The organism is Bifidobacterium pullorum subsp. gallinarum (assembly GCF_000741215.1).
GTDB lineage: Bacteria > Actinomycetota > Actinomycetes > Actinomycetales > Bifidobacteriaceae > Bifidobacterium > Bifidobacterium pullorum_B.
This window is the reverse complement of record NZ_JGYX01000005.1, coordinates 1-55,442: the sequence shown is the minus strand read 5'-3', so window position 1 is coordinate 55,442 and position 55,442 is coordinate 1. Positions and strand designations below refer to the sequence as shown.

Sequence of the window (55,442 nt, the reverse complement as noted above, 5' to 3'; positions counted from 1 at the left end):
GGGTTCGAGGCCGAGCCGTTCGACGACGGACCGGGCATAGGGGCTCATGTCAGTGAGGGATACGCTCATCGGGATGTCCTTTCATGCTGTGGGTGGGTGCGCGCCGGCGTTGTGTCAGGCGCGCGGGTCGGCCGTCTCGTCGCTGGGCGCGCTGAAGGCGCCGTGGTTGTAGACGAGGCGACCGGAGATGACGGTGGCCCGGTTGGTGCCGGCGCCGTGCCGGACCAGGGTTTCGATGGTGGTTTCGATGCCGGCCGGGGAGGCGATGTCGACGGGGATGTCGAAGAATGCCAGGTCGGCGGTGGCGCCGGCGTTGACCTGGCCGATGCGGCCGGCGCCCACGTGCATGCCCATCTCCTGCGCGCCGCCGATGGTGAGCATGCGGATGATGCGGTGGGACAGGTCGTTGGCCCGGTAGCCCTGCGCCCGCGCCAGGTCGTAGAGCATGGCCGCGTCGTCGAGCACATCCAGGCTGGGGGAACTGGACAGCGAGTCGGTGCCGATGGCCAGCAGGTTGCCCTCCTCCAGGTAGGCGCGCACAGGCGCGTCCTTGCCGGTGACCGTGATGCGGTTCGACCGGGGGCACAACGCCACGCCGACCCCGCGCTGGCGCAGGATCCGCCGGTCTTCGGCGCTCGCCCACACACCGTGGGCGATGTGCACATCGGGGCCCAGGGATCCGAGCTGGTCGAGGAACTGGATGGCGGAGGCGTTGAGCCCCTCGCGTTTGAGCTCGGTGTAGCTGGTCCAATGCCGGTCACGCCAGGCCGCGGCCGAATAGATGGTCAGGTCGTCGGTGTCCGCGCCGGCCTCCATCGGCGTTTCGGCCAGGTGGATGTGCAGGCGCATGTCCAGCTGGCGGGCGATGTCGGGCAGGTCCACGAACGGCGCGGTCTCTAGGGTGTACGGGGCGTGCGGGCTGATGCCGATGCTGGGCAGGCCCTCCTGCCGCATCGTGCCCAGATGCCCGACCAGTTCGCTGATGCCGGCGGTTTTCCAATCGCTGTTGCGCCAGTTCATGACCTCCCAGTAGGCCACGCCGTGCATGCCTTGCGAGGCGAGCGCGTCGGCCGCCTCCGGGTCGGTCACGATGTCGGCTGCCGCCGTGGTGCCGGCCTGAACCATCATGCGCGCGCCGGCTCGGGCCGAATCGCGCCACACGTTGCCGTCCAGCCCGTCGTAGACGTCGTCGAACGCGCGCTCCCAATCGTGGAAGCCGCCGTACGTTCCGCGCCCCACCTCGGCCATCACCGTGTACTGCAGATGGGTGTGCGCGTTGACCAGGCCGGGGGTGATGACGCCGTGCCAGTGGCGTTCCTCCACGCGGGCGCCGGCGGCCAGTTCGGATTCGAGGGTGTCCCACACCCAACGACGGGTGCCGACGTGCACCACCCTGCTGCCGGACACGGCGATGGTGCCGTTGAGGATGACCGGTCCGGTGACCGGGATGATCAGGGGCGCCGAATACAGCGTGACCTGCGTGAGCGGCTCGGGATGCGCCGCGGCGTACAACGGGTCGTGGATGTTCACTGCCCCTCCTGCGTCTGCGATCGGCGTTCGGTTTCCGCGAACCGGGTCATCGTCCAGTCGTATCCGTTCTCCGCTACGGCATGGCTGACGCTGAACCCGCGCACGGACAGGGCGACGGCGGCGATGCGGCGGTCCGCGTCGGCGTCCAGTCGGTGCAGTCCGGGGCGGAGGGTGCCCCTCGTGCGCCACAGGTGCGTGACGGCCGACACCTGCACGGCGAAGCTCAGGTCCATGATCTCGATCGGGTTGCCGCCGCCGGCCGTGTAGTTGACGCCGTCGCCCTCGGCCAGCAGCCGGATGACCGGACCATCGGGTACGGCCAGGTCGCGGATGCGGCATCCGGTCTCGCTGCGGAAGTCCGGGATGTCGTCCAGGGCGATCTCGTTGGCGATGCCGCCGATGACGGCCAGCGCCGCCCCCTGCCGCATGCGCTGGAGGTGTTCCAACGCGATGGTGTGCCGCACGCCGGTGGCCGAGACGACGATGTCCGCGTCGGCCAGTGCCTCGTCGATATCCGTTGCGGCGAATCCGTCGAATACGGCCTGCAGAGCGGCCACGGGGTCGGTGTCGCAGACGGCGACCCGTGCACCGAGCGCGCGGACGCGCAGGGCGAAGCCGCGGCCGACCGGCCCGTAGCCGACCACCGCCACCCGCGCCCCCTCGAACGCGTGGGCACCGAGGATGTCCTGCATGGTGGTCACACAGGTCTCGCCGGTACCGTGCGTGTTGTCGAATCCGGTTTTCAGGATGCTGTCGTTGACCGCGATGACCGGGAACGTCAGCGCCCCGGCATTCTGCATGGCCTGGAACGCGCGGACGCCGCTTGTGGTCTCCTCGGATACGCCGATCAGGCCGTCCAGCAGCTCCGGCCGTTCGAGCGCGGCGAGTCGGGCGAAGCTCGCGCCGTCGTCGATGATGATCTGCGGGCGGATTTCATCCAGCAGCCGCAGCGCCCCCTGATGCGCCTGTTCGGCGGTCCACCCCGCATCGGCCTGGACTGTGATCCCTTCCCGACGCAGCTGATCGGCCACACGCTGATCGGTGGATTCCGGCTCGCAGAATACGCCCACTGTGGCGCCCGCGGCCTTCAGCAGCCGCAGCAGCACGGCCGTCTTCGGTTCCAGGATCAGGCAGACCGCAATGCGTACGCCATGCAGGTCCGTTTCGCGGGTCAGCTCGTCCAGCAGTGCGGCGGTCACCGGCATATGCGCCTGCGCGGCATCCATCGCCTCCACGCCGTCGGCGTGACGGGAATCGAACAGCCCCCCAACGGGGGCAGACGGGTCGAGCGGCGCCTCACCGGCTTTTAACAGGTCGTCCGTGCACGTCGCGTCGTCGGGGGTGGGCACCATACCCCACTGTGCAGCCTGCAATCGGAACCGTTCAACGGCCGGCTCCCCGTCGTCCGGCATCACAACACGGCGGCCGGCCAGCGAACGGTTCGTACGCTGGGACACCTCGGCCGCCCACGTGGCGAAATCCCAATCATCCGCGCCAAGAAAACCCAATGCCATGAGTGACATCATAACCATCCCGTTACGGCGACATCGCCGGCGGCGGCTACCGTCCGGTCAACCCCAACGCCTCCAATGCGTCCCGCAGCGTGTCCACCTCCACCAGTTGTAGCCCGGGAATCCTGTTCCCGCGCCGCAATCTGGGCACCACGGCCGTCGTGAAGCCGAGCCGAGCCGCCTCGCGCAGCCGCTGCTCCAACCGCGGCGCGGGCCGTACCTGCCCGGTCAGGCTGATCTCGCCGATCGCGCAGGTTGTGCGCGGAATCGGACGGGAACGCGCCGCGCTCGCCAACGCCGCCACAATCGCCAGATCGCAGGCGGGCTCCTTCGCCACCCCGCCGGCGATCGTGGACACATACAGGTCGTTGCCCAGCAGATTGATCCGTCCGTGCCGGTACAGCACGGCCACCAGCATCGCGATGCGGTTCGTGTCCACGCCGTTGACCGCACGCCGCGGCGTCGGCAGCACCGAATTCGTCACCAACGCCTGCACCTCGATCGGCAGCGAACGATGCCCGTCCAGCGTGAACGTCACGCAGGTGCCCTCCACCGGCGTCTCGGCATCGGACAGGAACAACCCGGAGGGGTCGGCCACCTCCGCCACGCCCTCGCCGCTCATATCGAAGCAGCCTACCTCGTCAGTCGGGCCGAAGCGGTTCTTCACCGCACGCAGCATGCGCAGGGCGGTCTGGGCGTCGCCCTCGAACTGGCAGACCACATCCACCAGATGCTCCAGCGTGCGCGGCCCGGCGATCGACCCGTCCTTGGTCACATGCCCGACCAGCAGCACCGGCACGTCCAGGCTTTTGGCCGTGTCGATCAAGGCGCTCGCCACCTCGCGCACCTGCGTGGAGCCGCCGGAGATGCCATCGACCTCCTGGGAGACGATGGTCTGCGCCGAATCGACGATGGCCAGCGCCGGGTGCTCCCGCTCGATCAGCCCCAGCACGGTCGCCAGATCGGTGGTGGAGGCCAGCAGCAGATTCGGGGTCACCGCGTCGATGCGTGTGGCCCGCATGCGCACTTGCGCTTGGGACTCCTCGCCGGACAGATACAGCACGGTGCGATCCGGATGCCGCTTGGCCACGGCGCCGGCGGTCTGCAGCAGCAGGGTGGATTTGCCGATGCCGGGTTCTCCTGCGACAAGCGTGACCGATCCGGGCACGATGCCGCCGCCGAGGACCCGGTCGAATTCGCCGAACCCGGTGGGCAGGCGATGGACGGATTCGGTGCCGACCTCGGTGATCGGCGTGGCGGTGCCGTCCCCGACATGAAGCGCCGTGGTGCGCGAGGTGCGCCCGGGCGCGGCCGTGCGCGTGCCGGCGGCGGGCCTCGACTCGCGGAATTCCTCCACCGTGCCCCACTGGCCGCATTCGGGGCAGCGGCCATACCATTTGGGGCCGTTCCATCCGCATTCGGAGCATACGTACTGCGTCGAGGTCTTCGCCATATCTCGACGCTATCGGTGTTCGCAGACAAGGTGTGCGGCCGGTTGTGCCGTTCCGGGGCAAAACCGTGGGACTCCCCGGCGGCGCGTCATGCCGCTGTGAGAGAATCGGGAGCATGTCGAATACTCAAGGTTCCTCTTCTCATGGCAAGTTGATCGCCGTGGTCGTGGCCGCGGCGGTGGTGATCATCCTGGCGGCGCTCTCGGCGTTCGTATGGCCGGGCTGGGCTATTCGTCACGATGACGGTCAGTCGGACGCGCAGACGCAGCAGACCGCTCCGGAGCGTCCGAAGACGCCGAGCATCGATGCCGTCGCGTTGCCGGAGGACGCCACCGAGCTGCTCAAGGCGATGCCCGACAGCGTGCTGAATTTCGCGCGTACCGCGGCCGCCGCCAGTACCAGCTGGGGATCCTCCACGCCGCTGGAGGAGTACACGATGACGTACTCCACCGGCCAGACTGCCGAGGACGTCACGCTGATCGCGGCGCAGTGGTCCACGGCCGATGCGGCCAAGACGCAGTATGACGCGCTGGCCGGCGCCCTGACCGGCGAGGAGCTGGGCTCCGGCGAGGTCAAGGTGTCAGGGGAGACCAAGGGCAACTATGTGGCCAAGCTAGATGCCGCCGATGACACCAAGGCGGTGGCGGTGTGGCAGAACGATACGGTGGTGTTCCAAGCGACCGGCGCCAAGGATTCGGTCGTCGATTTCTACATGGAGTTCCCGCTGTAATCCCGCCGTAATTGAGGATGCGACGCGGGCGCCGTTAGGCAAAGTCCCCGAAGCAGTGTACTATTGGGCAAGTTGCAATCTTTACGATAACTAGGAACGGAGGCTCAAGATGGGTTCGGTCATCAAGAAGCGCCGCAAGCGGATGAGCAAGAAGAAGCACCGCAAACTGCTGCGTAAGACTCGTCACCAGCGCAAGTAGTCTTGAGCTGAGCTCGATGAGCATCAGAAAACCCCGCAGAATCCTGCGGGGTTTTTCCGTATCTGTGCCCGAGCCGTCCTTCGCGGACTCTGATCCATCGTGACTGTGATGCAAGTCGTCAACCGTTGGCATTCCGCCCAATGTACGGCTGTCTCACGGCTGCGATGGATCAGAGTCCGGGGCGCTGGGCCTTACTTGTTGGAGTTGGTCAGCACGCGCGGGCCGTTCGGGTCACCCACGATCACCGTATCGACCATGTTGAGGAACAGGCCGTGCTCCACCACGCCCACGGTGGTGATCAGGTCCTCGGCGAGCTCCTTCGGGTGGTCGATGCGCTCCAGGTGCAGGTCCACTACATAGTTGTTCTCGTCGGTGCGCACCGGCTGGCCGTCGGCGTCCAGGCGCAGCACCGGCTTGTAGCCGCGGGCCTCGAACTTCTTGACCACCTGGCCGGCGCCGAACGGGATGACCTCGACCGGCAGCGGGAACTTGCCGATGGTGTCCACGATCTTGGATTCGTCCACGATCCAGACGATCTTGTTGGAGTTGACGGCCACGATCTTCTCCCACAGCAGCGCGGCACCGCCGCCCTTGATGCCGTTGAAGTTGTTGTCCACCTCGTCGGCGCCGTCAATGGTCACATCGATGTGGTCCACATCGTCGATGTCCACGATCTTGATGCCGTAGCTCTCGGCCTGCTCCTGGGTGCGGCGGGAAGTCGTGACGCCAGTGAACTGCAGGCCCTCTTCCTGCACGCGGCGACCGAGCTCGTCAACCAGGAACCGAACGGTGGAACCCGTGCCCAGGCCGGCGATCATGCCGTTCTCGATCAGCTTGGCGGCTTCGATGCCGGCCGCCTTCTTCAGCGCATCCTGCTGTGCCTTATCCATAATCTGCTCCTTCGGCGGATACTCTCCCCCGGACCCCGACACGGTCCGAAGCTCAGTACCCCATAGTATCGGATGTTGCGCCGCGATGCATACGTTTGCGATGATTCGTCCGATCGGCTGCATGAATGGCATATCCGATGACGACGGAGACGGGAACGGATGAGGCGCGTGGCTGGTGGCATGGAATGAGGCGCGTCCGCAGGCATGGTCAGCCGCGCCGCACCCGGAAGACGGCTTCGTCCAGCGTGAGCGTGCCGTCGCCCTGCACGTATCCCTCGACCTCGATGACGCCGCGGATGAATCGCGGCGACCCATTGTAGGTGGGGGAGGAGGCGGGCGGCGGCGAGAACCGCAGCGTGCCGGAGACCGTAAGCCCGGACCGGGAACGTTGCGCGGTTGCTCCGCCGGAGGTCGGCGTGGGGGAGGGGTCGGGTGTCGCGCCATGTCCTGCGGTCTGGGGGGACTCGTTGGCGGTCCGGTTCGCGTCATCGGCGGTTCGGGCCGTAACGGCGGTGGCTTCGTCTGCCTCTGGCGATGAATCGGTTGTGGCGGTGTCGGTTGTGGCGGTATTGATCGTGTCGTCCGTGTTCTCGGCGAACGGGTAGTCCGGCACCCCCTCAGGTTCGGTCAGCATCTCGGCCAGCGACGGGCGTCGGTCGTGGTTCGTCGCATGCCGGGACTCGCCGTCATCATCCTGCGAGCCGCGGCCCAGATGGTAGTCGGCGTCGCTGATGGCCCCGTCGAGCAGCATCTGCGCGTCGCCGGGGACATCGAGTCCATCCGCGTACTCGGAGGACATCAGCGACTGCCATCCCTCCTTCGGCAGGTAGCCGTCCCTGGCCTTGCTGCGGCAGTCCGCGGCGTACGTGCGGGCCAGCTCGTCGACCTTCTCGTTGCCGGCGTTGCCGGCGTGCCCCTTGACCCACACGAACTTGACCGAACCGGCACGCTTGGACAGTTCGGCATCGATGGCCTTGATGAGCGCGGCGTTCTTGACTGGCTTCTTCTGGCTGTTCTTCCAGCCGTTCCGCTTCCAGCCGTGCACCCACTTGGTCGAGCAGTTGATCGCGTACTGCGAATCGGTTTCGATGACCAGTGGCTCGCTGCCCGGGTGCGCGCGCAGCGCCTCCAGCACGGCGCACAGCTCGCCGATCTGGTTGGTGCCGTTCGTGGCGCCGCCCGCGTCGCAGTCGCCGGGGTGCTCATGCCCGGGCTGCCCGCCGGCGTGCGGCGTATGGTCGGCCCATGCCCAGCCCATCGGCCCATTGGGATTGCCGAGCGCCGAACCGTCCGTGGAAACCGTAATCGTCATGCGTCCCACCCTAAGGCAAGGTGCGGAGCGGCCTCTTGATGTTGTAGCACGGGCCATTCAAGACGCGTTCTGGGTGGTGCGTACCTCATGGCTGTGGTACACAATCAATAAATGTGGCTTTTTGGTGTTTCGTACCGTACCACAAGCTCAATTCGTTTCAGAGAACGTTGGAATTCCAGGGATTCCTCCCCTGAGAATCTCGTGTGGTACGGTACGGAATTCCTCAAGCGGGATATTGGTGGTTTTGTACCACGGCGGTGCGGTACGGAAGCCCCGGGGCAAGGGATTGAGGATTCCGTACCACACTGGGCATGTCCGCCATATCATGTGAGGACCGGCGACCATAGATAAAGGGGCGCTCCCTGCCGGGAACGCCCCTCCTTCACGGTTTTGCCGAGAGGGCGATTACTCGCCGAGCGCCTTGTCGACCACCTCGGTGGCCTCGTCGAGCACCTTGTCCAGCGCCTCGGGGGAGACGAAGGACTCGGCGTACACCTTGTAGATGTTCTCGGTGCCGGACGGGCGGGCCGCGAACCAGTTGTCCTTGGTCACCACCTTCAGACCGCCGATCTTCGCGCCGTTGCCCGGCGCCTCGGTCAGCTTGGCCTCGATGTCCTCGCCTGCCAGCTGGGTGGCGGTCACGTCCTCGCCGGACAGGGCCGCGAACTTGGCCTTCTGCTCAAGCGTGGTCGGGGTGTCGACGCGCTTGTACCAGCTCTCGCCGAAACGCTCGACCTGCTCCTGATGCAGCTGGGCCGGGTTCTTGCCGGTCTTGGCGGTGATCTCGGCGGCCAGCAGGTCGGGGATCAGGCCGTCCTTGTCGGTGGTCCACACGCGGCCGTCCATGCGCAGGAAGCTCATGCCGGAGCTCTCCTCGCCACCGAAGGCCACCTCGCCCTTGAACAGCGGGTCCACGAACCACTTGAAGCCGACCGGCACCTCGACCAGCTTGGCGCCGATGGAAGCGGCCACGCGGTCGATCAGCGAGGAGGAGACCAGGGTCTTGCCGATGCCGGCGCCCTCCGGCCAGCCCGGACGGTTGCCGCCGAACAGGTACTCCACGCACACGGCGATGTAGTGGTTCGGGTTCATCACGCCCCAGTTCGGGCAGACGATGCCGTGGCGGTCGGCATCCGGATCGGTACCGCCGACCAGGTCGTACTTCTCCCACGCGCCGGCGTTGAGCTCGTCGACCAGACCCTTCATGGCGTAGGTTGAGCTCGGGTCCATGCGGATCTTGCCGTCGTGGTCGATGGTCATGAAGCTCCAGGTCGGATCGACCTCGGGGCGCACCACGTCGATCGTCAGGCCGTACTTCTCGTTCATCAGCGGCCAGTAGTTCACCGACGCGCCGCCGAGCGGGTCGATGCCCAGACGCACGCCCGAGGAGCGGATCACGTCGAAATCGATGACGTTGCCCAGGTCGGAGACGTAGTGGTCGCGGTAGTCGAAACGTTCGACCAGATCGGACTTGACGGCCTGCTCGAACGGGACGCGCTTGACGTTCTTGTAATCACCGAGCAGTTCGTTGGCGCGCGCGGCGATGGCGTTGGTCGCCTCGGCCGGGGCCGGGCCGCCGGTCGGCGGGTCGTACTTGAAGCCGCCGTCGGTGGGCGGGTTGTGCGACGGGGTGACCACGATGCCGTCGGCCAAATCCTCGCCGGAGAACCGCTGTGTGCCGTCGGCCGCGCGGTTGTGGGTCAGGATGGCCTGGGAGACGACCGGGGTGGGGGTGAAGTCGTCGCGCGAATCGATGCGCACGCGCACGCCGTTGGCGACGAGCACCTCGATGGCGGTCTTCCATGCCGGCTCGGACAGGGCGTGGGTGTCGCGGCCGATGTACAGCGGACCGGTGACGCCCTGGGTCTTGCGGTATTCGGCGATGGCCTGGGTGATGGCCACGATGTGGGCCTCGTTGAACGAGGTCTTCAGGGACGATCCGCGGTGGCCGGAGGTGCCGAAGGAGACGCGCTGCTCGGCGACGGACGGATCGGGGACAAGGTCATAGTACTTGCCAATGACTTCGTCGACATTGATCAGATCTGCTGGGGTGGCGGGCATACCCGCATTATTTGCTACCATGACCCCATTGTGCCACGTTTTGGCGGGTTGTCGGGGCACCGTTGTCGCAAATTGTGCGTTTCGTCTGACGAATGGTATGGAATTTCACGCGTCGTTCATCCCGATGTCGCCCGGAGGTCAAGCGGAGACGGGCGTATCCGCCTCGACTGCGGCGGCCGCGGCGTCATCGGATGCGTTCGCGCCGGGAGTGGCATCGGCATCAGGGGTGCGGTCGTTCGACGTCGACGGTGTGCCCTCCGGCACGCGCACGGTGAGCGCCTGCCGTTCCACGGTGAACCGGATATGGCTGGTCTCGCGCAGGATGTCGCCGTCCACTTCCGCCAGGGCGGGCTTCTCCAGACGCACCTCGGCGCTGACGCCCTGGATCTGGTCCACGGTGGAATTGGTGGACAGCGGGCTCTGCTGGGCCTTGCCGGTCACCGTCTGGTGGAGCACGTCGCCGAACAGGTTGGCCCAGCCGATCAGACCGCCCGTGGTGTCGATGATCTCGAAATCGAGGATGCCGTCGTCCCACTTGGCTTCGGGCATCAGCGAGAACCCGGGGATCTGGCCGCAGTTGCCGGCCATCAGGGTGCGGAAGGTGAGCTTGGTGCGCGTGTGGGTGGAGCCGTCCGCGCTGGTGATGGAGACGCTGCCGCGGTATTTCGGCGCGAACAGGTGCTTGAACGCGCCCACGAAGTAGGCCAGCCAGCTGATGTTCTTCTTGAGTTCGGGATCGGTGTCGTCGATCATCTGCGCGTCGAAGCCCAGGCCGGCAATGATCAGGAACGCGTGGCCGTGATCCTCCTCCTCGTTGTCCAGGATCGTCAGACGGCCCATATCCACCAGCTTCGAGCCGTGCGACGTGGCCACGGTCAGCGCCGCATCCACATCATCCACGGGGATGCCCATATTGCGGGCGAACAGATTGCCGGTGCCGATCGGCACGATGCCCAGCGCATGCCCGGTGCCGGACAGCGCGCTCGCCACCGTGCGCACCGTGCCGTCGCCGCCCACGGCCACCACCACGTCGGCGCCGCCCTCCAGCGCCTCCTGCGCGCAGACGCGGCCGCTCTTGTCCAGCTGGGTGTCGATGAACTGCACCTCATGCAGGTTGTGCGCCTCGCAGAACGCCTTGATGTGCTCGCGGTACTGGTCGGCCTGCGGTTTGGAGGGGTTGATGATGAACGCGTAATGCACCTCGTCCTCGCGGCGCTCCACCAGGGTTTCGGCCAATTTGCGCCGCCTGCGGTCCTTGAGCATGGTCAGGACGGCGGTGATGATCAGCGCGACCGCCGCGATGACGGCGACGACGATGGCGGTGGTGAGGACTGGTTCAGGCATGGTTCCCATTCTTCATATCGCCGCGACCGCGGAACAGGGAAAACGGTGTTCGTCAACGATACCTGCACGCATGGCGGACGGCCGGGGGCCAGTGTCGGCTTGCGGCACTAGTCTTGGAGCCATGCTTGATATCCAATTCATCCGTGAACATGCCGATGTGGTGCGTGAATCCCAGCGCAAGCGCGGCGAGTCCGTCGAACTCGTGGACGAGGTGCTGCGCTCCGACGAGGTGCGCCGCTCCTCGCTCAAGGAGTTCGAGGCCGCCCGCGCCCAGCAGAAGGAGATCGGCAAGAAGGTCGCCGCCGCGCCGGCGGACGAGAAGGCCGCGCTGATCGCCCAGACCAAGGAGCTCAGCCAGAAGGTCGCCGAGTTCAAGGCCGCGGCCGACGCCGCGTCCGAGGAATACACCACGGCCATGTGGAAGCTGTCGAACATCGTCGAGCCCGAGGCGCCGGAGGGCGGCGAGGACGACTACGTGGTCGTCAAGAAGGTCGGCGCTCCGCGCGACTTCGCGGCGGAAGGCTTCGAGCCGAAGGACCATATGACGCTGGGCACGCTGGTGGCCGGCATCGACACCCGCCGTGGTGCCAAGGTCTCCGGCTCCCGCTTCTACTTCCTGCGCGGCGCTGTGGCGCGCATGCAGATCGCCATGCTGACCATGGCCGTCGACCAGGCCGAGGCCAACGGCTTCACGCTGGCCATCACCCCCACGCTGGTGCGCCCCGAGGTCATGCGCGGCACCGGCTTCCTCAACTCCCATGCCGATGAGATCTACCGTCTGCGCGAGCCGGACGACCAGTACCTGGTCGGCACCTCCGAGGTGGCGCTCGCCGGCATGCACGAGGACGAGATTCTGGACCTGTCCAACGGCCCGCTGCGCTACTGCGGCTGGAGCTCCTGCTACCGCCGCGAGGCCGGCGCCGCCGGCAAGGACACGACCGGCATCATCCGCGTCCACCAGTTCGACAAGGTGGAGATGTTCGTCTACGCCCGTCAGGAGGACTCCTACAAGGAGCACGAGCGCCTGCTGGCCATGGAGGAGGAGATGCTCGCCAAGGTGGAGGTGCCGTACCGCGTGATCGACACCGCCGCCGGCGATCTGGGCTCCTCCGCCGCCCGCAAGTTCGACTGTGAGGCCTGGGTGCCGACCCAGGGCAAGTATCGCGAGCTGACCTCCACGTCGAACTGCACCGAGTACCAGGCCCGCCGCCTGAACATCCGTGAGCGCGTGGCCGACGGCGGCACCCGCCCCGTCTCCACGCTCAACGGCACGCTGGCCACCACGCGCTGGCTCGTGGCCATCCTGGAGAATCATCAGAACCCGGACGGCTCCATCGAGATCCCGCAGGCCATGCGCCCCTACATGGGCGGCCGCGAGGTCATCGAACCGAGTAAGTGGGAGGCCTGATTCCACGGGTCGTTGTACACTAGCGACTCGTCGCGCCGTTTCGGCGCCCATGGGCAGATGTCCGAGCGGTCTAAGGAGACGGTCTTGAAAACCGTTGAGGTGCAAGCCTCCGCGAGTTCGAATCTCGCTCTGCCCGCTTCAGAACGGCTCCCGTATGGGAGCCGTTCCCGTATTCGTACGTGGGCCGCCCGGCGGACGACGCGTTTCCCGCAGCCACGGCCCGCGAACCCGTTGGAGGCCCCATGAGCGCAACGATCACCGACGTCATCTTCGACTACTGCGATGTGCTGCTGGACTGGCGTCCCCGCATCCCGCTGGAGGGTCAGTATCCGCCCGGCGTCATCGACATGTTCTTCAGCGCCGACGACCCGCACGGCTTCCGATACTATGACCGGCTCTCGGACTCGGGTTGGGACGAGGAGCGCATCCTGGCCGATTACGAGATCGAGCACGGGCCGGCCGTGGCCTGGGTGTTCCGCATCTACTTCGAGCGGCAACGGCTTGCGCTCGCCGGGCTGCAGCCGGGCATGGGGGAGCTGCTGCGGGAGCTGGACGCCTCGGGCGTCCGCCTGTGGGGTCTGACGAACTTCACCACCAAGTACGTCCGGGCGGCGCATGAGCTGTTCCCCGAACTGAACCTGCTGCGGGACACGGTCGTCTCCTCCGAGGAGGGCATCCTGAAACCCGATCCCGAGATTTACCGCCGGGCCATCGCCCGGTTCGGCGTCGACCCCGCAGCCACGCTGTTCGTGGATGACAAGCCGGCCAATGTGGAGGCGGCCCGGGGATTGGGGTTGAACGGGGAGGTGTTTGGGGGGAGTGGATCGTCTGCGGCGTTCGCACTACCTTGATGTTTCCTGACCGACCCAAAGCATTGCAGGAGTTCAATCATCGAACCTTGAGGTAGTGCGAAGCCCATCCTCAGACAATCCGCCGATCCGCCGCCCAGCGGGTCAGCTCGGTGCGGTTGGACAGCTGCAGCTTGCGCAGCACCGAACTCATATGCGTCTCCACCGTCTTGATGGAGATGAAGAGCTCGGAGGCTACCTCCTTGTAGGTGTAGCCGCGGGCGATCAGCCGCATGACCTCCTGCTCGCGCGCCGACAGACGGTCCAGCTCGTCGTCGTGTACGGGTGCGCCGCCCATCGGCGCACCCTGAAACGCCGAGAGTACGAACCCGGCTAGCTTGGGGGAGAAGACCGCATACCCCTCATGCACCTGGCGGATCGAGGACACCAGGTCGTTCGCGGTGATCGTCTTGGTCACGTAGCCGCGTGCCCCGGCGCGGATCACCGCACCCACATCCTGCGGCGAATCGGACACCGACAGCGCCAGGAACGCCGACCGCGGGGACAACGGCAGCGACTTCGTCAGGATCTCGGCGCCGCCACCGCCCTCGCCGCCCGGCACATGCACGTCGAGCAGCACCACGTCCGGCTGCGTGTCGGCGATCATGGCGATCGAGCCCTCCACATCCGGCGCCTGCCCGACAATGCTGAGATACGGCTGCAACGTGGCGATCACGCCGGCACGGAACATCTCATGGTCATCGACCACGGCCACCCTGATCGACTGATCGGCGACGGGGGTGTGCCCCTCGTTGGTCGGGTTTCCTACATCACTCATGGCTGCCATCCGTTTCGTTGCTGTCCGTTGCGTCGTTGTCCGTCGTGTCGTTGCCGTTGGCCCGGTTCTCCGCGATATCGGCCACCGGCATATGCATCCGCACCTCGGTGCCCCAATGCGGTCGCGACACGATCTCCACCGTACCGCCACGGCGTCTGATCCGGCCGACGATCGACTCGCGGATGCCCAACCGATCCTCGGGGATGGTGTGCACATCGAATCCATTGCCGTGGTCGCGGACGAACACCTCCACGGTACCGCCCGAAGCCTCGCAATACACGGAGATCGGCTCGCCGCCGTGCGTGGCCGCGTTGACCAGCGCCTGCCGAGCGGCGTCCAGCAACGCGTCGGTCTGGGCGCTGGGCCGGGCGTCGCCCACCGTCACCACCTCGATCGGCTTGCCGTGCTCGTCCTCCACCTCGGCGGCGATCTGCTTCAACCCGGCGTTGACCGAGCGCTCCGAGGGGGTACGGTCCTGGTACAGCCAGTCGCGCAGCTCGCGCTCCTGCTGCCGGGCCAGGGAGAACACGGTCTGCGGCTCGTCGGCGTGCATCTGGATCAACGCCAATGTCTGCAACACGCCGTCATGCAGATGGGCGGTCATATCGGCGCGCTCCTCCTCGCGCTCCTTCAGCGCGCGCTCGGTGGCGAGCCCGCGGACCAGCGAGTTGACCCACGGCACGATCGCCAGCATCACGCCCACCATGGTGGCCAGCCCCCCTGCGATCAGCACGCGCGGCGACGCCCCGTCGTATCCGGCCGCATTGCCCACGAACACCATGTACGCCAGCACGATCAGCGCGATGCCGCCGAGCATGGCCTTGAACTGGCCGTCCTCCTGGTTGAACCACAGCCAGGCGACGGCCAGGCCGCCCAGACCCAGCATGACCGGCAGGATATACAGCGAATCGATGCCGGTGGCCGCCATCAGCGCACTGACCGTCAGCAGCACCAAGCCGGCCATGGCCACCAGCGCCGGCTTCGGCGCGCGGGCGAGGGCGGCGGCCAGGCTCTCCGACGAGCTGTCGCGCTCGCCGGCCGCCTCGGCGTCGGCGTCATCCGCCGATGCCGTGCCATACCCGGCGTTGCCGCGGGACAGGGGGGACTCGCGCACGGCATTGAGTCGGGCGGCCGCGGCGGCGACCGGATCGCCCACCGGCATCGTCAGCCATAGGAACACATAGACCACAATCCCCGCCCCGAAGACGAACGCGGCGGCGGTGAACAGCAGCCGGGCCAGCGCCACCGACACCTGCAGATGCAGGCTGATGCCACGGCATACACCGCACAGCCAGCGCCCCTGCTTCGGGCGCATCAACGGCAGCGCGGCGGGGCGCAACGGTCGCGGGTCCGCGGGTGTCCGCGGATCATAGGGAATCGAGGAATCGGTCATGCTTCCATTGTGCCCGCGGCGGTGCCGACGCCGAGCGGATTCGGACGATGTTCAGGGAAGGTTCAGGGTGTTCCCGGATACGGTTCGGCTGTTCGGCTTGCTGTAATGGAACCATGAGCGATAATCATGAATCATGGCAGGGCGCGGCATCCGAGCATGCCGGTCGCGAACGGCGTCAGGGCCGTTTCTTCCCGTGGGTGCGCGAAAGCGGATTGGTCCGCAGCGCCGAGGAACGATGGATCGGCGGCGTCTGCGGCGGCCTGGGCCGGTACCTGGGGTGGAGCCCGCTGCTGGTGCGGGCGCTGATGATCGGTGCCGCATTCGTGGCCGGCGTCGGAGTGGTGTTCTATGCGCTCGCGTGGTTCCTGCTGCCGGATGAACGCGATGGTCGGATCCTGTGCGAGGAGCTTTTGGCCGGACGCTGGGATTGGTCCTGCCTGGGGGTGCTGCTGGGACTGGTGTGCATGATGTTCTGGCCGCCGGTCTGGCTGTTCGGACTCGCCGCGGGCGCGTTCGCGCTGTGGCTGGTCATCGAACAGGCCGGGCGTCGCAACCTGAGATACGCCGTGGCGCAATGGGCGAACCCGTCATCTCGTCCGCAGCCCGCGTCGGCCCCGCGGCAATCCGCGCCATTCGTACAGCCGCAGCCCGCGCCCTCCACACGGCCGGAGGCGACCGTATGGCCGCAGGCGTCTGCGCGGCCGGAAGCGACCGTATGGACGCAGGCGTCGGCGCGGCAGGATCATCCGGGTCAGTCCGAGACACCCGCGTCGGTCGGGGTGAAGCCTTCCGTCACGCCTTCGACTATGGGGTCGGGCGATGGTATGCCCACGGGCGGCGTGGCGACCGGTACGGGGCCGGCTGGTACGGGGTCGACCGGCGGCATGCCCATGGCTGACGCTTCGGCCGACGTTCCGGCAGGCGCGCCGACCGGGGCTGCCCCGGTCTCATCGGCGGCGGTGCCGCCGATGATGACCTCGCCCTATCGCGCCCCGCAGCCGGCCCCCAAGCCGCGTGTCGCCCGTCGCAAGCCGGCGGGGCCGCTGCTGGTGCTGATCGTGACCGGACTGATCTTCCTGTCGTTCGCCTGCATGTTGTTCTCGTGGGCCGACACGCGCGCGGATCTGGAGACGCTGCTCGGCGGGGGCATGATCTGGGTCGGCGGCGTCTGCGTGGCGATCGGCCTGATCATCGTGATCCTCGGCTGCATCGGACGGCGGGCCGGCGGCCTGCATCCGTTCGTCTGGCTGGCGGGGTTCCTGGCGGTCACTCTGGCGTTCGGCGGACTGGCCTATTCGGTGATGTTCCAGCGGATGATGCGCACGCGCACGGAATACGCCTACGCCGACGGTTCCGGGATGGATCCGTACATCCAGGTGCACGGCTTCGACGTCATCGGCTCCGACAAGGCCACCATGCAGCGCCTTGAGGACGGCCTGTGGATGGAAGGCGACAACATCAACGACGTCCTGCACATCGACCTGAGCGACTACGCCGAGGACAACGGCAGCCACGAGGTCACACTCAACGACGGCACCACCGCCACCTCAAGCTGCCCCGCGGGCACCATCCGGGTGATGCCATACCGCACCAGCGTGGTGGTCACGATCCCGGATGGCTGCTCCTGGCAGCTGACCGGCGAGTCGTTCTGGTATGACGGCGTCGATTCCTTCGGCAGCCTGTGGGCGGCCGCGACATCGCCGTGGAATATGGTCGGGATATACCTGCCGAGCACCGTGAACGGGCAGTGGACAGACGCCGCCAGCATGAGCCCGCCCTGGCTGAACGCGGATTATGACGGCGAAGCCCTGTACTGGCCATTCGACCAGGGCAACCCCAAGGCGGTGGCGTCCCCGGAACTGCGTATCGACGTCGACGCGGCCGTGATGGGACAGGTCGTGGTGCAGTACGACTACCAGAACACCCTGCCCACCTATCAGGAGTGGGCGGACAAGACCACGGAGGACGACCATGAGTGACGAGACCCGCAACGAACCCGAAACCCAGGTCATCCCGCAGACGGATGACGCGGTCACCCAGGCCATGCCGATGGCGGAGACCCGCGAACTGCCGGAAACCGTCGCACCCACGCAGGCGATGTCGCAAGCCGAACCAACGCAGAACGGAACGGCCGACGCGCCGCAACCCGGACAGGTTCCGGAACCGGAGCCTGCCACAATGCCGCAGCAGGTGCCGCTGTACAGCACCGCGCCGCCATCGCAGACCACCGCCGGCGGCGTCCCGACCGCGCCCTCCTACGTGCAGGTGCCGGTGGAGGCCCGCCACGAGCGTCCGGTGATTCGCAAAACCGGTCCCAGCGCGGCCACCATCGTACTCGGCGTGCTGCTGGTCCTGATCGGCGCGATGGTCCTGGCGTTCGGCATCGGCTTTCCGATGACGGCGCTGCCCGGTCTCGGCGCGGATCCGCGCGCCATCATGGCGATCGTCTGCGGCATCGTCGGGGGCGTCCTGATCGTCGTCGCCATCATATGGGCGGTGGCGCGGATCATCGGCTCGATGCGGCACAAGGATGACGAACCGAGGGAATGACCCCTACGCGGCCTGGGCGGCTTCGGCCTCGGTAAGATCGGCGAACCCGCCCAGGCGCACGGTATTGGCCACCGTCTGCTCGGTCAGGTTGCGGCCGGCGGCTTGCAGATCCTCCACCATCGCCTCGTACAGGGCCATCGTGCGGTCGGAGTACGTACCCAGTTCCCCGCGCAGATAGGTTTCGAACGACGTATCCTCCGGCGTGTCCTCGGCCGTGGTCAGTACCCGCATCGCCGCGCCCAATCTCGGGTAGTGCCCGCGGAAATCGCGCGCCCACGCCACCTGCACGGTGATCACCCGCTCCTGCCGGGCAATGCGCTCGTCGGACAGGCGGGGGATGAACGGCTCGATGCGCTCGCGGTACTCGTCGGGCGCGGTGGAGGCCATCATCCGGGCGTATTTCTCCGTCACCAGATTGCGGCCCACCCGGTTCGCCTCATCCAGATCGTCGAGATAGCTGCGCAGCAGATCCTCGGGCCAGGTCATGAACTGGCTGGCCCGCATCTGATGGAACATCGGCCAATTGCCCTGGCAGGAGGCGCGGCCGCCCTCGTTCTCGGTGCGTTGGAACTGGTCCCATTCGCGGCGGATGACCTCTTCGACAAGATCCATGACTGCTCCTTTCGTACGGATTCCACTGCGGGTGCGCCACAGGCTGCGGCGGCCCGCCACAGGCCTGCTACAGGCTCACTAGGCAGGCGTCCCGGTGCTCGATATGCTCCTCCACATAGGGGCGTTGCCATTCCAGGAACGTCTCATCGGAGTCGGTCAGCCCCTCGCGCCCGAGCTCGGCCACGATCTCGGCGCAGATCGATTCCACAATAGAGACGACCTGCTTTGCGGCCGGCGCGGCACCCTTACCGCCCTCGCCGAACCCGACGCCGCCGAAACACGCCGCCGACGCCAGTCGCAGGACATCCTCCAGCTGCGCGCACGCGTCCGGCAGGCGGGCGGCCATGCGGCGCGAGAGGCGGCGCAGCGCGGCGAACCGCCACTTGTAGTACGGCATGTATCCGGCGGAAACCGGCGTGTTGATCAGGAACACCAAGGATGCCACGGCTTCGGCGAACTCGTTGATTGCACACCAGGCGGCCGCGCCGTCGCCCCGCTGCAGCATCCGCGGCAGGTTGTACTGGCCCGCCTGCGCGATCATCCCCAGACGCCGGGAGATCAGCGAGAGGCGCACATCCTCCGGCATGAGCTTGAAGCCCTGACGGGTTTTGGAGAACGCGCCCAACGGATCGGCGAACACCTCGCCGTTCGTGGCCGCGGCCAATGTGGGTTCGTCCAGCATCAGCCACTCGTGCGGCCGGTCGGCGGGCGGGGCCTGACGGTAGCCGGTGATCGACTCGAAGAAATCGCCGATGCGGAACACGCCGACACGGCGGCCGGCGCCCTGCGCGCGGGCGGTCTGGGATTTCGGCCCGAAACCCATGAACGTGTCCGGCAGCGACTCGTAATCGGCCTGCAACCGCTCGCCGATCGCCGCATAATCCTCGTCGGTCAGCCACAGGCAGAAGCCGGGGCCGAAGTCGTGATCGTGGGAGAGTTCGTCGTCGAAGCCGTAGCATTCCGAACCGTGCCCCACCAGGCCGGCGGCGATGCGGCCCTGATACTCGGGATAGCGTTCGGCGATCAGCGGTTTGCCATACTCGTTCCAGTAGGCGCGAGCCAGCTTGAGTCCGGGGATGGTGTGCGCCGGCGTGTTGTCTGACTGCACGGTGCCTGATGACGCGGCGGCATCGGGCGTGGCGGTGCCGGGCGTGGCGATAACGCCGGAGAGTTCGCTTTCGGCGGCCTTCTCCTGCGCCTGGACCAGATTGGCCGCGGTGATGCGGTAGTAGTCGTTGTCTCGGCCGTAGTTCTCCTCAATCACCGACAGGGCCTGACGGTAGCGCCGGACGGCCTCGTCGGCGTGTCCGGCGGCCAGGCACACCTGGGCGTAGCCGGCCAGAGCCGAGGCGTAATGGCCGGCGTGCTCCTGGCCGGCGTTGCGGTAGATGTCCAGGGATTGCCGGGCGTGGCGCATCGCCTCGTCAAGGTGCGCGGCGGCGGGGGTGCTGTTGTCGGTTGGGGAGTCCGGGGACGTGGCAGGCGTCGTCATGCGATTGGACGGTGCCCCGGCATGCTCGGTCTCGCCGGAGGACCCCGTGTGTCGTTCGTCCACGGGCAGTTCGAGCAGGATCAGCGCGATGTTCGTATGTGTGGCGGCGATGTCGATGTCGTTCGACGGGTCCACGCTGGCGGCTTCCAGCACCCGCAGCGCCGCCTCCAGTTCGTGCAGGGCCTGCTCGGGGCGGCCGGTCTCGCTGTAGAGCATGGACAGGTTGTTGTGCAGGGCCGCCATGCGCCGGTCGGTGGGGGAGAGCGTGGTCTTGGCCGAGTCGATGGCCTGATGGTATAGGTCCTCGGCCTGGTCGTACCGGCCCGCGGCCCGCATGCTGGTGGCCGCGTTGATCAGCGTGGTGGTCCAGGCCTCGGTGCCTTCCAATCGCATGCGTAGCGCCAGTTCGATGGAGCGCTGCACAATCCACTGGTTGTCCTCATGTCGGCCCTGCGAGCGGTAGAACCCCATCGTCTCATTGAGCACGGTGAGCAGACCGGCGTTATCCCCCGCGTTCTCCGCATCATCCATGGCCTGCAGCAGATAGGGTTCGGCCTTGGTCGCGCCTTCGTGCCCCTCGAAGATCGCGTCCAGCCCCTTGAGGAAGGTCTCGGCGTCAAACGTGGCGGCGGCGGAGCTGGAATTCATATTGTCCGAATCGGCCGATTCGTGTGAATCGGCGGATTGTGCATCGTTGCAATCGGACGATTCCCCCGATTCGGACAAGTTGGGTGTGGCGGAGACACCCGCGTCGTTATGTTCACCTGCGGCCCACGCGGCCAACGCCGCCTGCAACGTGTCGTTATCCATCATCGCTCCTTGCCCGATATGGGTACTGACACCAGTGTACGGTCGGCGGCGGCTTCAGTGGGCGGATTTCGCGTTCAGTGGGCGGGTGGCTGCCGGGCATGCCGCCGGATAACGGCGATATATCAAGGCGGCCTGTGACGGAGGTCCGCCACAGGCCGCCCACTGAAGGTCTAACCCGCCCACTGAATCATCGTGATTGCTGAGCGGAGGCTACGTTGCCTTCATACCGGCGCGAGAACAGCACCAACAGCGCCACGGCGATCACCGCCAGCGGCAGACCGCCGAGCGCGGGGTAGTGGTAGTTCATACCGGAGACGGTCAGCATGGCGCCGCCGATGATCGAGCCGACCGCATTGCCGAAGTTGAACGCCACCTGCACGGTGGCGCCGCCGAGCAGCTCGCCGCCGCCCTTGCCGGCCTCCGCCATCAGCAGCTGCTGCGGCGAGGAGACGAAGAACAACCCGAACGCGATCCAGAAGGTCAGGATGGCGCAGATCGCCGGGGAGCCCGGAACAAAGAACACGAACAGCAAGCCGACGCCGGAGATCGCCTGCCCGAGCGCGGCGGTGCCCGCATGGCGCCAACGGTCGCAGATGCGGCCGCCGACCAGACCGCCGACCACCATGCCGAAGCCTGCGAGCATCATCAGCAGCGGCACCACGCCCGATGCGTAGCCGCCCACCTCGGTCAGCCACGGGGACACATAGCTCCACCAGCAGAAGATGCCGGCGTTGCCGGTGAACACGGCGATCAGCACCATCCACGGGCCGGGCTTCCTGAGGAAACGGAACTGGCCGGCCAGGCCCGCATCCTTGATCGGCTCGACGCGCGGCACCCACGCCAGCACCAGCACAACCGTCATGGCGGCCCATGCCGCCAGAATGCCGAAGGCCAGACGCCAGGACATGAACTCGGCCATCATCGTGCCCGCCGGCACACCGAGCATATTCGCCACGGTCTGACCGGTCACCATCATCGAGACGGCCTGCGCCTCCTTGCCCTTGTCGGCCAAGGTCTTGGCGATCAGCGTGGCGGTGCCGAAGAACGCGCCATGCGGCAGCCCGGAGATGAAGCGCCCCACGATGAGCATCGGCGAGTTCAGCGCCACGGCGCTCAGCAGGTTGCCGACCAGCGTGATCGCCATGAACAGCAGGATGAGCTTCTTCGGCGGCACGCGGCGGCCGAAGACCAGCATCAGCGTGCCGACGCACACGCCGATGGCATAGGAAGAGATGTAGTTGCCCGCGGTCGGGATATCGACGCCCATTGCCGCGGCAGCCTGGGGCAGGATGCCCATCATCACGAATTCCGCGGCGCCGAGCACGAACGCGCCCGAGGCCAGGGCCAGGATGCTTCTTTTCATGGTGGTTCCCTTGATATTGCCGTAGTCATGGAAAAAGGGAATCACTGTAACCAGTGATTCCCTTTGAGTTGTCGGGCTGGCGGGATTTGAACCCGCGGCCTCTTCGTCCCGAACGAAGCGCGCTACCAAGCTGCGCTACAGCCCGTTTTGGCAACGCAGAAGATAATACAACGAAACCGGGGACAAATGCAACCGGCGTGTCTTACGGCGTGTATCGGCGTCTCGGTACACTGGACGCTTATGTGTGACATGACTGAAAACGTTGAGAATCAGAACGAGGAAGAGGCCGTTGCTCCCGCAATGACCACCATTGAGCGTGCCGAGATGCTGATGGCGCAGGACGCCGCCATCGCAGCGCGTGTGGATGAGGGCGCGACGCTGGACGAGGCCGTGGACCCGGGCAACAAGGAGTTCGGTCCGCTGGCGCACCCCGAGCAGGTGCAGATGCGCGTGGCCAAGCGCGCGATGATGATCAAGGACGGCATCAACCCGTACCCGGTCGAGGTGGGCGTGACCCACACCATCGAACAGGTGCGCGCCGACTACGACGGCAAGCTCGAGGCCGGCCAGGAGACCGAGGACGTGGTCGGCATCGCCGGTCGCGTGCTGTTCCTGCGCAACGCGGGCGGCCTGTGCTTCGTGCAGCTGTCCGCCGGCGACGGCACCACCATCCAGGGCATGATCTCCAAGAAGGAGATCGGCGCGGATTCGCTGAAGCAGTTCAAGCAGCTGGTGGATCTGGGCGACCACCTGTTCATCAAGGGCCGCGTGATCGCCTCCAAGACCGGCGAGCTGTCCGTGTTCGCCTCCGAGTGGGCCATCGCCGCCAAGGCGCTGCAGCCGCTGCCCGCCCTGCACAAGGAGCTCAACGACGACACGCGTACGCGCAAGCCGTACCTCGGCATGATCGCCGACGAGCGCATCCGCAACATGGTGCGCAACCGTTCCAAGGCCGTGGCCTCGCTGCGCCGCACCTTCGACAACCATGACTTCATCGAGGTCGAGACCCCGATGCTGCAGACCGTGCACGGCGGTGCCGCGGCCCGTCCGTTCACCACGCATATGAACGCCTTCGACATCGACCTGTTCATGCGCATCGCCCCGGAGCTGTTCCTCAAGCGCTGCCTGGTCGGCGGCATCGACCGCGTCTTCGAGATCAACCGCGACTTCCGCAACGAGGGCGTCGACGCCACGCACGCCCCCGAGTTCACGATGGTGGAGGCCTACCAGGCCTACGGCAACTACGACACCATCGGCCAGCTGACCAAGGAGCTTGTGCAGCAGACCGCGATGGACGTGTTCGGCTCGCTGAAGGTCACGCTGCTGGACGGCACCGAATACGACTTCGGCGGCGAATGGAAGACCATCAGCATGTACGAGTCGCTCTCCGAGGCCCTCGGCGAGGAGATCATCCCGAACGGCGGCCCGGATGCCCCCGGCACCAGCGTGGAGCATCTGGGCGCGATCGCCGACAAGCTCGGTGTGGAGCGCGATGACGTGGAGAACCACGGCAAGCTCGTCGAACACCTGTGGGAGCACTTCTACGAGGACAAGCTCTACGAGCCGGTGTTCGTGCGCGACTTCCCGGTCGAGACCTCGCCGCTGGTCAAGTCGCACCGCACCAAGCCCGGCGTGGTGGAGAAGTGGGATCTGTACGTGCGCGGCTTCGAGCTGGCCACCGGCTACTCCGAGCTCAACGACCCGGTCGTGCAGCGCGAACGCTTCGTGGCCCAGGCCAAGGACGCGCTCGCCGGCGACGCCGAGGCGATGGACATCGACGAGGACTTCCTTGAGGCCCTGGGCGTAGGCATGCCGCCGGCCGGCGGCATGGGCATGGGCATCGACCGTCTGCTCATCGCCCTGACCGGCGCCACGATCCGCGAGACCATCACCTTCCCGCTGGTCAAGCCGCTCAACCTGCAGTAGGAACGACGGGAATCGCGGCCGCATCGCCGTGATGGTGCTCTCAACCCCCGCGGTTGCGCCATAGACATTGATTCGAGCCTTCCCGTCCCATGCGGACGGGAAGGCCTTGTTGTTGATTAGGGCCCCTGTCATGGACTCATTCGCGCCGCAAGTCGTCGGTCACGTGCCGGCCGTCGGCACGGGTCGCAGGGCCCCGACGCCGGCGATATCCATCCTCTGCGAGAGCATGGCGGTATGGGAATCGCGATCTGGTTGAAGGGGATGCGGCCGCAGACGCTGCCGGCCAGCGTGGCGCCGGTGGCCATCGGCGCGGCCGCGGCATGGACTTCCGTCCGACAGCTCGGCGTATGCGCACTGATCTACCCCGCGCCGGAATCCTGCGCAATCAATCGTGCCACGCAGGCCACGTTGGAATCGCGGTTCTGGCCGTTGGCGATCCTGTGCACGCTGGTCGCCCTGTTCCTGCAGATCGCCGTCAACTTTGCCAACGACTACTCCGACGGCGTCCGCGGCGTGGACGAGGGACGCGGAGCGGCGTCGCCCGCGTTGCCCGCGTCGCCGGCATCATCCTCGTCGGCCGTACCGACCGGCGCCCCACCCGTGGCGGTCGTCCTCTCGGGCCGGCGCGACGGCATCGCGGCGACCTCCATCCATGCACCCGCGCGTCTGGTCGCCTCCGGCGTGCCGCCGAAACGGGTGTTGACGTCGGCCGGCACGGCGGCGGCGCTCGCCTGCCTGTGCGGTCTGGCGATTATCGCGATCACCGGATACTGGTGGCTGCTAATCGTCGGCGTGTGCTGCCTGCTGGCCGGCTGGTGCTATACCGGTGGTCGGCATCCGTACGGGTACGCGGGTCTGGGTGAGTTGTTCGTGTTCGTGTTCTTCGGCCTGGTGGCGGTGTTGGGGACCCAGTTCGTGCTGTGCGGAACTGTTACCGCGACGGGGGTGCTGGGCGCGGTGCAGGCCGGCCTGCTCTCCTGCGTGCTGCTGATGGTTAATAATCTGCGTGATGTCGATTCGGACCGCGTGCATGGCAAACGTACGTTGGCGGTGCGGCTGGGGGAGCAGCGCGCACGCATCCTGACAGTGGCGGCGTACGCCGTCGTGTTCGTTCCCGTGGCGGTGTTCGCGTTGTCGCCGCTCGTGCTGTCCGCGTTGAGTCTGGTGGGATTGCCGTGCTGGTGGCGGACGAGTTCATGGGTGGGTATCAATGCATCAGGGGAACAGGAATCCGGGTCATCCGGGGGATGGGCGTGCGCGTTGCCATCGCCGCCCGACACCTTGACGTGGGCGATGGCGGCGTATGGCGTTGTCTGTCTGGCGATCACGGCCCTGACCATTCGCGCGCTGCTGCGGCGCGACCATGCCCGCGCGCTGCCGTTGATCGGCTTGTCGCTGCTGGTGTGCGCCGTGGGATACGCCGGTCTGGCGGCGATCTGAGTCCTCGCCCCGCGATTCCGCGTCATCCTCCGGCCTATAATCGGTGGTATCGAGGGAAGGGGGATTTCATGCGGCGTTCGTATACGGTGTGGCCGTGGCTGTCCGTATCCGCCGTCATCGCGGTGCTGATCGGTGCCGGTACGTCGTTCGCACCGTTGTATCTGGACAATTGGGGAGGGGATGCCCGCCACTACATGTGCCCGATGATTGGCGGTCATAATGTCGATGATCCCCGTGTGGACGCGGGGCTGTGCGTCACCCCTCCGGCATGGTTCGTCATCGTCACGGCGCTGTGTCTGCTGCTGGCCGTGGTGTTCGCCGTGTATTGCGAGATGGCGGCGCATTTGGACGCCGCCGGTGGACTGCATGCGGGCGGCGTGATGACGCGTTCGGCGCGTCGGGCGCGGAATGCGATGTTGTGGACGCTGCCGGCGTTCCTGGTGGTGGGACTCGCTTTGGGGATATTGACCGCGGCGGCGTGGCTGCCGTTGGTATGGTTCGTGGCGCTCTCCGCGGTGTGGCTGCAGGCGGGGTGGCATGTCTGCGACCGGATCGGGCTGCGGCTGACGACACGGACGGCGAATGACACGTTGGCGGTGGTCTGGGGATTCGGCGTCGCACTGGTCACCCATGCGCTGGTCTGCTGGCATGTGACGTTCATCGGCGGCATACGTGGTGCGGCACTGTCCGCTTGCTGCTCGTGGGCGATCGCCTCGGTGTCCTATGACGGTGACGCCGTGGGGGAGGCGGCTGCTGTGGACCGTCGTATCGCCACGGCACGGGGCGTCATCGCGTCCATCATTCAATGGGTGATGGTGTACAACGCGGTCCGCGCCGGCGAATCCGCCTCGAACCAGACGACGGCCACTTGGTTGTGCCCCCAGTTCTCGGTGACCGCCTCCGGCGCGCGTGTCGGCAGCTGCTCGCCCGAGGGATTGAGACCGCTGCTGTCGTCGGTGGGATTGGTATTGATGGTTGCGACGCTGCTGGCGAGCGTCTGCGCGGCGATGGCCTGCCATTTCGGGAGGCGGTCGGTGTCCCGGGGGCTGTACGCCGCGGCGGGGTTATGCGCGGCTTCGGCATTCGTCATCGGCACTGTTGTGGCCTGATCGTCGGTCCGGCTGCGGCGCAACGCCGAACCGGTTCCATAATCCGGTTCGAGATGCACCGTATCGTCGGGTTTGTCGCGTAAACTGGGTGCATGTCTTACAAACTAGTACTGCTCCGTCACGGACAGAGCGCATGGAACAAAACCAATCAGTTCACCGGCTGGGTCGACGTCCCGCTGACCGAGCAGGGTGTCGAGGAAGCCAAGCGTGGCGGCCAGCTGCTCAAGGAGAAGAACGTCCTGCCGGACATCGTCTTCACCTCGCTGCTGCGTCGTGCCATCAACACCGCCAACATCGCCCTTGACGAGGCCGATCGTCTGTGGATTCCCGTCAAGCGCAACTGGCGTCTCAACGAGCGTCACTACGGCGCTCTGCAGGGCAAGAACAAGACCGAGATCCGCGAGGAGTACGGCGACGAGAAGTTCATGATCTGGCGCCGCTCCTATGCCACCCCGCCGCCGGAGATCGATCCGAACGATCAGTACGCCCAGAACAACGATCCGCGTTACGCCGGCGACCCGGTCCCGGAGACCGAGGCCCTGGCCAACGTGGTCGAGCGTGTGACCCCGTACTGGGAGTCGGAGATCATCCCGGAGCTCAAGGCCGGCAAGACCGTCCTGATCGCCGCCCACGGCAACTCGCTGCGTGCCATCGTCAAGATGCTCGACGGCCTGTCGGAGGAGGAGATCGCCAAGGTCAACATCCCGACCGCCATCCCGCTGCTGTACGAGCTGGATGAGAACTTCAAGCCGATCAAGCCGCGTGGCGAGTACCTGGATCCGGAGGCCGCCGCCGCCGGTGCCGCCGCCGTCGCCGCCCAGGGCCAGAAGTGATGATCTAAGCTTCACTGCTGCTTGATTAGGGGTTGCACGAAATCTCGTGCAACCCCTTTGTTGTATTCCGTACTGTCCCTTCCCTGATCCTTACACTCCGCAGCCCTGGCCCCGATCTCAGCAACACGCCCGGCCTCTGCGGACTCTGACACTTTTGTGACTGTGATGCAAGTTCAAAACCTTGATATTTCAACGTTTTGTGGAATGTATCACGGTCACGATGTGTCAGAGTCCGCAGAGGCCGGGCGTGTTGCGGAATGACAGTGGGAACTACGTAGTGCATTGAAAAACCGCCGGGTGGATAACCACTCGGCGGTTGCGCTATGACTCGCGTTCGGCAACGCGTTGGCGACTAATGATTAATAGACGCTGCCGTCCTCGTCGCGGGACGGCTCCTTGGACGGATCGAAGCCGGAGACGATGAAGACCACGCGGCGGGCGGCCGACACGGCATGATCGCCGAGGCGCTCCATGTAGCGGCCCAGCAGCACCAGGTCGATGAGCTGCTGCTTGGTGCCCTGCCACTCGTCGGAGAGCATCAGGTCGAAGGTCTTCTGGTGCAGCGCATCGAGCTTGTCGTCATCCACGATCACCTGCTCGGCGATGGCGGTGTTGCGGTCCTGCAGCATGGCGACCATGCGATCGGCGGTCATGGTCAGGAATTCCTGCATCTCGGTGAACAGCTGCTTGGCGTCATCGGTCAGCGGGGACTGCGGGTAGGTGCGGCGTGCGGTTTCCGCGATATGGCGGGCCAGGTCACCCATACGCTCGAACGTGGCGGCCAGTCGCAGCGTGGAGACGACCACGCGCAGATCGGTGGCCACCGGGTTCTGCTTGGCCAGCAGCTTCACGCACTGGTCGATGACGCTCGACTCGAGCGCATCGATCTCGATATCGCCGTCGATGACGGCCTGGGCGGCTTCAAGATCCGAGTTCAGCAGCGCGTTGCCCGCGCCGTTGATCGCCTTGCGCACATCCTGCACCATGCGATCGAGGTCATCGGCAACGGCCTTGAGCTCCTCGTCGAAAATAACGCGCATTGTTCATGCCTTTCGTGGGTAGTGCTGTACAACCTCAACCAGTGTAATATTTTTGGCGGTGTTTTGCGGACAACGTAGTCAATGGCTACCCGTTGTTGGCTGAGAATTCACCGGATGGTTCACCTGTCATTCATCTTGCCGCGGTTGTGCGAGAATGACCCTATGCCTGAATTCATCGATCCCAGCATCCTCATCTTCGTCGCGTTCGGCATTGTGGGCGTGGCCGTGGCCGTCACGGTCGGGTTCTTCGTGGTGGACCGGATCACCCCGGTGGTGGCCAAACTGTTCGGGGGAGCGTCGCCGGTGAGCCGATTGGAGGCGGAGGTGCAGCGTGTCCTGCCGCATCGTCGGCAAGCGGAGGAGGACGAGGATGATGATCTGGACGATTCCACGGCATCGCTGCTGTCGGTGCTGCCGGGGGCGTCGATTGTGGTGGATGACGACGACGAGGTCGTCAGGGCCAGCCCCGCGGCATATACCCTGGGTGTGGTGATTGACGACGCGATCGCCGACGAACGTGTGCTGGAGCAGATCCATGAGGTCCGCGAACATGGCGGACGCGCGCAGTTCAACGTGGAGACCCGCACGCCGTGGCAGTATGAGCATGCCTTCGACGATCTGGGCGCCGAGGCCAAGGAGCGTCGCCGCCGCAGGTCGGTGACCCGCCCGAATTGGCTGAAGATCACCGTGGGGCGCATCAGCGACCGGTTCGTGGTGGTGATGATCGAGGATCTGAGCGACGTCATCCGGTTCGCCCAGACGCGCGACTCGTTCATCACGAACGTCTCCGAACAGCTGCTGAAGCCCACCGAGGCGCTGATGAATCTGGCGGATTCCCTGGAACAGGGCGGGGGCGACCGGGAGCGTATCGCGCGGGATGCACGGCAGGTGCGGACGACCTGCGGCCATCTGAACCGGATGGTGTCGGATCTGCTCCTGCTGATTAAGGCGCAGGAGCCCATCACCCCGTCGGCCGCGAATGTCATTGCGTTGCGCGAACCGCTGGAGGCCGTCGTCGCGGCCGCGGAGGCGAGCGCTGCGGACCGCGGCGTTCACCTCTCGCTGACCGGGGACGTCGATATACGTGTTCACGGGGATACCGAGCAGATCCGTATCGCCGTTGCCAAGCTGGTGGACAACGCCGTGGCGTACTCCCCGGACGGTGGGTCCGTCACCATCGTCGTCCGCGCGGCCCAGGATGGCGGCACGGTGGAGATCCGGGTCATCGACTGCGGATGCGGCATCCCGCAGCAGGAGCAGACGCATGTGTTCGAACGGTTCTACCGGGGCAGCAACCAGAACGAGCGCACGCAGGACGGCATCGGCCTGGGCCTCGCCATCGTCAAGCATGTGGCGCTGACCCACCATGGTTCCGCATCGGTGTGGAGCCGTGTGGGGCAGGGCAGCACGTTCACGTTGTCATTGCCCGTCGCCCGGTAGGCGGCGGGCGTGATGCGGCCCGGGGCTATTCTCCCAGTCGGCGGTAGTCCCAGCGGTCGAAATGTTCCCAGACGAGCATCATCAGTCCGATGACCACGCCGATGCCGCATACCAGCGTCACCCTGATCGACACCAGCCCGAAGTGCTGCAGAATCAGGCAGATGATGGCGGCGACGATCCACAGCATGGTGCCGATGGTGAATGCCTTGCGCAAATCGACGCGCACGGGCTTCGGTGCCGGTTTGCGCGCGTTGGGATCAATGATCGGGGCGAACTTCATGACAGTACTCTATCTCGGAACCGACACGGCCGGCAATCACTCCCACAGCTGACCGACAACGTAATCGACGCAGTTCGTCAGCGCCGCCACGTCCGCGGGCTCCACCGACGGGAACACGCCGACGCGGAGCTGGTTGCGCCCGAGCTTGCGGTAGCCGGAGGTGTCCAGGATACCGTTCTCCCGGAGCGCCGCGGTGACCTGCTTGGCGTTGATCCGGTCGTCGAGGTCGATGGTGACCACCGCGTTCGAGCGCAGTGCGGGGTCTGCAACGAACGGATGCGCGTAATCGGATTGCTCCGCCCACTGGTACAGCAATGACGCGTTCTTGGCGCACCGTGCGGTGGCCCATGCCATGCCGCCGTTGTTGTTCAGCCACTGCAGCTGCTCGTTGAGCATGATCAGCGTGGCGATGGCGGGCGTGTTGAGCGTCTGGTCCTTGCGGGAGTTCTCGATGGCGGATTTCAGCGACAGGAACGGCGGAATCCAGCGCAGCACGCCTTCCAGCGAGGTGCTCTGCGCGATGCCGTAGGCGCGGTCGATCGCCGCGGGGGAGAGCGCCGCGATCCACAGTCCGCCGTCGGAGCCGAACGCCTTCTGCGGGGAGAAGTAGTAGGCGTCGGTCTGGCTGATGTCCACCGGCAGCGCGCCGGCGGCGCTGGTGGCGTCCACGATGGTCAGCGCGCCCTGCTCCAGGCTGCCTGCGATGCGATGCACCGGGGCCGCGACTCCGGTGGAGGTCTCGTTATGGGCCCAGCAGTAGGCATCCACGTATTCGGTGTATTCGGGCAGTCGGCAGTCGCCGGGTTCGCACCGGTAGACGACCGGATCCTCCAGGAACGGGGCGGAGGCCGCGGAGTCGGCGAATTTGGCGCTGAACGACCCGTAGACGCCGAACGCTGCCCGCCGGGTGATCAGTGAGGCGCAGGCCATGTCCCAGAACGCCGTGGCGCCGCCGTTGCCCAGCACGATCTCGTAGTCATCGGGAATGCGGAGGAATTCGGCCAGCCCCGCGCGAATCGACCCGACGATCTGCTTGATGGTGGATTGACGGTGCGACGTGCCCAGAACCGTGGTGGCGCCGGCGTCCAACGCCTGCACCTGTTCGGGGCGGATCTTGCTCGGTCCCGAACCGAAGCGTCCGTCCTCGGGCAACATGGATGGGGGAATCGTGATGGTGGCCATGCGAACCAGCCTAGCCCTGTGGGCGGATTGCGCCATATTCTGACCGTTTGCTGGACACATGCTGTGCTGCGGGACGGCGGGTCCGAGGTGACACGCCCGGAATGCTCACAAGGGTCGGCACACGGCGGCCGGACCATGCCTGAATGGGGCAAACACCGCGATTGCAACGGTTTCGCCGTGACGGGCCGGTGTGGTTTCGGGGGATGTGCGTCGATGAGGCGACTGGTTTGGGCGGGGCTTGTTGTACGGTAAACAACCGTGACGGCAGGACGTCTCCATGGTGAGACGCCAGGAATCCGGCAAGGAGCAATTGAGATATGAGGCATGCAGCCCATCAGGCGGCCAATAACTCGCGCCAGTATATCCGCACGTCCCGTTCCCTGTTCTCGAGCGGCAGCGGTGCGCACAGCGCCAAGGCGGTGCGCATGGCACAGATGACGCAGTCTAACGGTGCCGTCCTTGGGCTGGATCAGGCGGTTGTCGAGCGTCTCAACGAGGTGGCTCCCCAGACCCGCCGCGCACTGCGTGAGGCGGCACGGGCCGCCGAGCGTCGTTCCCACATCCTTACCTCGGCCTCGCTCGCCGCGCTTGTCGGCACGGCGGCCACCGCCGTGGCATTGGCCGGGCCTGATGACATCAAGGGCAGCATCCTGGCCGATACCGCCACCACCACTACCCAGCTCAAGCGCATCACCACCGATGTGGTGTCCCGTTCCGAGGATCGTGCGCCGTTGAGCGCCCTGTCCGATGGCGCCGTTGCCGATACGGTTGCCGCGTCGCAGGAGACCGCGGCGTCCGCCGATACCGCCCAGATCTCCAGCGAAGGCGAATGGCAGGCCACCGGCGACGCCTCGCAGCTGGATGTGAATCAGATGTCGCGCTCCCTGGCGAACAACCCGCAGGTGGCGGCTCTGATGGATCAGGACTACAACGTGCTGCCCGCCGGGTTCAATCCGAACCACGCCACCGGCGACAGCGGCAACGCCTACTCGTTCAGCCAGTGCACGTGGTGGGTGTATGTGCGCCGCCATGAGCTGGGTCTGCCGGTCGGCTCGTATATGGGCAACGGCAACATGTGGGCGAATTCCGCTCGCGCCCTGGGCTACTGGGTGGACAACACCCCGCGTCATGTGGGCGACATCATGGTGTTCGCCGCCGGCCAGGCCGGCGCCGACGGCTACTACGGCCATGTGGCGATCGTCGAGCAGATCAACCCGGACGGTTCGATCGTCACCTCCGAGTGCGGCGCGTCGATGAACGGTAAGACCTACTCCAAGACGTACACCAATCCGAGCGACTTCCAGTTCATCCATTACTGACACGTATTGCGGATGAACAAGGGCCGTGGCGGCATCGCTGCGGCGTGTCGTTATGTCCCGCAATCCTTTCCCGCTCGCCGCACGCCCGATGTGATAGAGCTGTGATGATACGCTAAGGCGTTGATGACAAGCTTTACCCGATCCTGTGTCGCCGCCGCTGCAGTGATTGCCCTTGGCGTGGTTGGCGTTGTATCGTTGCCGTCCATGGCCGCGGCCGAGGAGGCTTCCCCGGTCACGTCCGTGCGCTCGTTCCGCGGCATGAACGAAGGCCGCAGCCAATTGTTCGCCGAATCGTCCTCCGTGGCGGTGGACGAGGGCACCGACTGGGGCGGCGTGGAGACGTTGGACGTTCCCCAGACCAAGTCCCAGGCGGAGAAGGATGCCGAGGCCGCACAGCAGCGCGCCGAGGAGGAGGCCCGTCGCCAGGCCGCACAGCAGGCCGCTGCCACCGCGTCGTCCACGGTGTCCCGTTCCCAGGTCCGCACCGGCACGGATTCCGGTCTGGCGAGCTACACGAACATCGATTACAGCATCGCGCCGGCGGGATTCAACCCGAACCATGAGATCGGCGATGTCGGCAACCGTTACGCCGCCAACAACTGCACGTGGTGGGCGTACGAGCGCCGCCACCAGCTGGGTCTGCCGGTCGGCTCGTTCTTCGGCAACGGCGCCCAGTGGGCGGCATCCGCGGCCGCGATGGGCTACTGGGTGGACAATACGCCGCGCATGATCGGCGACATCATGGTCTTCCAGGGTGGCCAGGCCGGTTCCTCGTGGGGCTACGGCCATGTGGCGATTGTGGAGGAGATCTATCCCGACGGCAGCGTGCGTGTCTCGGAGATGGGCTCCGGATTCCCCGGCTACTTCTCCAGCACCCGCGTGTTCTCCGATACGGCCAATTACCAGTACATCCACTTCTGACCGCGGTCGCCGGATACGGCGTACGGACGGTGATACCGGCGTGATTCCTTGGAATCGCGCCGGTTTTGTATGCCGGGGCCGGTGCGTTGGAATGTACACGGCGTGGGGTAACTTAGTGAAACTGATGAGTATTGCACGTAAGACCGTTTCGTTCATGACCGCGCTCGTTGCCGCAGGTACGCTGTTCGTGGCAACGGCTCCCGTCGCCTCCGCCGAGGATGCGGAGGTCGCCACCTCCTCTCGTTCGTTCCCCAAGGTGACCACGGTTCGCAAGGATCTGTTCGCCGAATCCACCTCCACCTCCGTCGATCAGGATGCCGATTGGGGCGGCATCGAGGCGCTGGATGTGCCGCAGACCAAGTCCCAGGCGGAGAAGGACGCCGAGGCCGCCGAACAGGCCGCGGCCGAGGCCGCTGCTGCGCAGGCCGCCAGCCGTTCCGCCGCGCGTGAATCGCTGAGCACCACCAGCTCCGCCGCGGCGTCCGTGCCGACTCCGCCGGCCAGCGCCACCGGCGCCGCCATCGCGGAGTATTCGCTGAATTTCATCGGTTATCCGTATCTGTACGGCGGCACCAGCCCGTCCGGCTGGGATTGCTCCGGATTCGTGCAGTACGTGTTCGCCCAGTTCGGCGTCTCGTTGCCGCGCACCTCGGGCGCGATGATGAGCGTCGGCTCGCCGGTGGGCAGCCTGGCTGAAGCCCAGCCCGGCGACATCATCGCCAGCGCCGGCCACGCGGCCATCTACATCGGCAACGGCATGGTGATGAACGCCATGGATTACGGTGCCGGCACCAACACCGCGGCGGTCGCCTGGGTGTTCCCGGGCGGCGGCTACGCCATCCGCCGTGTGGTCTGAGCCGTAAACCGTCTTCACACGAATGTCTCGACGCGCCTCGCCTGCGGGGCGCGTCGAGACGTTTGTGGAGGGTTTTCTCACAGCGTTACCGGAACTTCCCGGAATCCCGCGGTATTGTAGTGCTAAGGCGATGCGGAGCGGCGTCGCCAGTATTGCAAGGGAGGTCGTCATGATTAACGACAAAGCGATCCTCGTTGGCGTGGATGGCTCGCACGCCAGCTACAAGGCCACGTGGTGGGCCGCGAATTACGCCAAGCACGCCGGATTGACGTTGCAGATCGTCTGTGCGTATTCGTTGCCGAGCTACGCCGCGGTCTCATTCGACGCCACGTACACCGCCATGGGGGATGACAACGCGGCGCATAGCGATGCCCAGGAGATCCTGTCCAAGGCCAAAGCCATTGCCGACGAACAGGGCGTCGAGGCCGCCACACTGATCGTCACCGGAGACCCGGCCTCCGTATTCGTGGAACTGTCTCGCAACTACAACCTGATCGTCATCGGCAACCGCGGCAAGGGTGGTCTGGCCGAGCGTCTGCTGGGCACCACCAGCTCCAGCCTGCCGGCGTACGCGTACTGCCCGATCGTGGTGGTGCCGTATACCGATGATGAAGGCAACCCGATGCACCTGAACAACACGATCACCAAGGTGGCCGTCGGTTCCGACGAATCGAAGTGGGGCATCAAGGCGTTGGAGATCGCCGCCGACTTCGCCGCGACATGGGATGCCGAACTCGACGTGATCTCCGCCGTGCCGAAGATGCAGGGCGTGGACGGCGACCAGGGCGTGATGGACGCCTTCAAGGAGGACCTGGACGTCCGTGTCTCGCCGATTCTTGAGAAGTACCCCAACCTCAAGCTGAACAAGTCCGTGGTACCGGGTTCCGCCGTGGACGCGCTGACCAAGGCCAGCCATACCCATGATGTGGTGGTTGTGGGCTCCCGTGGCCGTGGAGGCTTTACCGGACTGCTGTTCGGCTCCACCAGCCAGGGATTGCTGCAGCACGCCGTCAATCCGGTGTACGTCGTGCCGCGCAAGTATGTGGAGGCCGCGGAGACGCGACTGGATACGGTGCCCAGCTCGCCGGCGGAGGTGCCGACCAAGCCCATCGACGACATCAGCGGCGTCGAGGAGGTCTCGGTGCCCACGGCCGGTATCGAGCAGGCTCACGACATCGAATCCGCCATCGATCCGCTCCACAAGAGCTGATCCGCACCTATCGGGGGCGGTCGATACCGACGCATAACGGTCGGTCGTCCCCGTATATCAATGGCGGTCGCACCGATCCTACGAACCGGTGCGACCGCCATTCATATACGGGTATACGGGGCGTCTCCCGGCGTGCGGGCCAGTACCCCGTGGACGTCCGTTAGTGACGCACGGTCACATCCAGACGCACCGGCGTGTCGTGCACGTAGGTGCGCGACACCGTGCAGCCCTTGTCGATATGACGGGTGATGCGCTCCTTGAGCTTGTCGGCGTCCGCGTCGCTCAGGCCGGCATCCACCGCGTCCACCACCAGCTGCTCGCTGAAGTTGATATAGGAGTTGTCGGCGTCATCGTAGGTGCCGTCGACAACGATGCGCGCGCCTTTGCCCTCGCCCAGCGTGTGCTCGATGGCGAACTGGCTGGAAAGCGCCGCGCAGCCGGCCAGGGCGATCTTCATCAGATCCCCCGGGGAGAACTGCCCCTTGCCCTTGCCGAACTTGATATGCGCGCCGTCATCGCTGAACGCGTCCCAGGAACCATCCTTGTTGCGTTCCACCCACAGTCGCTTGCCCATGCCTAAACCTCCTTGGTCGTTGTACGCAGGTACATATCCAATGTATCCGAATCGGCGCGCATCCATGGTGAGCCGTCCGCGAACAGCAGCGCCGTCGGTTGCGCCGTGGACGGACGGGCCCGTGTTCAGGCATGCGTCCCGCTAGACTGAGGTGCATGGCTTTGACACCCGAACAGCTCGCAGACATCCGCACCCGCATCCCCGCCCGTCCTCGCACGGACATCCCCATGCCGTATGAGGACCTGGTCAGGAGGATCCTGACCGAAGGCACGCTCAAATCCGATCGCACCGGCACCGGCACGATCTCCCTGTTCGGACAGCAGATGCGGTTCGATCTGTCCGAATCGTTCCCGTTGCTGACCACCAAGCGGGTGTTCTTCAAAGGCCTGGCCTATGAGCTGCTATGGTTCCTGCGCGGCTCGGACGGCGGCAACATCAACTGGCTGCTGGAGCACAACGTGCACATCTGGGACGAATGGGCCGACGAGAACGGCGACCTGGGTCCGGTGTACGGCGTGCAGTGGCGCAGCTGGCCCGCGCCGACCCCCGAGGATCCGAACCGCACCATCGACCAGATCGCCAACGTGCTGGACCTGATCCGCAATCACCCCGATTCGCGCCGTATGGTGGTCAGCGCCTGGAACCCCGCCGAGGTCGAGCAGATGGCGCTGCCGCCGTGCCACGCCCTGTTCCAGTTCTACGTGGCGGACGGCAGACTGTCCTGCCAGCTGTATCAGCGCAGCTGCGACATGTTCCTGGGCGTGCCGTTCAACATCGCGTCCTACTCGCTGCTCACGCTGATGATGGCGCAGCAGGCGGGGCTGGAGCCGGGGGAGTTCGTCTGGACCGGCGGCGACTGCCACGTGTATGACAACCATATCGACCAGGTGCTCGAACAGCTGAGCCGCGACCCGTACCCGTACCCGCAGATCCGCATCCGCAAGGCCGATTCCCTGTTCGACTACGAGTATGACGACTTCGAGATCGTCAACTACCGGTACCACCCCACCATCAAGGCTCCGGTCGCGGTCTGAGCCGCCTTATACACTGAGTGCCAGTTCCACGTACCCAAGGAGTGAATGAAATGGAGCACGATAGTAGCCTCAGTGGCTATCACGAACCCGAGCCCGGGGCAGCCGGGCTTGAGGAAGAGGAGGATTGGGGAGACGACTTCCCCAAGACGTTCTCGGTGAACCTGATCTGGGCCGAAGCGCATGACAAGGAAGGTCATGCCGGCGCCATCGGCGTCAACGGCGGCATGCCGTGGCATCTGCCCGAGGACCTGAAGCATTTCACGGAGCTGACGATCTCCCATCCGGTCATCATGGGCCGGCGCACCTGGGAGTCGCTCAGCGCCAAGTACCGTCCGTTGCCGAATCGCGACAATATCGTGATCTCCCGCAACCCGAACTATGCGGCGCCGGGGGCCACGGTGGTGGGCGATCTGGAGGCCGCGTTGGATCTGGCGCGTCAGGAGGCGATTCCGGACGATGGCATGGACCGCAGCGAGATCTGGATCCTCGGCGGCGCGCAGCTGTTCAACGAGGCGCTGCCGCAGGCGGATAAGGCGTATGTGACGCAGATTCGCGCCGATGTGGAGGCCGACACGTACGCGCCCGATATGGATGCGTTGCTGGAGTCCGGGCTGTGGCGCGTGGCCGACACCTCACCGTGGCTGATGCCGGCCAAGTCCGAGGGCGGCATCCGCGGCTTCCGCTACGTCACTTACCGCAAGACCCGTTGATTCGTACGGAGGATAGTACCGATATGAGCGTTCACCCGTATACCGTGATGACCGTGTGCACCGGCAACATCTGCCGTTCTCCGATGGCCGAGATCATCCTGCGCGCCGAATTCGAGCGCCGGGGGCTGGGCGACCGCGTGCGCGTGATGTCCAGCGGCGTCAGCGATGAGGAGTACGGCAACCCGATCGACCGCCGTGCCGTGCGCGTGCTGAAGGCGCGTGGCTACGAGCTGCCGGCCCGTCATTTCGCGCACCGCATCGAGGCCGATGAGATTGAGGAGACCGATCTGTTCCTGCCGATGACGGCCTCGCACATGCGGGCGCTGAAGCGCCAGCTGCCGGCCGACAAGCAGGCCGAGGTGCATATGTACCGCAGCTTCGATCCGGATCTGAAGCAGCCCGCTGCGGGCCGTGAGGATGAGATCGATCTGGTTGACCCCTGGTACGGCGGTTCGCATGAATTCGAGGTCGCCATCGACCAGATCGAGCACGTTGCCCCGTACATCGTGGATTGGGTGGAGCGTCAGCTCGCCTGACGATGTGAAAACGACGACGTATCAGTGATGGCCGGTCGCAGGAATGCGGCCGGCCATCACTCATATACGGCTATACGGCTATACGGCGTCGATTTGGGGGAGAAGCTGCCTCTGGACGTCGGTCACGGCCTGCGTGCGTTGAGGGGCGGGGCAGGGTACTGCATCGTATGCGGTATGAAAAAAGCCCCGCACGGTGGCGGGGCGACGGTGGTGGCTCCGAGCGGCATCGATCCGCTGACCTAACGATTTTCAGTCGTTCGCTCTACCAACTGAGCTACAGAGCCATGAGCGACCCCGACCGGACTTGAACCGGCGACCTCCGCCGTGACAGGGCGGCGCTCTAACCAACTGAGCTACGGGGCCGTGGCGTTCTTTCGGAAAAGAAGCCAAGAAGAGATATTACAGGGTTCTGCGTATTATGCAAATCGTGTCGCCGGCGTGTCGGAAACAAAAAGCCCCGCGCGGTGGCGGGGCTGCGGTGGTGGCTCCGAGCGGCATCGATCCGCTGACCTAACGATTTTCAGTCGTTCGCTCTACCAACTGAGCTACAGAGCCATGAACAGTTGAAAAAACCCGGTAAAAACCGGGTCTCCACTATTCGCGACCCCGACCGGACTTGAACCGGCGACCTCCGCCGTGACAGGGCGGCGCTCTAACCAACTGAGCTACGGGGCCGTGGCGTTCTCTGAACGAGAAGCCGAATAGAAATATTACTCAGAATGACAAAGTATGCAAGTCTCCGCGTGTCTCGTTGGAATTCCGCGGTTTTGCGCCCATGTCATCCGGCTCGCGGGCGTCCGTTCAGTCCACGAGTTCCATGGTGATCGGAGCCGATCCCTGCGCGGTCTGCCAGGTGTCGACCCAATCGCCCTGCGTGGAGCGGGCGAATTCGTCAAGGTACTCCGGCAGGCTGAAATCGTCGGGCAGGTCGCGCGTATCCATGCAGGTGCCGTCTTCGAAGCAGATCTGCCCGTCGTACTGGGAGAGGCTGTCGTCATCCCACACTTCGGGGTGCTCGTCGATGTAGTCGAAGGTGAAGCCGATCACCCAAACCGCGAACGCGATGCAGGCCACCAGCAACAACGTGCCCAGCGCGCTGATCGCAATGCCCGCAATGGACATGCCCTTGCTCTTCTCATGGGATTTGTTGATTTGGACCAGGGCGACGATCGAGAGGATCAGGCCGATCGGCGGGATGATGAATGCGCATACGAATCCGGCGATGCACAGTCCGTTCCATTTATCGGTCTGCGCGGACTGCCCGTAGTAGTAGCCCTGGGTGTACGGGGCCGTATACGGGGCGTTGTAGGAGGCTCCGTACTGTGCGTTGTACGGTTGCTGGGTGTATGGGGCGCCGTATGCGGGCTGTTCGGGCGGCGTCTGGCCGCCGTCCGTGTACGGCTGGCCCTGGTACTGTCCATAGGTCTGCTGCGCCTGCTGGGGCTGCTCGGGGGAGCCGTACTGCGTGGAGGTGTGCTGGTCGTCCGGTTGCGGGATGTATGGATTGGTTGCCGTCATGGTTCCAGTCTACCCGCAGGACCTGCATATACGGGGCGGGGTGCGGCCCGCGATGGGTCGCACCCCGCCCGAATCGCCACGCTCCGCTCAGGGCGCGGCGGGAGCCGATCAGTCGGCCTGCTTCCAGGTCTCGACGTCGATGTGATGCTCCGGGTTGGCCTGCCAGGCCTCCCACGCGGACTTGACGATGTCCTCCACGTTGTACTTGGCGTGCCAGCCCATCTCCTCGTTGATGCGCTTCGGGGAGCCGATCAGGTGCGGCGGGTCGCCGGCGCGGCGCGGCATGACGGTTTCGGTGAACGGCAGGCCGGTCACCTTCTTGACCTCGTCCACGATCTGACGCACCGAGGTGCCCTCGCCGGTGCCGACGTTGAACACGTCGTACTTGCGCTCGTCGCGGTCCAGGTACTCCAGGGCCGCCACATGGGCGTCGGCCAGATCGGAGACGTGGATGTAGTCGCGCACGCAGGTGCCGTCGTCGGTCGGGTAGTCGTCGCCGAAAATCGCGGGGGCCTTGCCCTGCTTGAGGCGGTTGAACAGCATCGGGATGAGGTTGAGGATGGCCGGATCCTCAAGCTCCACCGGGCCGCAGCCGGCCACGTTGAAGTAGCGCAGGCCGCAGAAGCGGATGTCGTAGGCGGTTTCGCAGGCGCGGGCCATCCACTCGCCGAACAGCTTGGTCTGGCCGTACGGGTTGATCGGCAACATCGGCACCACGTCCTCGGGCACCACGTCCACCGGCGGCTCGCCGTAGGTGGCGGCGGAGGAGGAGAAGACGAGCTTCTTGACGCCGGAATCGCGCATGCCGATCAGCACGTTGAGCATGCCGTTGATGTTCTGCTGGTAGTACCACAGCGGCTTCTCCACCGATTCGCCGACCTGCTTGCGGGCGGCGAAGTGGATGACGGCGTCCACTTCCTCGGCCTTCATGATCTCGGCCAGGCGCTCGCCGGCGCCGGCGGCGGAGACGTCCATGCCGTACAGTCGGGAACCTTCGATGCGGGTGGGCTTGCCGTAGCTGAGGTCGTCCACAACGACGACCCGCTGGCCGGCCTGATGGAGAGCGTGAACGACGTGGGCGCCGATGTAGCCGCACCCACCGGTGACGAGAACAGTCATGTTCCGACCTTTCACTCATCGGAGTTTGGTGTGCGGATGCCGTGTGAACACCCGCTGTTCACTTTTGCTCCGGTTTTGTTATTTTTTGAACAGTTTCAGTATAGCATGCAAACACGAACGCACAAAGGTGTGTTCATTCGTGTTGTCATGATCAATGGTTGTACTACGACGTGCGTATGCTGGGTGGCATCAAGCACGGGAGCCGCGCAAGCGAGCTGAGAGGGTTGATCCGACCGTTGAACGTGATCCGGTTAGTACCGGCGAACGGAGCCTTTGATGTCGTCGAAGACGATTCCCCGCTTGGTGTACGACCGATCAGGAAAGCGAGGATGATATATATGGTGGAATCCACACAAACCGCTCCGTCAGGCTTGCTCAGGTGGCGCGTTGTGGACGTCACAGTGACGGCGGTTATCGCGGTGGCCTCAGGCGTGGTGTTTTGGGGATTGGGCATGGTTACGGTGCCGCTGTCTACGTTGATGCAGGTGGTGCCGGGGCTACAGGCACTCACCTGGGGTCTGTTTTACTTCGCCGGACCCTTGGCTGCTCTAGTAGTGCGCAAACCGGGAGCTGCGATCTTTGCTGAACTGATTGCTGCCCTTGTGGAAGCGGTGCTGGGTAGTCACTGGGGAGGTCTCGGCACAATCATCCCGGGTTTAGTGCAGGGGCTCGGGGCTGAAATCGCCTTCGCCATCGTGGCATACAAAATCTGGAACTTGGGCGTCGCCACGCTGTCCGGGGCTATGGCCGGACTGGCGGGCATGATCATCTCATGGATTATGTATTACCAGGGGTACGGCATGGACTTCATCATCATTGGGTTCGTGTGCTCGGTAATCTCTGGCGCGGTGTTTGCAGGCGCATTGATGTGGGCGTTGTACAAGGCCATCGCCGCGACCGGCGCATTGGGACATTTTGCCAGTGGTCGCGACACGCGCCGCTGATCAAGACAGCAACGGAATGGGAACGCCGATATGGAGAATGTCACTGGAGATCCTCAACTTGACATCGTTGCACAGCGTTGGCCCGACATTACACTGGCCGAAGCCGCGGACGTGCTGTCACGGTTGCGGCATCCGCTGCGCGCCCTAGAATTATTGACCCGCAGCGGCAGGCCGACCGCAGCCGGCGTGATGATTCGTGCGAACGAAGGGGACGTGTTCATCAAACGGTACGCCCTCTCGGTACGCGACGCTGCTTCGATTCTGCCGTATCACGGATTCGTCCATCATCTGGCTAAGCGGGGTATATCCACGCCGACGTTCATGCCGTTCGCCGACGACTTGGGCGGTTCTGCGCCAGGTGGTCCGATCTGGGCGACGGATAGCGCGTTGACGATTGGTGGCGCGGTGTACGAGGTGTGCGCTAAGGCTGAAGGCGACGACCGGTACATCGATGCGTTGTCTTGGGATCCTCCGCGTACGGTGTCCGAAGCGGAACAACTCGGCGCATTCATGGCGCGCATGTCCATGGCGGCGGAGGGATATGACGCGCCGAGACCTGCGGCGCCGAACCCGTTCCAGAACCGGTTCGGCCTGTTTGCGACCGCGGATTTCGACGCGGCGGTAAAGGCCTGGCTGGAGGAGCGCCCCGTGGTGCGCGACTACCTGAAGTCCACTGATCGCCATCTCATGCAGGATCTGGATCTGCACCGGCGTTACGTAGAGAAGGTGAGCGGCCCCTACGGGGCATTGCCGTCGTGCTGGACACACGGTGACCCTCACATTTCGAATTTCCTGTGGCAGGGCGACCGGCCGTCCAGCATCTTCGACTTCGGCTTGGCCGACCGCAACACGGCGCTGTTCGACCTAGTGGAGACGCTGGAACGCAACACCATCCGGTTCGTATCCATCATGAACGGCGATGATGATGCCTACTGCGCCGACACGGCCGCGGCGATTATTCGCGGCTACAACGGCGTGATACCGCTGTCGTCGTCGGATTTGGCGCTGGTTGCGGACATGCTGCCGGTCTGTCAGTCCGAGGCGGCACTGAACTGGATTGCCTACTACGTGGAAGGCACCCATCGACCTCAGGACGCAGCATGGTGCTACGACATCTCACTGATGGGCCACACCGCATGGTTCGCCCGACCATCCGGGCAACGATACCTGGACGCCATCCGCATGGCGGCCTAACCTACAGCAAGGAGAAACATATGCTCAACATCCGTTTTGAATACATCCACTCATGGACCAACCATGCAGGCTTCTACCTGGCCCGAGCCAACGGTGACTACGCACGTCACCACATGGACGTCGAATTCCACAACGGCGACTCCTTCCGTGGCTCGCCGGCCGCGCTGTTGTCCCGCGGCGAATGTGACGTGGCATTGGTACGACATAAGGACCTGTTCTCGCATCAGGGAGGAGAAACCGGCCTGGTGGCTGTCGCCGCACTGAACCAGTGCCAGGTTGGTGGTGTGGTGACCAAGGCAGGTAGCGGCATTACCCGTTTCCGCGATCTTGAAGGGCGCACGCTGGGGTTCCCCGCCGCCGCATATCGGCTGTTCGCTGAGCTCAAGGAAGCGATGGGAGCGGACGGCGGTGACATCGAGAAGGTCAACGTCGTGTCGACCGGAGGGTGGGAACCTGACTTCCGCTCGATTGAGAACGGCATGTTTGATGCGTTCGTCAACGTGGTGTGGTGGGAGCCGTTCCAGGGGTCCGGCCCGCTCGACCAGGTGGTGACGATTCCGTTCGACTCTCTGAACATCGCCCCTCATTACTCGTACTACGTGTGTGTGCGCAGGGAATTTCTAGACCGCAATACGCAACTCGTCCGCGACTTTCTGGCGGACACGGCTGCGGGCTACCGTATGGCTGCGGACGATCGTGCCGCCGTGATGGCCGCCCTACAGGACCCTCTTGCTAATGTTAGCCCCGCGGTGCTGAACAAGACCCTGGATGTCGTATCCCCGACCTGGTTCGATGCTGCCGGACATTGGGGACCGTTGGACGTGGACTTCGTGCGTCGGTACAACCATTGGATGACCGAACAGGGGTTCATGACCGTTCCGGAGGAGGAGTCGCTGGCGGCCATCGAAGCGGGCGCTGTGACAAACGCCTACCTGCCTTGGTGACGGGCTTCATGACGGATGCAGGGGCGTGTTCGAGGCTCATCGGTATAAATGGGTGCTATGCAGGAGAGCAATACCGAACAGCTGAGGAACCGCCCCGTACTGTCCTTCGTGCGCAGGTCGGGCCGTCTGGACGCACGGCTGCAGCGCGCATGGGACCGTTACGCGGGCGAGTATCTGCTGGACGTGAACGCGGGGGAGGGGTCGCTGGACGTACGCCCCGGCGTGACGATCGACGGCGGATATGTGTGTCGGACGTGGGGCAATGACAACCCGCTGATCGTGGAGATCGGTACCGGGCAGGGCGAGAACATCGTCGCCGCAGCCGCCGCGCACCCTGACATGAACTTCCTGGCGCTGGAGGTGTACGACCCCGGCGTGGCCCACACCATGCTGCTCGCCGGTAAGCAGGGGCTGGGCAACCTGCGCATCGCGCAGGTCAACGCCCCCGAACTGTTCAAGGTCATGGCCGACGGCGTGGTGGCCGAGGTGTGGACGTACTTCCCCGATCCGTGGCCCAAGATGCGGCATCACAAGCGCCGCATCGTGCAGCCCGCGCTCGCCGGGGAGATCCGTCGCGCGCTGGTGCCCGGAGGCCTGTGGCGCATCGCCACCGACATCGAGGACTATGCGTTGCATGTGCATGAGGTGATGGACGCCATGCCCGGCTTCGAGAACGTGGGCGGATTGACCGTCAGTCTGCCGACCGAGCACGTCGGCAAGGGCAACGCCGATGAGGCGGCGGGCCTGCCTCATGCCGACTTCGTCGAGTCGCCACGCTTCGAGGGCCGCGTGCTGACCAATTTCGAGCGCAAGGGTCTTCAGGCCGGCCGTGTGATCCACGACTTCGCCTACCGGGCCGTGTGAGGTGTCCGGCGTGCCGCCCCGCCCTCAGGTTCGGCGGGCGTGAGCGACACGCCGTGTTGCACCCGCTTATGGTCTCGCCTATACTTTCTAATTCGTTGCCCCCATCGTCTAACGGTTAGGACACCAGACTTTCAATCTGACAACGAGAGTTCGACTCTCTCTGGGGGTACGCAAGTAAAATCAAGGGCTCCGAGGACTTCCCCGGGGCCCTTGATTTTATTGCGTGTGACTACTGTGTGACTAAAAGTCACGTTATTTTGTCTGATAACAAGCGCTCGCAAGCTACTTTGAGTTGTTTTTACTCAGGTATAAGGCTTGTCTATCGTGCTTCTGTTTCGTTGACGCTGATGACGTTGACGTTGTCCTTGGTGCCGTCCACAAGGCATGTGATGGCGGTGTGGCGTCCGTCTACGGTCACGTTGTAGGTGGCGAGGTACTGGGTGGGCTCAAGTCCGACCTGTCCCTTCTGCTGACCGAGTAGGGGGCTGCTTTCGTAGTTGGAGCCGGGGAAGAGTTGTTCGCGGGCCGCGTTGTCGCACGCAATCACGGCCTCCCCGTAGCCGATGCCTCCGCTTGTCACGTCCCCGTCGTTGGGGATCGTCTCGCCGTCCGCCTGTTCCTGCTGCGGTTCGGCGGGCTGTTGCTGCTGCGTATCCGTGGCTGTGCTGGCGCTCTGCGTCTGGCCGGTTCTTGCATCCGTGCCGCCGCCTGCGCCAGTCGCGCCGCCTATGGCGGCAATCACCAGCACGACGATGACCCAGAACCACCAGCGCTTCCAGAACGGCTTCGCTGTCGTCTCGACATTCCGATTTGTCTTGGGCATGTTGCTTCCCTTCCCGTGTCGTTGTCTCTTTCGGTCTGCTTGGCCTTAGTGGTTCTTCTTGACTTGGTTGTTTACCGCGACCATGAACTTCTGCGCGTCCTTGATGGACTTGCGATCCACCTCGGCACCCCACATGAACTCTGGCCCCTCGACGGTCAGGAACTTGGTGCCGCCGCTCTTCTTCTTCGCCGCGAGCGCGAACGCGCCCAAGAGCGCCACACGGGTCGCTGTGACACGCGACTGCAATTCCTCGCCAGCCTCCAGCCGGGCCGTTACTGCCGCCAGAGGCTGTTCATCGCCGTCCTTGTCGATGGTGTGCTCGTACAGCGTGAATTTCTGTTTGTCGGCCTCGAACGACGCGACCTTTTTGCCGCGCGCTTCGGCGGCCGCCTTCTTCTCGGCCTTTGCGGCGTCGGCGTTGGCTTTGGCCTCCGCCACGGCTTCGAGCGCCTGTTGTCCAGCGTCCTTGGCGAGCTGCGTTGCCTGCGCTTTGAGATTGTTGAATAGTCCCATCGTCGGTCCCTTCTGTGTGCTCTTGGTAAGGCTTTACTGATTATGCCTTACCGGTAAGTCCATAGTTTAGTGTGCGGGGTTCTAGCTTGACAACCATGCCACACACCCCGCTGCCCGATGGATGGGCGTCGTACGCCAAGGAACTCGGGCTGAACGTCCAACGCCGCAGGCTGGCGTTGGGCATGAGTCAGGAGCATGTGGCGTACAACGCCAACCTGTCGCGTTTCGCCTTTCAGCAGTTGGAGCGTGGCGAGTCGCGTCCCGGCACGCCGTCCAACCCGAGCCTGTTGAACGTGATGGCCGTGGCTCAGGTGCTCGGCGTCACCGTGGACGAACTGCTACCCGAGCCGTGGCCCGACCTGCGGGCGCGGTAGCGCTCGCAGGCCTGTCGGCCGGTATGGTCGTGCCGATAAAAGCCGGTGCGCGGCTATTTCAGCGCTTCTCGGTACAGGTCAAGTATGTAGCGCAGTTCTCCTGTTGATGGCTGTGTGAGGGCTTCGAGGGCTGTGAACTGGGATGGCTTGAGTGGTGCCGTGAGCTTGCGGATGATTGCCGGGGTCTTCGGGTCATCGAGCAGTTTCGCCAGTTCGTCGGGGTTGGCCGCGAGCGCGGCGAGCAGCTTGTTTTTCAGATGCTTGGCGTTGGCGGCGGCCTGTTGATCCCCGCTCGGGTTCGCGCCGGGCTGTCCGAACCGTGTACGCTTGGGCGGCACGGTTCCGCTTATCGGTGACGGTCTGTCTGTCATGTTTCCTCCTGTCTATGGATGAGTTGGTTTGCACCGGCGTTGTCGGAGTCGGCAGCTCCGGCGTTCTGTTTTCTTGGTTTGTGAACGTTTGTTGGGCATCGCGTCCGCGGAATGCTGTCGGTGGGGCTGCGCGGTCTTGCTGTCCTGAGCTTGTATGGCGTCGTAGAGCCGTTTTGAGGGCTGGCGTTGCCTACCTACCTAGATAGGGTGTTTTCGTTGGCGTTTCAAGGTTTTCGACTGCCTATACAAGCCCGTCGCTTGTCTATATAATGCCTATATAGGATATCTATATAGGCAATATAGGCGGTCTCGTCGGGTTGTATAGGCAGCCTAGTTTCCTTACGTCAGTAGGCGTGAAGTCCTATCTAGGTAGGTAGGCGCGTTACATCGCGCCGGCGAGCGCGTACCTTTTTCCTCCTCGTACGCCTTGGCGTTCCTCGATGACCCTCGATTTCAATAGCTCGGCTATCGCCTCACCGAGATATGGCCTGTCGGCCTTGGTGAGGTTGTTTCGCAGTATTCCTTCAGGAACGCCTATCCTGCTTGGATCATTGTCCTGTAGGTATACGGGTATCCAGTCCACACACCGCTGCAAGCGACGTTGCCGTTCCTGTTCCCTGCGTTCTTCGGCCACCTGTTGCCCGAGGGCTTTGGATTCGATGCCGTCCGCTATCCTGTCGGCGCGTTTCCGATTGCCTATCCTCCGTCCCTCGGATATGCAACGCTCGCGGGTCTCGATGCTGTGCCTGACAAGCCATTGAGCGGCTTTCCAGTCATCCAAAGTGACTGCCAACAGGTCGTCGCGCTGCTCGAGCAGGGCCAGCAGTCCGGCGACACGGATGGTCAGCAGCAGACTGTGCGCATCCATGCCGTCCTGTCGTTGGCCGTGCAACGCCATCACACGGTCGTGATCCACCGCCTTATACACTTCGTCCGGGTATCGCATGATGTGCAGCGGGTAAGGGTCTCCGCCGTTCTCCGGACGGGGCATGCGTTCGCGAGCGCCAGCCCTATACAATGCGTTCAACGTTATGTCGGACGGTTGCAACACCCTTAGTCTATCGACGTCGAACGTGAACATCCCCGATGGCTCAGGCGGCCGATTGTCGGGCGCTTGGGAATCCTTGGTGTCGCACCACAGGAACCTCTGCGGCAAACCGGAGCCGTCACGGTCAGCCAGTATGCCGGCGTTCGCCGGCTGTACGCCCGTTATGAGACTCAACCGGTAGCCGTAGGCGGGCGCTCGCAGACGCTTGTTCTCGTCCACATTCTGCCCGCCCAACGGTTCCCCGCTCCATCCGGAGAGCAGCACGGGTTCGAGAGTGCTGCCTGTCCGGCTCATCGTGGCCCCGAGATTGCCTATCTCCGGTACGCTGAGCAAGGCACGTTGATTCACGCAATACAGTTCAGCACCGCGGTCTCGGCTCTCCCTCTCGTCCTCGGACAACGGCCGGCGTCCGGCGAACAAGGTCGCCAAGCCCTCGCCTGATACCGGCTGTGTTTCCCCTGCATCCAGCAGATCGGGAATCAGCTTGCGGGCCACACCCTCGGCCAACCCTTTGCCGTCACCGGAATTGCCGACTATTGCCACGTACATGGCAAGCCCACTGGGAGACGCGCCGGTGAACGCGGGGGCCACCACGTTCGGAGGAGTCACGGTCGCCACCCTGGCCAATACGGCACCCAGCACAGCATCCGGCGACGTACGCGTATACCTCGCATAGTCACGAATATACTGACGCTGCGCGGAGGACTGCCAAAACTCCTTCTCGGTCATCGGCTGCGATTCACTTGCCATTGGATGCCTCCCCGTCATCGACCGGGACGCTTATCGGTATCCTGTCTGGGTGCATGAGCCAGTCCGCAACTTGTTCCCATATGCCGCCAGCGATACGGGCGACGGATGTCACCACCTTGCTCCACTCCGCGCCGTTCGTCAGGATATGCTGCCAGCGCTCGCCGGCATCCGTCACCATGTCACGCCTGAGCGTGGCAGCCGTGCCACGGTCGGCGACAGCAAGCGATGGCAGCAACGGTAGTTCGGCCAGCATGTCGGTATGCTTGTCGATTTCACACAAGTTGACATCTATGCGGGCAATAGGACGATGAACAGGTGACACGTTGACAACGCAGTCCGATACGAGAAACGAGAAAGCGTCCAGTAATCGGCGTGCCGGCAAATTCTTTCCCGATGCCTCGAATGCCAATGGTACTTGAGTGATGTAGTTGGCATAGGCCGTGAGCGCAAGCATATGCGCAAGCGCGTGAGCGCGAGGTGATGTCGTATGCCAGTAAGGGCCGAAGGCGTATTGCATCAACCATGTGAATATGCGATACAGAAGTTCGTATAGCGAGCGCTCTCGAGTATTCATCTTACGGCTTGTATCGAACGGTATTTGAGACGTTTCGATAGTATTGAAGCATGCGCCATGCCTCAGTGTGTCGGAATACTGGGGCTTTTTCATTTCGTCACCCCCGTAGTCCCGGCGAGCGCCGTTTGAATGTCTTCGGGAGTGACGCCGATAAGTTTCGCGACATCCTTGACGCGGAATCTGACCGGGCGATTATCTCGGACGCGATTGGGTTTGGGTCTTCCCAGTTTGACGCGTGGGAGTTCTCCAGATTTTTCCCAGCGTTTTACGGTACTGGTACTGGTATGAGTGACGGCAACAACTTCTGAACGTGTTAAAAGAGCGTTCATTGGTAAAACTTTCGTGTTTAATCATCTACGTTGACGATTGCCGCACGTCTCTTCATGCCCTGTCAGTGAATACACTTATCCCTTTGGGCTTCACCTCACGCCGTCTCATACTGCTTTGAGTCCTGTTGACCCGCTTGCGCGGAACGTCCGATGATTGACGCTTGCCTTACAAGGTGGCAAAAACCAATAATAACAGCTTTACGGACAATCGTGACCTAAAGTGCATATTGCATCATAAAGTTCTCCCAAAGATATGGGCTTGATCTGACGATTGACGTTGAACGATATCTTGCAACTGCGCCATGCATGGGGAGTCTCGTGAATCTCCAGATTGCCTTCGGAGTCAAGGCGTCCTGTGCCGATTCGATATCCCATATCTGATCCGTCGAGAACGAAGTAATATTCATCTACTTTATACTGCACTCCCTTTCGTCGGTCTAGTTCGATTCTGTGTGAGAAACCGAAGGCGGAATCTTTGCGCTTGGTGTAATGCTTAGTGTAAAGGTTTCCGTACTCGTCAACGTCTACAATGCCCTTTGTTTCGTCCAGTAAGGATTGCAGCTTTTCCCATTCCCTCTTTGAAAGCCCCTTGCTGTTAAGATGCACGGCAAATGAGTTACGTTCTTTCATTGGGTAGATTTGTATGTCGTCCTTGTTGATCAAAGGCTTAATCTTATGCGCTTTGCAATACCCAATGCGTTCATATGCTTCGTCTTCGCGCCACTGCCTCCAGTCGCTCATGCTGTTCGCACCTCTGTCTTTCTCGGAAACTCGATCATTGAACTATCCCCAAGCCTTGGGAGTCTGTCGGCGAGCGCAGCCGTCAAGCCGTGCTCTTGTTCCAGATACGACAGCGAAGCGGCCGGCGTGCCATGCCCCAATGCCGCTTGCAATTCCCTGATACCTACACCGTTCTTGGCTAGTTCCGTACCAAAGTAATGTCGCAAATCATGCCAATGTATCGGTGCGTCTATACCTGCGTCGGCCATTGCCTTGTGCAGCACGCGCCCCCACGTTGCCGTGCTTACGTATTTGGCACCACGACTAGGGACGAACACGCGACAGTTCGGGAACTGGCTGACGTTCCTGCGTAAATGCGTCTCGACATCGGGGGCTATCCATTCCGGCAATGTGACGAAACGCACGCCGTCTACGGACTTCGGGGGTTTCACGATCCACTCGCCGTCAAGCCATTGTGCCTGTTTCGTCACATGAATGACAACACGTCCGTTACGTACCTCGATGTCCCGCCGTTCCAAGGCAGACAATTCACCGGCCCTAAGGCCCCCGAATGCAGCTATCAGCACCGCTACGCGCCACTGTCCCTCCAAATGGTCGAGGATACGCTTTAACTCGCCAGTGGTCGGCGCACGGTGTTCTTTGCCTGTTTTGGAGCGTGTGAGTTCCCCCGGCACGGGGTTTTTCTCCAGAACGTCGTCGTTCACTGCGGTTTGCAGTATCGCCTTGAGTACGCGGGCTTCGTTGCCCGCCGTCGTGGCCCCTGCGTTCTTGCAGCGCTGAGCGTGCCACTTGCGAATCAGAGGCGCGTCAATATCGGTCAGCGAATACGGGTTGAAGAAGCTCAACCCGTTACTGAGCATCCTCAGGTTCTCCGCCTTCGTTCGTGGTGCCAGAGCCTTGCCTTTGCTGGTTCTATGTTGTTCCACCCAAGTGTGGGCGTACTCTTTGAAGTTCGTGGCCTTGATGGCCGCGGGAGGCTTCAAGGTACCGGCCCTACGCTCCGCTTCGAGTTCCGCGCGGTAGCGTTCCGCCTCCATCTTGTCGTCAAAAGCGGGCGTGGCGTACCGGTGGCCGTTCAGATAATACTTCACACGCCACTTACCGGATTTCAGCATTTCGAGTGTACCGAACGTTTCCGTCCGCTTCTTACGCTCACGGGTAACACCATTGATGGTGTATTCGACCGTCGGGGTTTTACGCCGTGCCATCTATACCTCCAGTTTTTAGTCCCACGATTAGTCCCACATGTGACTACTGTGTGACTACTTGCTGGTATTACCTGACCTTTTATGAACTATTCTAACATGACCTAAAGCCAATAAACAGTAAGCTTGAGAAGCTATAAAGCAGCTTAAAATCAAGAATGGCGGAATATCAACAAAAAAGGTTTATTGTCAGACTTTCAATCTGACAACGAGAGTTCGACTCTCTCTGGGGGTACTGAAGGCGCAAGCTGAATATGGCTCGGAATCTCAATGGTTTCGGGCCTTATTTTTTTCTCGATGCGACTGTTTGGGACTTCAAAGGGACTTTTGCTGTCGGAATTATCTTGCTGACGATTGGCGAGCGATCTTATGGCGGTTTCCGCCTCTGCGTCCATGCGTTCCCCGTATATGGTCAGGTCATCGGGGAAAAGGTCGGCGTATCGGTCCATGGTCATTGTTGCGGTTTTGTGTCCTGCGATTCTTTGTATAACTGTGACAGGCACTCGTGCATGTGCGGCAAGGCTGACTGCCGTGTGGCGCAAATCGTGCAGAGTCAGGCGTGGTAGACCCGATTGCTTTACCGAAGCCTCAAACCATCCAGTTTTGTTCGGTGGGCGGAGGTAGTCGTTCTCTGTCAGGCATCGACCGTCGTTGATTGCGCCGGGGCGTTCGAATACTAGTGCATCGGGGTCTTTGCACTGACAGGATGTCCTCAGTCGATCGCTCAGCAGCTTTCGCGGGTATACTACCGTCCTGTCTTCACCGTTCTTGGCGGAATTGACATGCATCCCTTTGCCGGTCCAGACCGCATTTTCGCATACGCGGATTCGATTGTGGTCGAAGTCGATGTTCTTGACGCGCAGTGCCGTGGCCTCTCCGAACCGAAGTCCGGTGGTACCCATGAAAAGAATCAGGGTGGAGAAGTCTCCGCTCTTGCGCTTGCTTGCCGCCTCCGCCAGCGTAAGCAGTTCGGGCATCGTGAGGTATCGTCGTGGTTTGATGGGTTTGCTGTCGGGCAGCTCGATGTCCTCGCATGGATTGGGGCTGCGGACGTTTTCTTGGAGACTGAGCGGAAGGTTTCTCGTATGTTCAGTCTTGAGGAGCGTTCGAGGGCGGTGGAGCTATACCTCACAACGCCGATGACCACCGCGCAGGTGGTGGAGTGCCTGGGCTATCCGACCAGACAGTGCCTGGAACGCTGGCTGGCGATGGATCCCCGGTATGCTGGCCGTATGGCCAAACCCATAATTCCTCTGGAGACAAGACGGAAGGCGATCGAACTGGTGCTGGGCGGCATGCAGCAGAAGCAGGCCGCCAAACAGCTTGGCGTGAGCGTTGGTGCGGTGCACAACTGGGTCAGGGCGTACCGCAGGGGCGGCATGGCCGCGTTGCAGCCCCGGAACCAGAATGCCGCCCAGGGCGGGAAATCGGCGTCCGTCCGTCCTCGGGGCGGGGCGGATGCCGGGGGCGGCGATGACGTGGAGGCGTTGCGCCGTAGGGTCGAGGAGCTGGAGTCGGTGTATTTTGTCAACTCGGCGTGTGCCGTCTTACCGTGGGGAAGTTGACCGGGTTACCGGTCGTTATGTTGCCGGTTTGTCGTGGCTGGGCCTGTCCGGTCGGTGGTTTCTGGGTTATTGCATGAGGGCGTGGGTTTTGCGGTAGCTGTCGCCCTCGAATCTGATCATCCTGCCGTGGTGGACGGTGCGGTCGATTGACAAGCGGCGTGCCGTGTTGGGGTCGCCGAAGATCCTGCCCCATCCGCTGAACTCGATGTTGGTGGTGTAGACGATGCTCTGTCTTTCGTACGCGTTGGCGGCGACCTGGAACAGGAGGCGGCTGCCTTCCTCGTCGATCGGGATGTATCCGAGCTCGTCGACGACCAGGAGCCTGGCCCTGCCGATCTGGGAGAGCTCCCGGTCGAGCCTGTTCTCCGCGTTGGCGCGCAGTAGTCGCATGACGAGCTCGGCGGCGGTGAAGAACCGGGTCGGTACGCCCTCCAGGCAGGCCTGCCGGGCCAGCGCGATGGCCAGGTGGGTCTTGCCGGTGCCGGGAGGGCCGAACATGACCACGTCCTGCGTGTGCTCGACGAAGTCGAGGGATTCCAATGCCTGCCGCCCGTAGTCGACGGGGAAGCGCAGGGGTGTCCAGTCGTAGCCGTCGAGCGTCTTGGTTTGGGGGAACCCGGCCTGCTTGAGCAGTCGCGCGCGTTTGGAACGTTCCCGGGAATCGATCTCGGCGTTCATCCACGCGTGCATGAACCCCCGTCTGCGCGGGCGTGGCCGTCTCCAATTGGTCGGCCAATACCTGGCGGGTCAGCGGCAGCCGGCGGGCGAGTCCCATGATCCCGTCCATCAGCTGCCCGGTCGACGCGCGACGCCGTCTCGTGTCGGGCTGTGCGGTTCCGGGTTTGGTCATCATGCCTCCTTCCGGTCGTCGGACGGCCGCATGAACCGGTCGTAGTCGTGCAGGTCCGGGGCGGGCTCGTCGTGCGGCGTCTCGCCCGCGGCGATCCTGCGCGCCAGCGTCATCAGGCTCGCCTCGTCGATGCCGTGCCCCTGTTCCACGAGGCGTTCGGCGGCACGGGCCGCGGCATCGAATCCGGCGCTCTCCGATGCCCTGTGAATCAGCCGGAGCGTACGCTGCCGCTCCCTGGACTCCATCGCGTCGATGCTCAGCCGGAGCCTGTCGGGGAAATCCGCGCGTATGGGGCTCTCTCCCCACGCGCGCGGTTTTCTGGCCAACGCGGGCAGCAGCACCGCCGGATCCCGCACCGTGCCGGTGTCCCCGCCGTAGGCGCGGGGCAACTTGCCGACCCTGCGCCCGTCACGGGTGCGGATCCCCCGCGTCGAACGCGCGCAGCCCGACGTCGAGCGTCCACCCGCGCCACGACGGACCCGCGAGATAACGGTGCGAGTCCACGCTCACGCATCCCTCGCCGTCGGCCTTGCGCACCTCCCACCGGCACGCGTCGAACCGGGTTCCAGGCATCGGGGCCATCGCCTCCCGATCCCGCGCGAACAGGTCCCTGACCGGCTCGCCCTTGCGGTAATGGGGATCCTCGGCGATCCGGTCGCACCTGGAGAGCATGAACCGCCGCCGGCTGCGCATGCGACTCGGCGTTCGGCAACGGCACCATCACGTTGCGGCGCAGGAACCCGACCGCGTTCTCCACGCTGCCCTTCTCGTTGCCCGCGCCCGGATTGCAGAACCTGACCTCGATCCGGTGATGCGCGACGAACCTCTGGAACACCTCCACCACCACGATCCTGTCCCACGAGACCCGGTGCGCCGCGCCGGTGGCGTTGTCGAGCACCAGCACCGGCGGCACGGCGCCGATGTGCTCGAACACCTCGAGCAGCCCCTCGCACACGCACTCCGCGTTCTCCCCGGGCAACGCCACCGCGTACCGCATGTTCGAATACGGAAACCGCCACCAGGC

Annotated in this window: 53 protein-coding genes, 7 tRNA genes and 1 pseudogene (1 of these 61 running past the window's edge); 26 read left to right on the top strand and 35 right to left on the bottom strand. The window is 64.2% G+C overall.

The genetic code is table 11. The features are described 5' to 3' along the window. The 4 genes in view from BIGA_RS05955 to radA are tightly spaced (at most 46 nt apart) and all read right to left on the bottom strand, a layout consistent with a single transcriptional unit that may run on beyond the window. Window positions 1–69: the beginning of a cupin domain-containing protein gene (locus tag BIGA_RS05955; protein WP_033505202.1), read on the bottom strand. The gene continues 396 nt to the left of window position 1, outside the view; only the first 69 of its 465 coding nucleotides appear in the window; its start codon is at window positions 67–69; the stop codon falls past the left edge of the window. A 45-nt stretch (window positions 70–114) separates the two neighbouring features. Beyond that, window positions 115–1,530, bottom strand: a complete 1,416-nt coding sequence (locus BIGA_RS05950) for an amidohydrolase family protein (RefSeq protein WP_051917134.1) — start codon at window positions 1,528–1,530, stop codon at window positions 115–117. Further along, the gene (locus tag BIGA_RS05945) at window positions 1,527–3,044 is read right to left on the bottom strand and encodes an adenosylhomocysteinase (RefSeq protein WP_033505200.1); all 1,518 of its coding nucleotides are present in this window, start codon (window positions 3,042–3,044) and stop codon (window positions 1,527–1,529) included. The genes BIGA_RS05950 and BIGA_RS05945 overlap by 4 nt, the downstream gene beginning before the upstream one ends. Window positions 3,045–3,090: 46 nt before the next feature. Continuing rightward, window positions 3,091–4,494, bottom strand: a complete 1,404-nt coding sequence (radA, locus tag BIGA_RS05940; RefSeq protein ID WP_033505199.1) for a DNA repair protein RadA — start codon at window positions 4,492–4,494, stop codon at window positions 3,091–3,093. Window positions 4,495–4,607: 113 nt separating this feature from the next. Here radA and BIGA_RS05935 point away from each other — a divergent pair, with 113 nt between their 5' ends. Further along, window positions 4,608–5,222 carry a hypothetical protein gene (locus tag BIGA_RS05935; protein WP_033505197.1) on the top strand — a complete coding sequence of 205 codons (615 nt, stop codon included), beginning with the start codon at window positions 4,608–4,610 and terminating at the stop codon, window positions 5,220–5,222. A 109-nt stretch (window positions 5,223–5,331) separates the two neighbouring features. Then, entirely contained in the window at window positions 5,332–5,421 is a 90-nt protein-coding gene (locus tag BIGA_RS09320; RefSeq protein ID WP_004268639.1) for a 30S ribosomal protein bS22, read from the top strand. Between the two features lie 191 nt (window positions 5,422–5,612). Here BIGA_RS09320 and rpiA read toward each other — a convergent pair whose 3' ends face one another. The 4 genes from rpiA to BIGA_RS05915 form a co-directional block, all read right to left on the bottom strand. Then, on the bottom strand, window positions 5,613–6,311 hold the full coding sequence (rpiA, locus tag BIGA_RS05930; protein WP_033505195.1) for a ribose-5-phosphate isomerase RpiA: 699 nt from the start codon (window positions 6,309–6,311) through the stop codon (window positions 5,613–5,615). A 208-nt stretch (window positions 6,312–6,519) separates the two neighbouring features. Next, window positions 6,520–7,623 (bottom strand): ribonuclease H family protein, encoded by a 1,104-nt coding sequence (locus BIGA_RS05925; protein ID WP_033505193.1) that lies wholly within the window; start codon window positions 7,621–7,623, stop codon window positions 6,520–6,522. Between the two features lie 405 nt (window positions 7,624–8,028). After that, entirely contained in the window at window positions 8,029–9,705 is a 1,677-nt protein-coding gene (gene pgm / locus BIGA_RS05920; protein ID WP_033505191.1) for a phosphoglucomutase (alpha-D-glucose-1,6-bisphosphate-dependent), read from the bottom strand. A gap of 117 nt (window positions 9,706–9,822) precedes the next feature. Continuing rightward, a complete protein-coding gene (locus BIGA_RS05915) occupies window positions 9,823–11,028 on the bottom strand; it encodes a diacylglycerol/lipid kinase family protein (protein WP_051917169.1) in 1,206 nt (401 codons plus the stop codon). A 121-nt stretch (window positions 11,029–11,149) separates the two neighbouring features. Here BIGA_RS05915 and serS point away from each other — a divergent pair, with 121 nt between their 5' ends. From serS to BIGA_RS05900, 3 genes are all read left to right on the top strand, one after another. Beyond that, entirely contained in the window at window positions 11,150–12,436 is a 1,287-nt protein-coding gene (serS, locus tag BIGA_RS05910; protein ID WP_033505189.1) for a serine--tRNA ligase, read from the top strand. A 51-nt stretch (window positions 12,437–12,487) separates the two neighbouring features. Further along, window positions 12,488–12,572 (top strand) — tRNA-Ser (locus BIGA_RS05905). 106 nt (window positions 12,573–12,678) lie between these two features. After that, complete coding sequence (locus BIGA_RS05900) at window positions 12,679–13,287, top strand: HAD family hydrolase (protein ID WP_034259803.1); 609 nt, start codon at window positions 12,679–12,681, stop codon at window positions 13,285–13,287. Window positions 13,288–13,357: 70 nt separating this feature from the next. Here BIGA_RS05900 and BIGA_RS05895 read toward each other — a convergent pair whose 3' ends face one another. Further along, complete coding sequence (locus tag BIGA_RS05895) at window positions 13,358–14,062, bottom strand: LuxR C-terminal-related transcriptional regulator (protein WP_051915883.1); 705 nt, start codon at window positions 14,060–14,062, stop codon at window positions 13,358–13,360. Then, complete coding sequence (locus tag BIGA_RS05890) at window positions 14,055–15,455, bottom strand: ATP-binding protein (protein WP_051917133.1); 1,401 nt, start codon at window positions 15,453–15,455, stop codon at window positions 14,055–14,057. The genes BIGA_RS05895 and BIGA_RS05890 overlap by 8 nt, the downstream gene beginning before the upstream one ends. 113 nt (window positions 15,456–15,568) lie before the next feature. Here BIGA_RS05890 and BIGA_RS05885 point away from each other — a divergent pair, with 113 nt between their 5' ends. Then, window positions 15,569–17,434, top strand: a complete 1,866-nt coding sequence (locus BIGA_RS05885; protein ID WP_033505186.1) for a PspC domain-containing protein — start codon at window positions 15,569–15,571, stop codon at window positions 17,432–17,434. After that, the gene (locus BIGA_RS05880; protein WP_051917132.1) at window positions 17,427–18,005 is read left to right on the top strand and encodes a hypothetical protein; all 579 of its coding nucleotides are present in this window, start codon (window positions 17,427–17,429) and stop codon (window positions 18,003–18,005) included. The genes BIGA_RS05885 and BIGA_RS05880 overlap by 8 nt, the downstream gene beginning before the upstream one ends. A gap of 3 nt (window positions 18,006–18,008) precedes the next feature. Here BIGA_RS05880 and BIGA_RS05875 read toward each other — a convergent pair whose 3' ends face one another. From BIGA_RS05875 to BIGA_RS05860, 4 genes are all read right to left on the bottom strand, one after another. Beyond that, a complete protein-coding gene (locus BIGA_RS05875) occupies window positions 18,009–18,617 on the bottom strand; it encodes a DUF4125 family protein (RefSeq protein WP_033505184.1) in 609 nt (202 codons plus the stop codon). 67 nt (window positions 18,618–18,684) lie between these two features. Continuing rightward, a complete protein-coding gene (locus BIGA_RS05870; protein ID WP_193345855.1) occupies window positions 18,685–20,919 on the bottom strand; it encodes a DUF4037 domain-containing protein in 2,235 nt (744 codons plus the stop codon). A 187-nt stretch (window positions 20,920–21,106) separates the two neighbouring features. Then, window positions 21,107–22,282: an MFS transporter gene (locus BIGA_RS05865; protein ID WP_033505182.1), complete on the bottom strand. Its 1,176-nt coding sequence runs from the start codon at window positions 22,280–22,282 to the stop codon at window positions 21,107–21,109. Window positions 22,283–22,353: 71 nt separating this feature from the next. After that, window positions 22,354–22,427: transfer RNA gene (locus tag BIGA_RS05860), tRNA-Pro, on the bottom strand. A 104-nt stretch (window positions 22,428–22,531) separates the two neighbouring features. Between BIGA_RS05860 and lysS the strand changes: the two genes are divergently transcribed. From lysS to BIGA_RS05840, 4 genes are all read left to right on the top strand, one after another. Further along, a complete protein-coding gene (gene lysS, locus BIGA_RS05855) occupies window positions 22,532–24,208 on the top strand; it encodes a lysine--tRNA ligase (RefSeq protein ID WP_394295744.1) in 1,677 nt (558 codons plus the stop codon). A gap of 234 nt (window positions 24,209–24,442) precedes the next feature. After that, window positions 24,443–25,648: a 1,4-dihydroxy-2-naphthoate octaprenyltransferase gene (gene menA / locus BIGA_RS05850; RefSeq protein ID WP_033505178.1), complete on the top strand. Its 1,206-nt coding sequence runs from the start codon at window positions 24,443–24,445 to the stop codon at window positions 25,646–25,648. Between the two features lie 68 nt (window positions 25,649–25,716). After that, the gene (locus tag BIGA_RS05845) at window positions 25,717–26,757 is read left to right on the top strand and encodes a hypothetical protein (protein ID WP_033505177.1); all 1,041 of its coding nucleotides are present in this window, start codon (window positions 25,717–25,719) and stop codon (window positions 26,755–26,757) included. A 92-nt stretch (window positions 26,758–26,849) separates the two neighbouring features. Then, window positions 26,850–27,590, top strand: coding sequence for a phosphoglyceromutase (locus BIGA_RS05840; RefSeq protein WP_033505175.1), 741 nt, complete (start codon window positions 26,850–26,852; stop codon window positions 27,588–27,590). A 359-nt stretch (window positions 27,591–27,949) separates the two neighbouring features. On the opposite strand, the gene phoU is transcribed toward BIGA_RS05840, so the two are convergent. After that, window positions 27,950–28,630 (bottom strand): phosphate signaling complex protein PhoU, encoded by a 681-nt coding sequence (gene phoU, locus BIGA_RS05835; RefSeq protein ID WP_033505174.1) that lies wholly within the window; start codon window positions 28,628–28,630, stop codon window positions 27,950–27,952. Between the two features lie 162 nt (window positions 28,631–28,792). Between phoU and BIGA_RS05830 the strand changes: the two genes are divergently transcribed. Beyond that, window positions 28,793–30,070, top strand: coding sequence for a sensor histidine kinase (locus BIGA_RS05830; RefSeq protein WP_033505173.1), 1,278 nt, complete (start codon window positions 28,793–28,795; stop codon window positions 30,068–30,070). A gap of 25 nt (window positions 30,071–30,095) precedes the next feature. Here BIGA_RS05830 and BIGA_RS05825 read toward each other — a convergent pair whose 3' ends face one another. Further along, complete coding sequence (locus BIGA_RS05825; RefSeq protein WP_033505172.1) at window positions 30,096–30,350, bottom strand: hypothetical protein; 255 nt, start codon at window positions 30,348–30,350, stop codon at window positions 30,096–30,098. 36 nt (window positions 30,351–30,386) lie between these two features. After that, complete coding sequence (gene serC / locus BIGA_RS05820; protein WP_033505171.1) at window positions 30,387–31,532, bottom strand: phosphoserine transaminase; 1,146 nt, start codon at window positions 31,530–31,532, stop codon at window positions 30,387–30,389. A 317-nt stretch (window positions 31,533–31,849) separates the two neighbouring features. Between serC and BIGA_RS05815 the strand changes: the two genes are divergently transcribed. The 4 genes from BIGA_RS05815 to BIGA_RS05800 all read left to right on the top strand — a co-directional run bounded on the left by BIGA_RS05815 (window position 31,850) and on the right by BIGA_RS05800 (window position 35,838). Then, complete coding sequence (locus BIGA_RS05815; RefSeq protein WP_033505170.1) at window positions 31,850–32,851, top strand: CHAP domain-containing protein; 1,002 nt, start codon at window positions 31,850–31,852, stop codon at window positions 32,849–32,851. 204 nt (window positions 32,852–33,055) lie between these two features. Further along, window positions 33,056–33,772 carry a CHAP domain-containing protein gene (locus BIGA_RS10145; RefSeq protein WP_051917131.1) on the top strand — a complete coding sequence of 239 codons (717 nt, stop codon included), beginning with the start codon at window positions 33,056–33,058 and terminating at the stop codon, window positions 33,770–33,772. Window positions 33,773–33,896: 124 nt separating this feature from the next. Next, window positions 33,897–34,628: a C40 family peptidase gene (locus BIGA_RS05805; RefSeq protein ID WP_033505168.1), complete on the top strand. Its 732-nt coding sequence runs from the start codon at window positions 33,897–33,899 to the stop codon at window positions 34,626–34,628. 169 nt (window positions 34,629–34,797) lie between these two features. Next, window positions 34,798–35,838 (top strand): universal stress protein, encoded by a 1,041-nt coding sequence (locus BIGA_RS05800; RefSeq protein WP_033505167.1) that lies wholly within the window; start codon window positions 34,798–34,800, stop codon window positions 35,836–35,838. A gap of 160 nt (window positions 35,839–35,998) precedes the next feature. Here BIGA_RS05800 and BIGA_RS05795 read toward each other — a convergent pair whose 3' ends face one another. After that, the gene (locus BIGA_RS05795; RefSeq protein WP_033505165.1) at window positions 35,999–36,412 is read right to left on the bottom strand and encodes an OsmC family protein; all 414 of its coding nucleotides are present in this window, start codon (window positions 36,410–36,412) and stop codon (window positions 35,999–36,001) included. Between the two features lie 227 nt (window positions 36,413–36,639). On the opposite strand from BIGA_RS05795, the gene BIGA_RS05790 reads away from it, so the two are divergent. From BIGA_RS05790 to BIGA_RS05780, 3 genes are read left to right on the top strand one after another with little or no spacing between them, the layout of a single operon-like run. Next, complete coding sequence (locus BIGA_RS05790) at window positions 36,640–37,446, top strand: thymidylate synthase (RefSeq protein WP_193345854.1); 807 nt, start codon at window positions 36,640–36,642, stop codon at window positions 37,444–37,446. A 50-nt stretch (window positions 37,447–37,496) separates the two neighbouring features. After that, window positions 37,497–38,156, top strand: a complete 660-nt coding sequence (locus BIGA_RS05785) for a dihydrofolate reductase (protein WP_033505162.1) — start codon at window positions 37,497–37,499, stop codon at window positions 38,154–38,156. Between the two features lie 23 nt (window positions 38,157–38,179). Then, on the top strand, window positions 38,180–38,692 hold the full coding sequence (locus BIGA_RS05780; protein WP_033505161.1) for a low molecular weight protein-tyrosine-phosphatase: 513 nt from the start codon (window positions 38,180–38,182) through the stop codon (window positions 38,690–38,692). A gap of 208 nt (window positions 38,693–38,900) precedes the next feature. Here the strand turns inward: BIGA_RS05780 and BIGA_RS05775 are convergent. The 6 genes from BIGA_RS05775 to galE all read right to left on the bottom strand — a co-directional run bounded on the left by BIGA_RS05775 (window position 38,901) and on the right by galE (window position 41,329). Further along, a tRNA-Phe gene (locus BIGA_RS05775) sits at window positions 38,901–38,976 on the bottom strand. A gap of 5 nt (window positions 38,977–38,981) precedes the next feature. Beyond that, window positions 38,982–39,055 (bottom strand) — tRNA-Asp (locus tag BIGA_RS05770). 116 nt (window positions 39,056–39,171) lie between these two features. Then, window positions 39,172–39,247: transfer RNA gene (locus BIGA_RS05765), tRNA-Phe, on the bottom strand. A gap of 46 nt (window positions 39,248–39,293) precedes the next feature. After that, window positions 39,294–39,367, bottom strand: a tRNA-Asp gene (locus BIGA_RS05760). A 126-nt stretch (window positions 39,368–39,493) separates the two neighbouring features. Beyond that, the gene (locus tag BIGA_RS09010) at window positions 39,494–40,210 is read right to left on the bottom strand and encodes a DUF4190 domain-containing protein (protein WP_051917130.1); all 717 of its coding nucleotides are present in this window, start codon (window positions 40,208–40,210) and stop codon (window positions 39,494–39,496) included. Between the two features lie 108 nt (window positions 40,211–40,318). After that, window positions 40,319–41,329 (bottom strand): UDP-glucose 4-epimerase GalE, encoded by a 1,011-nt coding sequence (gene galE / locus BIGA_RS05750; RefSeq protein ID WP_033505160.1) that lies wholly within the window; start codon window positions 41,327–41,329, stop codon window positions 40,319–40,321. 338 nt (window positions 41,330–41,667) lie between these two features. On the opposite strand from galE, the gene BIGA_RS05745 reads away from it, so the two are divergent. From BIGA_RS05745 to BIGA_RS05725, 5 genes are all read left to right on the top strand, one after another. Further along, complete coding sequence (locus BIGA_RS05745) at window positions 41,668–42,273, top strand: ECF transporter S component (RefSeq protein ID WP_033505469.1); 606 nt, start codon at window positions 41,668–41,670, stop codon at window positions 42,271–42,273. A 30-nt stretch (window positions 42,274–42,303) separates the two neighbouring features. Further along, the gene (locus tag BIGA_RS05740; protein ID WP_033505159.1) at window positions 42,304–43,467 is read left to right on the top strand and encodes a phosphotransferase enzyme family protein; all 1,164 of its coding nucleotides are present in this window, start codon (window positions 42,304–42,306) and stop codon (window positions 43,465–43,467) included. A gap of 20 nt (window positions 43,468–43,487) precedes the next feature. Further along, window positions 43,488–44,411, top strand: coding sequence for an ABC transporter substrate-binding protein (locus BIGA_RS05735; protein ID WP_033505158.1), 924 nt, complete (start codon window positions 43,488–43,490; stop codon window positions 44,409–44,411). Window positions 44,412–44,468: 57 nt separating this feature from the next. Beyond that, window positions 44,469–45,275 (top strand): tRNA (guanosine(46)-N7)-methyltransferase TrmB, encoded by an 807-nt coding sequence (gene trmB / locus BIGA_RS05730; protein WP_337588873.1) that lies wholly within the window; start codon window positions 44,469–44,471, stop codon window positions 45,273–45,275. Window positions 45,276–45,372: 97 nt separating this feature from the next. After that, a tRNA-Glu gene (locus tag BIGA_RS05725) sits at window positions 45,373–45,444 on the top strand. 150 nt (window positions 45,445–45,594) lie between these two features. On the opposite strand, the gene BIGA_RS05720 is transcribed toward BIGA_RS05725, so the two are convergent. Together BIGA_RS05720 and BIGA_RS09005 are read right to left on the bottom strand one after the other, a co-directional pair. After that, window positions 45,595–46,098 carry a hypothetical protein gene (locus BIGA_RS05720; RefSeq protein ID WP_033505156.1) on the bottom strand — a complete coding sequence of 168 codons (504 nt, stop codon included), beginning with the start codon at window positions 46,096–46,098 and terminating at the stop codon, window positions 45,595–45,597. Window positions 46,099–46,143: 45 nt separating this feature from the next. Then, window positions 46,144–46,611, bottom strand: a complete 468-nt coding sequence (locus BIGA_RS09005; RefSeq protein WP_051917128.1) for a hypothetical protein — start codon at window positions 46,609–46,611, stop codon at window positions 46,144–46,146. Between the two features lie 95 nt (window positions 46,612–46,706). Between BIGA_RS09005 and BIGA_RS05710 the strand changes: the two genes are divergently transcribed. Beyond that, window positions 46,707–46,985, top strand: coding sequence for a helix-turn-helix domain-containing protein (locus BIGA_RS05710; RefSeq protein ID WP_033505155.1), 279 nt, complete (start codon window positions 46,707–46,709; stop codon window positions 46,983–46,985). Window positions 46,986–47,038: 53 nt separating this feature from the next. Here the strand turns inward: BIGA_RS05710 and BIGA_RS05705 are convergent, their stop codons facing one another. The 6 genes from BIGA_RS05705 to BIGA_RS09310 form a co-directional block, all read right to left on the bottom strand. Then, the gene (locus tag BIGA_RS05705; RefSeq protein WP_033505153.1) at window positions 47,039–47,356 is read right to left on the bottom strand and encodes a hypothetical protein; all 318 of its coding nucleotides are present in this window, start codon (window positions 47,354–47,356) and stop codon (window positions 47,039–47,041) included. A 382-nt stretch (window positions 47,357–47,738) separates the two neighbouring features. Further along, window positions 47,739–49,154 carry a YfjI family protein gene (locus tag BIGA_RS05700; RefSeq protein WP_152595940.1) on the bottom strand — a complete coding sequence of 472 codons (1,416 nt, stop codon included), beginning with the start codon at window positions 49,152–49,154 and terminating at the stop codon, window positions 47,739–47,741. Continuing rightward, window positions 49,144–49,728, bottom strand: coding sequence for a hypothetical protein (locus BIGA_RS05695; RefSeq protein WP_033505149.1), 585 nt, complete (start codon window positions 49,726–49,728; stop codon window positions 49,144–49,146). Before BIGA_RS05695 ends, BIGA_RS05700 begins: the two co-directional genes overlap by 11 nt. A 527-nt stretch (window positions 49,729–50,255) precedes the next feature. Continuing rightward, window positions 50,256–50,798 carry a hypothetical protein gene (locus BIGA_RS05685; RefSeq protein WP_033505146.1) on the bottom strand — a complete coding sequence of 181 codons (543 nt, stop codon included), beginning with the start codon at window positions 50,796–50,798 and terminating at the stop codon, window positions 50,256–50,258. Continuing rightward, entirely contained in the window at window positions 50,795–52,006 is a 1,212-nt protein-coding gene (locus tag BIGA_RS05680; protein ID WP_033505144.1) for a tyrosine-type recombinase/integrase, read from the bottom strand. Before BIGA_RS05680 ends, BIGA_RS05685 begins: the two co-directional genes overlap by 4 nt. 194 nt (window positions 52,007–52,200) lie before the next feature. Continuing rightward, window positions 52,201–52,980, bottom strand: coding sequence for a site-specific integrase (locus tag BIGA_RS09310; protein WP_081929527.1), 780 nt, complete (start codon window positions 52,978–52,980; stop codon window positions 52,201–52,203). Between the two features lie 108 nt (window positions 52,981–53,088). Here BIGA_RS09310 and BIGA_RS05675 point away from each other — a divergent pair, with 108 nt between their 5' ends. Continuing rightward, window positions 53,089–53,568 carry a helix-turn-helix domain-containing protein gene (locus BIGA_RS05675; protein ID WP_051917166.1) on the top strand — a complete coding sequence of 160 codons (480 nt, stop codon included), beginning with the start codon at window positions 53,089–53,091 and terminating at the stop codon, window positions 53,566–53,568. Window positions 53,569–53,634: 66 nt separating this feature from the next. Here the strand turns inward: BIGA_RS05675 and istB are convergent. The 3 genes and pseudogenes from istB to BIGA_RS09910 form a co-directional block, all read right to left on the bottom strand. After that, a pseudogene (gene istB / locus BIGA_RS05670) lies at window positions 53,635–54,421 on the bottom strand (IS21-like element helper ATPase IstB). Next, complete coding sequence (locus BIGA_RS09915; protein WP_051917127.1) at window positions 54,418–54,807, bottom strand: hypothetical protein; 390 nt, start codon at window positions 54,805–54,807, stop codon at window positions 54,418–54,420. The pseudogene istB and the gene BIGA_RS09915 overlap by 4 nt, the downstream one beginning before the upstream one ends. 19 nt (window positions 54,808–54,826) lie before the next feature. Further along, window positions 54,827–55,111 (bottom strand): hypothetical protein, encoded by a 285-nt coding sequence (locus tag BIGA_RS09910; RefSeq protein WP_051917126.1) that lies wholly within the window; start codon window positions 55,109–55,111, stop codon window positions 54,827–54,829. Between the last annotated feature and the right edge of the window lie 331 nt (window positions 55,112–55,442).

Bases quoted from the DNA above. Each gene is read 5' to 3' on its own strand.
- BIGA_RS05945 (WP_033505200.1), bottom strand. From the start codon at position 3,044: ATGGCATTGGGTTTTCTTGGCGCGGATGATTGGGATTTCGCCACGTGG.
- radA (WP_033505199.1), bottom strand. From the start codon at position 4,494: ATGGCGAAGACCTCGACGCAGTACGTATGCTCCGAATGCGGATGGAAC.
- BIGA_RS05935 (WP_033505197.1), top strand. From the start codon at position 4,608: ATGTCGAATACTCAAGGTTCCTCTTCTCATGGCAAGTTGATCGCCGTG.
- BIGA_RS09320 (WP_004268639.1), top strand. From the start codon at position 5,332: ATGGGTTCGGTCATCAAGAAGCGCCGCAAGCGGATGAGCAAGAAGAAG.
- rpiA (WP_033505195.1), bottom strand. From the start codon at position 6,311: ATGGATAAGGCACAGCAGGATGCGCTGAAGAAGGCGGCCGGCATCGAA.
- BIGA_RS05925 (WP_033505193.1), bottom strand. From the start codon at position 7,623: ATGACGATTACGGTTTCCACGGACGGTTCGGCGCTCGGCAATCCCAAT.
- pgm (WP_033505191.1), bottom strand. From the start codon at position 9,705: ATGGTAGCAAATAATGCGGGTATGCCCGCCACCCCAGCAGATCTGATC.
- BIGA_RS05915 (WP_051917169.1), bottom strand. From the start codon at position 11,028: ATGCCTGAACCAGTCCTCACCACCGCCATCGTCGTCGCCGTCATCGCG.
- serS (WP_033505189.1), top strand. From the start codon at position 11,150: ATGCTTGATATCCAATTCATCCGTGAACATGCCGATGTGGTGCGTGAA.
- BIGA_RS05900 (WP_034259803.1), top strand. From the start codon at position 12,679: ATGAGCGCAACGATCACCGACGTCATCTTCGACTACTGCGATGTGCTG.
- BIGA_RS05895 (WP_051915883.1), bottom strand. From the start codon at position 14,062: ATGAGTGATGTAGGAAACCCGACCAACGAGGGGCACACCCCCGTCGCC.
- BIGA_RS05890 (WP_051917133.1), bottom strand. From the start codon at position 15,455: ATGACCGATTCCTCGATTCCCTATGATCCGCGGACACCCGCGGACCCG.
- BIGA_RS05885 (WP_033505186.1), top strand. From the start codon at position 15,569: ATGAGCGATAATCATGAATCATGGCAGGGCGCGGCATCCGAGCATGCC.
- BIGA_RS05880 (WP_051917132.1), top strand. From the start codon at position 17,427: ATGAGTGACGAGACCCGCAACGAACCCGAAACCCAGGTCATCCCGCAG.
- BIGA_RS05875 (WP_033505184.1), bottom strand. From the start codon at position 18,617: ATGGATCTTGTCGAAGAGGTCATCCGCCGCGAATGGGACCAGTTCCAA.
- BIGA_RS05870 (WP_193345855.1), bottom strand. From the start codon at position 20,919: ATGGATAACGACACGTTGCAGGCGGCGTTGGCCGCGTGGGCCGCAGGT.
- BIGA_RS05865 (WP_033505182.1), bottom strand. From the start codon at position 22,282: ATGAAAAGAAGCATCCTGGCCCTGGCCTCGGGCGCGTTCGTGCTCGGC.
- lysS (WP_394295744.1), top strand. From the start codon at position 22,532: ATGACTGAAAACGTTGAGAATCAGAACGAGGAAGAGGCCGTTGCTCCC.
- menA (WP_033505178.1), top strand. From the start codon at position 24,443: ATGGGAATCGCGATCTGGTTGAAGGGGATGCGGCCGCAGACGCTGCCG.
- BIGA_RS05845 (WP_033505177.1), top strand. From the start codon at position 25,717: ATGCGGCGTTCGTATACGGTGTGGCCGTGGCTGTCCGTATCCGCCGTC.
- BIGA_RS05840 (WP_033505175.1), top strand. From the start codon at position 26,850: ATGTCTTACAAACTAGTACTGCTCCGTCACGGACAGAGCGCATGGAAC.
- phoU (WP_033505174.1), bottom strand. From the start codon at position 28,630: ATGCGCGTTATTTTCGACGAGGAGCTCAAGGCCGTTGCCGATGACCTC.
- BIGA_RS05830 (WP_033505173.1), top strand. From the start codon at position 28,793: ATGCCTGAATTCATCGATCCCAGCATCCTCATCTTCGTCGCGTTCGGC.
- BIGA_RS05825 (WP_033505172.1), bottom strand. From the start codon at position 30,350: ATGAAGTTCGCCCCGATCATTGATCCCAACGCGCGCAAACCGGCACCG.
- serC (WP_033505171.1), bottom strand. From the start codon at position 31,532: ATGGCCACCATCACGATTCCCCCATCCATGTTGCCCGAGGACGGACGC.
- BIGA_RS05815 (WP_033505170.1), top strand. From the start codon at position 31,850: ATGAGGCATGCAGCCCATCAGGCGGCCAATAACTCGCGCCAGTATATC.
- BIGA_RS10145 (WP_051917131.1), top strand. From the start codon at position 33,056: ATGGCCGCGGCCGAGGAGGCTTCCCCGGTCACGTCCGTGCGCTCGTTC.
- BIGA_RS05805 (WP_033505168.1), top strand. From the start codon at position 33,897: ATGAGTATTGCACGTAAGACCGTTTCGTTCATGACCGCGCTCGTTGCC.
- BIGA_RS05800 (WP_033505167.1), top strand. From the start codon at position 34,798: ATGATTAACGACAAAGCGATCCTCGTTGGCGTGGATGGCTCGCACGCC.
- BIGA_RS05795 (WP_033505165.1), bottom strand. From the start codon at position 36,412: ATGGGCAAGCGACTGTGGGTGGAACGCAACAAGGATGGTTCCTGGGAC.
- BIGA_RS05790 (WP_193345854.1), top strand. From the start codon at position 36,640: ATGCCGTATGAGGACCTGGTCAGGAGGATCCTGACCGAAGGCACGCTC.
- BIGA_RS05785 (WP_033505162.1), top strand. From the start codon at position 37,497: ATGGAGCACGATAGTAGCCTCAGTGGCTATCACGAACCCGAGCCCGGG.
- BIGA_RS05780 (WP_033505161.1), top strand. From the start codon at position 38,180: ATGAGCGTTCACCCGTATACCGTGATGACCGTGTGCACCGGCAACATC.
- BIGA_RS09010 (WP_051917130.1), bottom strand. From the start codon at position 40,210: ATGACGGCAACCAATCCATACATCCCGCAACCGGACGACCAGCACACC.
- galE (WP_033505160.1), bottom strand. From the start codon at position 41,329: ATGACTGTTCTCGTCACCGGTGGGTGCGGCTACATCGGCGCCCACGTC.
- BIGA_RS05745 (WP_033505469.1), top strand. From the start codon at position 41,668: ATGGTGGAATCCACACAAACCGCTCCGTCAGGCTTGCTCAGGTGGCGC.
- BIGA_RS05740 (WP_033505159.1), top strand. From the start codon at position 42,304: ATGGAGAATGTCACTGGAGATCCTCAACTTGACATCGTTGCACAGCGT.
- BIGA_RS05735 (WP_033505158.1), top strand. From the start codon at position 43,488: ATGCTCAACATCCGTTTTGAATACATCCACTCATGGACCAACCATGCA.
- trmB (WP_337588873.1), top strand. From the start codon at position 44,469: ATGCAGGAGAGCAATACCGAACAGCTGAGGAACCGCCCCGTACTGTCC.
- BIGA_RS05720 (WP_033505156.1), bottom strand. From the start codon at position 46,098: ATGCCCAAGACAAATCGGAATGTCGAGACGACAGCGAAGCCGTTCTGG.
- BIGA_RS09005 (WP_051917128.1), bottom strand. From the start codon at position 46,611: ATGGGACTATTCAACAATCTCAAAGCGCAGGCAACGCAGCTCGCCAAG.
- BIGA_RS05710 (WP_033505155.1), top strand. From the start codon at position 46,707: ATGCCACACACCCCGCTGCCCGATGGATGGGCGTCGTACGCCAAGGAA.
- BIGA_RS05705 (WP_033505153.1), bottom strand. From the start codon at position 47,356: ATGACAGACAGACCGTCACCGATAAGCGGAACCGTGCCGCCCAAGCGT.
- BIGA_RS05700 (WP_152595940.1), bottom strand. From the start codon at position 49,154: ATGGCAAGTGAATCGCAGCCGATGACCGAGAAGGAGTTTTGGCAGTCC.
- BIGA_RS05695 (WP_033505149.1), bottom strand. From the start codon at position 49,728: ATGAATACTCGAGAGCGCTCGCTATACGAACTTCTGTATCGCATATTC.
- BIGA_RS05685 (WP_033505146.1), bottom strand. From the start codon at position 50,798: ATGAGCGACTGGAGGCAGTGGCGCGAAGACGAAGCATATGAACGCATT.
- BIGA_RS05680 (WP_033505144.1), bottom strand. From the start codon at position 52,006: ATGGCACGGCGTAAAACCCCGACGGTCGAATACACCATCAATGGTGTT.
- BIGA_RS09310 (WP_081929527.1), bottom strand. From the start codon at position 52,980: ATGCCCGAACTGCTTACGCTGGCGGAGGCGGCAAGCAAGCGCAAGAGC.
- BIGA_RS05675 (WP_051917166.1), top strand. From the start codon at position 53,089: ATGTTCAGTCTTGAGGAGCGTTCGAGGGCGGTGGAGCTATACCTCACA.
- BIGA_RS09910 (WP_051917126.1), bottom strand. From the start codon at position 55,111: ATGCGCAGCCGGCGGCGGTTCATGCTCTCCAGGTGCGACCGGATCGCC.